The 45877-nt window shown below is 68.2% G+C and carries 44 protein-coding genes and 1 pseudogene; 10 read left to right on the top strand and 35 right to left on the bottom strand.

The genetic code is table 11. The features are described 5' to 3' along the window. The 3 genes from AC3IFE_RS30525 to edd all read right to left on the bottom strand — a co-directional run. Positions 1 to 317: GntT/GntP/DsdX family permease (locus AC3IFE_RS30525; protein ID WP_489193966.1), on the bottom strand; the 317-nt coding region annotated here is incomplete at its 3' end. Positions 318 to 532: 215 nt separating this feature from the next. Continuing rightward, a complete protein-coding gene (gene eda / locus AC3IFE_RS30530; protein WP_301738000.1) occupies positions 533 to 1159 on the bottom strand; it encodes a bifunctional 4-hydroxy-2-oxoglutarate aldolase/2-dehydro-3-deoxy-phosphogluconate aldolase in 627 nt (208 codons plus the stop codon). A gap of 19 nt (positions 1160 to 1178) precedes the next feature. After that, a complete protein-coding gene (gene edd, locus AC3IFE_RS30535; RefSeq protein ID WP_489193969.1) occupies positions 1179 to 3035 on the bottom strand; it encodes a phosphogluconate dehydratase in 1857 nt (618 codons plus the stop codon). 294 nt (positions 3036 to 3329) lie between these two features. Here edd and AC3IFE_RS30540 point away from each other — a divergent pair, with 294 nt between their 5' ends. Continuing rightward, positions 3330 to 4178, top strand: a complete 849-nt coding sequence (locus tag AC3IFE_RS30540; RefSeq protein WP_006753811.1) for a MurR/RpiR family transcriptional regulator — start codon at positions 3330 to 3332, stop codon at positions 4176 to 4178. Between the two features lie 93 nt (positions 4179 to 4271). Here AC3IFE_RS30540 and AC3IFE_RS30545 read toward each other — a convergent pair whose 3' ends face one another. The 9 genes from AC3IFE_RS30545 to AC3IFE_RS30585 form a co-directional block, all read right to left on the bottom strand. Next, positions 4272 to 4694: a CopD family protein gene (locus AC3IFE_RS30545; RefSeq protein WP_089466671.1), complete on the bottom strand. Its 423-nt coding sequence runs from the start codon at positions 4692 to 4694 to the stop codon at positions 4272 to 4274. A gap of 23 nt (positions 4695 to 4717) precedes the next feature. After that, a complete protein-coding gene (locus tag AC3IFE_RS30550; RefSeq protein WP_089466670.1) occupies positions 4718 to 5989 on the bottom strand; it encodes a glutamate-5-semialdehyde dehydrogenase in 1272 nt (423 codons plus the stop codon). A 190-nt stretch (positions 5990 to 6179) separates the two neighbouring features. Further along, the gene (holA, locus tag AC3IFE_RS30555) at positions 6180 to 7274 is read right to left on the bottom strand and encodes a DNA polymerase III subunit delta (protein ID WP_489193972.1); all 1095 of its coding nucleotides are present in this window, start codon (positions 7272 to 7274) and stop codon (positions 6180 to 6182) included. An 18-nt stretch (positions 7275 to 7292) separates the two neighbouring features. Continuing rightward, positions 7293 to 7844 (bottom strand): LPS-assembly lipoprotein LptE, encoded by a 552-nt coding sequence (locus AC3IFE_RS30560; RefSeq protein ID WP_089466668.1) that lies wholly within the window; start codon positions 7842 to 7844, stop codon positions 7293 to 7295. Between the two features lie 38 nt (positions 7845 to 7882). Further along, positions 7883 to 10477, bottom strand: a complete 2595-nt coding sequence (gene leuS, locus AC3IFE_RS30565; protein WP_301737996.1) for a leucine--tRNA ligase — start codon at positions 10475 to 10477, stop codon at positions 7883 to 7885. A 294-nt stretch (positions 10478 to 10771) separates the two neighbouring features. Then, positions 10772 to 11230, bottom strand: a complete 459-nt coding sequence (locus AC3IFE_RS30570) for an ExbD/TolR family protein (protein ID WP_006496723.1) — start codon at positions 11228 to 11230, stop codon at positions 10772 to 10774. Between the two features lie 24 nt (positions 11231 to 11254). Further along, complete coding sequence (locus AC3IFE_RS30575; RefSeq protein ID WP_089466665.1) at positions 11255 to 11923, bottom strand: MotA/TolQ/ExbB proton channel family protein; 669 nt, start codon at positions 11921 to 11923, stop codon at positions 11255 to 11257. A 19-nt stretch (positions 11924 to 11942) separates the two neighbouring features. Next, positions 11943 to 12740 (bottom strand): 4-hydroxy-tetrahydrodipicolinate reductase, encoded by a 798-nt coding sequence (dapB, locus tag AC3IFE_RS30580; RefSeq protein WP_489193976.1) that lies wholly within the window; start codon positions 12738 to 12740, stop codon positions 11943 to 11945. A 65-nt stretch (positions 12741 to 12805) separates the two neighbouring features. Continuing rightward, positions 12806 to 13603 carry an outer membrane protein assembly factor BamE gene (locus tag AC3IFE_RS30585; RefSeq protein WP_089466663.1) on the bottom strand — a complete coding sequence of 266 codons (798 nt, stop codon included), beginning with the start codon at positions 13601 to 13603 and terminating at the stop codon, positions 12806 to 12808. A gap of 141 nt (positions 13604 to 13744) precedes the next feature. Here AC3IFE_RS30585 and fur point away from each other — a divergent pair, with 141 nt between their 5' ends. Beyond that, on the top strand, positions 13745 to 14173 hold the full coding sequence (fur, locus tag AC3IFE_RS30590) for a ferric iron uptake transcriptional regulator (protein ID WP_006400349.1): 429 nt from the start codon (positions 13745 to 13747) through the stop codon (positions 14171 to 14173). Between the two features lie 91 nt (positions 14174 to 14264). Here fur and AC3IFE_RS30595 read toward each other — a convergent pair whose 3' ends face one another. The 3 genes from AC3IFE_RS30595 to AC3IFE_RS30605 all read right to left on the bottom strand — a co-directional run bounded on the left by AC3IFE_RS30595 (position 14265) and on the right by AC3IFE_RS30605 (position 17245). After that, positions 14265 to 14798, bottom strand: coding sequence for an ureidoglycolate lyase (locus AC3IFE_RS30595; RefSeq protein WP_301737994.1), 534 nt, complete (start codon positions 14796 to 14798; stop codon positions 14265 to 14267). Between the two features lie 14 nt (positions 14799 to 14812). After that, entirely contained in the window at positions 14813 to 15820 is a 1008-nt protein-coding gene (gene alc / locus AC3IFE_RS30600; RefSeq protein ID WP_489193979.1) for an allantoicase, read from the bottom strand. 105 nt (positions 15821 to 15925) lie between these two features. Then, positions 15926 to 17245 carry a C4-dicarboxylate transporter DctA gene (locus tag AC3IFE_RS30605; RefSeq protein WP_089466661.1) on the bottom strand — a complete coding sequence of 440 codons (1320 nt, stop codon included), beginning with the start codon at positions 17243 to 17245 and terminating at the stop codon, positions 15926 to 15928. 211 nt (positions 17246 to 17456) lie between these two features. On the opposite strand from AC3IFE_RS30605, the gene AC3IFE_RS30610 reads away from it, so the two are divergent. Beyond that, the gene (locus AC3IFE_RS30610) at positions 17457 to 18179 is read left to right on the top strand and encodes a FadR/GntR family transcriptional regulator (protein ID WP_206514317.1); all 723 of its coding nucleotides are present in this window, start codon (positions 17457 to 17459) and stop codon (positions 18177 to 18179) included. Positions 18180 to 18282: 103 nt separating this feature from the next. On the opposite strand, the gene AC3IFE_RS30615 is transcribed toward AC3IFE_RS30610, so the two are convergent. Next, a complete protein-coding gene (locus tag AC3IFE_RS30615) occupies positions 18283 to 19341 on the bottom strand; it encodes an L-idonate 5-dehydrogenase (protein ID WP_489193982.1) in 1059 nt (352 codons plus the stop codon). 13 nt (positions 19342 to 19354) lie between these two features. Beyond that, the gene (locus tag AC3IFE_RS30620; RefSeq protein WP_489193984.1) at positions 19355 to 20128 is read right to left on the bottom strand and encodes an SDR family NAD(P)-dependent oxidoreductase; all 774 of its coding nucleotides are present in this window, start codon (positions 20126 to 20128) and stop codon (positions 19355 to 19357) included. A gap of 151 nt (positions 20129 to 20279) precedes the next feature. Between AC3IFE_RS30620 and AC3IFE_RS30625 the strand changes: the two genes are divergently transcribed. Further along, positions 20280 to 21170, top strand: coding sequence for a LysR substrate-binding domain-containing protein (locus tag AC3IFE_RS30625; protein ID WP_489193986.1), 891 nt, complete (start codon positions 20280 to 20282; stop codon positions 21168 to 21170). Positions 21171 to 21247: 77 nt separating this feature from the next. Here the strand turns inward: AC3IFE_RS30625 and gap are convergent, their stop codons facing one another. Continuing rightward, entirely contained in the window at positions 21248 to 22258 is a 1011-nt protein-coding gene (gene gap, locus AC3IFE_RS30630) for a type I glyceraldehyde-3-phosphate dehydrogenase (protein WP_006476940.1), read from the bottom strand. 87 nt (positions 22259 to 22345) lie between these two features. Next, positions 22346 to 24418 (bottom strand): transketolase, encoded by a 2073-nt coding sequence (tkt, locus tag AC3IFE_RS30635; protein ID WP_489193988.1) that lies wholly within the window; start codon positions 24416 to 24418, stop codon positions 22346 to 22348. A gap of 215 nt (positions 24419 to 24633) precedes the next feature. Here tkt and speE point away from each other — a divergent pair, with 215 nt between their 5' ends. The 3 genes from speE to AC3IFE_RS30650 all read left to right on the top strand — a co-directional run bounded on the left by speE (position 24634) and on the right by AC3IFE_RS30650 (position 26781). Then, positions 24634 to 25491 (top strand): polyamine aminopropyltransferase, encoded by an 858-nt coding sequence (gene speE, locus AC3IFE_RS30640; protein ID WP_089466656.1) that lies wholly within the window; start codon positions 24634 to 24636, stop codon positions 25489 to 25491. An 88-nt stretch (positions 25492 to 25579) separates the two neighbouring features. Continuing rightward, on the top strand, positions 25580 to 25996 hold the full coding sequence (locus AC3IFE_RS30645) for a VOC family protein (RefSeq protein WP_069616776.1): 417 nt from the start codon (positions 25580 to 25582) through the stop codon (positions 25994 to 25996). A gap of 17 nt (positions 25997 to 26013) precedes the next feature. After that, entirely contained in the window at positions 26014 to 26781 is a 768-nt protein-coding gene (locus AC3IFE_RS30650) for a 16S rRNA (uracil(1498)-N(3))-methyltransferase (protein WP_489193991.1), read from the top strand. A 154-nt stretch (positions 26782 to 26935) separates the two neighbouring features. On the opposite strand, the gene AC3IFE_RS30655 is transcribed toward AC3IFE_RS30650, so the two are convergent. The 3 genes from AC3IFE_RS30655 to AC3IFE_RS30665 form a co-directional block, all read right to left on the bottom strand. After that, the gene (locus tag AC3IFE_RS30655) at positions 26936 to 27499 is read right to left on the bottom strand and encodes a barstar family protein (RefSeq protein ID WP_006476945.1); all 564 of its coding nucleotides are present in this window, start codon (positions 27497 to 27499) and stop codon (positions 26936 to 26938) included. A gap of 16 nt (positions 27500 to 27515) precedes the next feature. Beyond that, complete coding sequence (locus tag AC3IFE_RS30660; RefSeq protein ID WP_031398890.1) at positions 27516 to 27947, bottom strand: guanyl-specific ribonuclease; 432 nt, start codon at positions 27945 to 27947, stop codon at positions 27516 to 27518. Positions 27948 to 28323: 376 nt separating this feature from the next. After that, positions 28324 to 30666, bottom strand: coding sequence for an NADP-dependent malic enzyme (locus AC3IFE_RS30665; RefSeq protein WP_367620028.1), 2343 nt, complete (start codon positions 30664 to 30666; stop codon positions 28324 to 28326). Positions 30667 to 30800: 134 nt separating this feature from the next. On the opposite strand from AC3IFE_RS30665, the gene thiL reads away from it, so the two are divergent. Genes thiL through AC3IFE_RS30680 form a run of 3 tightly spaced genes read left to right on the top strand, consistent with a single transcriptional unit; the run spans position 30801 to position 32857 of the window. Next, complete coding sequence (gene thiL, locus AC3IFE_RS30670; RefSeq protein WP_489193995.1) at positions 30801 to 31799, top strand: thiamine-phosphate kinase; 999 nt, start codon at positions 30801 to 30803, stop codon at positions 31797 to 31799. Next, entirely contained in the window at positions 31789 to 32325 is a 537-nt protein-coding gene (locus AC3IFE_RS30675) for a phosphatidylglycerophosphatase A family protein (protein ID WP_489193997.1), read from the top strand. The genes thiL and AC3IFE_RS30675 overlap by 11 nt, the downstream gene beginning before the upstream one ends. A 31-nt stretch (positions 32326 to 32356) precedes the next feature. Continuing rightward, positions 32357 to 32857: a CinA family protein gene (locus AC3IFE_RS30680; protein ID WP_089466649.1), complete on the top strand. Its 501-nt coding sequence runs from the start codon at positions 32357 to 32359 to the stop codon at positions 32855 to 32857. Between the two features lie 33 nt (positions 32858 to 32890). Here AC3IFE_RS30680 and AC3IFE_RS30685 read toward each other — a convergent pair whose 3' ends face one another. From AC3IFE_RS30685 to AC3IFE_RS30745, 13 genes and pseudogenes are all read right to left on the bottom strand, one after another. Next, positions 32891 to 33949: a phosphorylcholine phosphatase gene (locus AC3IFE_RS30685; protein ID WP_089466648.1), complete on the bottom strand. Its 1059-nt coding sequence runs from the start codon at positions 33947 to 33949 to the stop codon at positions 32891 to 32893. 198 nt (positions 33950 to 34147) lie between these two features. Then, positions 34148 to 34975, bottom strand: coding sequence for an orotidine-5'-phosphate decarboxylase (pyrF, locus tag AC3IFE_RS30690; protein ID WP_089466647.1), 828 nt, complete (start codon positions 34973 to 34975; stop codon positions 34148 to 34150). 39 nt (positions 34976 to 35014) lie between these two features. After that, positions 35015 to 36076: an aldose 1-epimerase gene (locus AC3IFE_RS30695; RefSeq protein WP_489194000.1), complete on the bottom strand. Its 1062-nt coding sequence runs from the start codon at positions 36074 to 36076 to the stop codon at positions 35015 to 35017. Between the two features lie 49 nt (positions 36077 to 36125). Next, a complete protein-coding gene (locus tag AC3IFE_RS30700; protein ID WP_489194002.1) occupies positions 36126 to 36935 on the bottom strand; it encodes an SDR family NAD(P)-dependent oxidoreductase in 810 nt (269 codons plus the stop codon). Between the two features lie 29 nt (positions 36936 to 36964). Further along, a complete protein-coding gene (araH, locus tag AC3IFE_RS30705) occupies positions 36965 to 37981 on the bottom strand; it encodes an L-arabinose ABC transporter permease AraH (RefSeq protein WP_089434525.1) in 1017 nt (338 codons plus the stop codon). Between the two features lie 88 nt (positions 37982 to 38069). Continuing rightward, positions 38070 to 39581, bottom strand: coding sequence for an L-arabinose ABC transporter ATP-binding protein AraG (gene araG / locus AC3IFE_RS30710; protein ID WP_089466644.1), 1512 nt, complete (start codon positions 39579 to 39581; stop codon positions 38070 to 38072). A gap of 67 nt (positions 39582 to 39648) precedes the next feature. Beyond that, entirely contained in the window at positions 39649 to 40644 is a 996-nt protein-coding gene (locus AC3IFE_RS30715) for an arabinose ABC transporter substrate-binding protein (RefSeq protein WP_089466643.1), read from the bottom strand. Positions 40645 to 40755: 111 nt separating this feature from the next. Continuing rightward, positions 40756 to 41535, bottom strand: coding sequence for an SDR family oxidoreductase (locus AC3IFE_RS30720; RefSeq protein ID WP_089467883.1), 780 nt, complete (start codon positions 41533 to 41535; stop codon positions 40756 to 40758). After that, positions 41535 to 42212, bottom strand: a complete 678-nt coding sequence (locus AC3IFE_RS30725) for a 2-dehydro-3-deoxy-6-phosphogalactonate aldolase (RefSeq protein WP_489194006.1) — start codon at positions 42210 to 42212, stop codon at positions 41535 to 41537. Before AC3IFE_RS30725 ends, AC3IFE_RS30720 begins: the two co-directional genes overlap by 1 nt. 22 nt (positions 42213 to 42234) lie before the next feature. Beyond that, entirely contained in the window at positions 42235 to 43260 is a 1026-nt protein-coding gene (locus AC3IFE_RS30730) for a 2-dehydro-3-deoxygalactonokinase (RefSeq protein WP_489194008.1), read from the bottom strand. Next, entirely contained in the window at positions 43257 to 44156 is a 900-nt protein-coding gene (locus AC3IFE_RS30735; RefSeq protein ID WP_489194010.1) for an IclR family transcriptional regulator, read from the bottom strand. Before AC3IFE_RS30735 ends, AC3IFE_RS30730 begins: the two co-directional genes overlap by 4 nt. A 349-nt stretch (positions 44157 to 44505) precedes the next feature. Continuing rightward, positions 44506 to 44904: an EF-hand domain-containing protein gene (locus tag AC3IFE_RS30740; protein ID WP_301737982.1), complete on the bottom strand. Its 399-nt coding sequence runs from the start codon at positions 44902 to 44904 to the stop codon at positions 44506 to 44508. A 79-nt stretch (positions 44905 to 44983) separates the two neighbouring features. Next, positions 44984 to 45877, bottom strand: a pseudogene (locus AC3IFE_RS30745) (peptidase S10); the annotation flags it as partial.

Below are 45877 nucleotides of genomic sequence, written 5' to 3' on the forward strand. Positions count from 1 at the left end.
CAGTGAATGTTCTTCTCACCGAACCAGTCGATCAGCGTGGTCGCGATCCGCTCGGCGCCGCCCGATTCGGCCATCATCTTGCCGAGCATCGTGCCGAGGCCGACGACGATCGCGATGTGGCCGAGCGTGCCGCCGGTGCCCGTTTCGAACGACTTGACGATCTTGTCCATCGGCATGCCGACGACGAGGCCGAGGCCGAGCGAGACGATGATCAGCACCAGGAACGGGTAGATCTTGTAGCGCGCGATCATCAGGATCAGCGCGGCAATCGCGATCAGCGTGAATACGAGCAGCATGCTGCCTTGGACGGCCCCCATGTGGCACTCCTCCTAGAATTGTTCGAACCGGGCGAGTCGTTGCGAGTATGCCCGGCTATGCGGGTCTCCGAAACACGGGGGTACCCCCGTCAGGACGCTGAATTTTACTTATCTTTGCGGCCTGCGGATAGAACCGGTTCCATCAGCAAAAACCCTCGGTAAAACAAGCACTAACGCTTGCTTTCCGAGGGCGCGATCTTCATTTCATGCAAGTCTTAACGGGGCAGCTGGCTCGCCGCTTGCGCGAGGCGCGTGACTTCGGCCCAGTCCTGCGCGGCGAGCGCGGCCTTCGGCGTGAGCCACGAGCCGCCGACGCACACGACGTTCGGCAGTTTCAGGAAGTTCGGCGCGGTGTCGACCGTGATGCCGCCCGTCGGGCAGAACTTCAGCGCCGGGAACGGGCCGTGGAACGCCTGCAGCATCGGCACGCCGCCCGCCTGCTGCGCGGGGAAGAATTTCACGATGTCGTAGCCGAATTCGAGCGCCTGGATGATGTCGCTCGGCGTCATCACGCCCGGCAGCAGCGGCAGGCCCGCGTCGAGCGCCGCGAGGTGCAGCTCCTTCGTCAAACCCGGCGACACGCCGAACTTAGCGCCCGCGCGCTTCGCCTGCGCGCAGTGCTCGGGCTTCGTGATCGTGCCGACGCCGACGACGATGTCGTCCGCGAGCTGGCTCGCGCGCTGGATCGCCTCGATGCCGGCCGGCGTGCGCAGCGTGATCTCGAGCACCTTCACGCCGCCCGCGTGCAATGCACGCGACACGTTTTCGCCCTGCTCGACCGAGTCGAATGCGAGCACCGGAATGACCGGGCCCAGCTTCACGATTTCAGCAATCGTCTTCATTGAATTGGCTCCTTGAAATTCATGCGGCGACGCTGGCGGCCGTTTCGCCGACCAGCGCCCCGAAAACCGATGCGCCCTGCTCGGCCGGCGCGGCCGCCGCGCGGAACACGCCGAACAGTTCGCGCCCGAAACCGACTTCGTTCTCGGCCTGGTGCTGCGGCTGCGCGACCGGGCGCGCGCGCCACTCGGCGTCGTCGACCTCGATGTCGAGCACGCCGGCATCCGCGTCAATCACGAGCACGTCGCCCGTCTGCACCTTGCCGATCGGCCCGGCCAGCAGCGCTTCCGGCGACACGTGGATCACGGCCGGCACCTTGCCCGACGCGCCCGACATGCGGCCGTCGGTCACCAGCGCGACGTGGAAGCCCTGATCCTGCAGCACGCCGAGCAGCGGCGTCAAACGGTGCAGCTCGGGCATGCCGTTCGCGCGGGCGCCCTGAAAGCGCACCACCGCGACGAAATCGCGCTTCAGCTCGCCGCGATCGAACGCTGCCTGCACGGCTTCCTGCGAGTCGAACACGATCGCGGGCGCCTTCACCTTGCGATGCTCGGGCGCGACCGCCGAGATCTTGATCACGCCGCGGCCGAGCCGGCCCTGCATCAGGCGCAGGCCGCCGTCCGGCTGGAACGGGTCGCGAATGCCGCGCAGCACCTTCGTGTCGTGGCTCTCGGCCGCGCCGTCGACCCACGCCAACTTGCCGTCGATCAGCTTCGGCTCCTTCGTGTAGTGCGCGAGCCCCTTGCCGGCCACCGTCGTCACGTCCTCGTGCAGCAGCCCGCCTTCGAGCAGGTTGCGCACCAGGAACGCGACACCGCCCGCCGCGTGGAAATGGTTCACGTCGGCCTTGCCGTTCGGATAGATCTTCGCGAGCAGCGGCACGACCGCCGACAGCTCGTCGAAGTCGTTCCAGTCGATCAGGATGCCGGCCGCGCGCGCGATCGCGACGAGGTGCAGCGTGTGGTTGGTCGAGCCGCCCGTCGCGAGCAGCGCGACGATCCCGTTGACGATCGCCTTTTCGTCGATCACATGGCCGATCGGCGTGTACTGGCCGCGCTCGACGGTCAGGTCGAGCACGCGGCGCGCGGCCTCGGCCGTCAGCGCGGTGCGCAACGGCGTGTGCGGATGAACGAATGCCGAGCCCGGCAGGTGCAGCCCCATCAGCTCCATCAGCATCTGGTTGCTGTTCGCGGTGCCGTAGAACGTGCAGGTGCCGTGGCCGTGATACGCGGCCGATTCGGCTTCGAGCAGCGCGTCGCGGCCGACCTGCCCGGTCGCGAACTGCTGGCGGATCTTCGCCTTGTCGTCGTTCGACAGGCCGCTCGTCATCGGGCCGGCCGGCACGAAGATCGTCGGCAGGTGGCCGAACTGCAGCGCGCCGATCAGGAGGCCCGGCACGATCTTGTCGCAGATGCCGAGGCAGAGCGCCGCATCGAACATGTTGTGCGTGAGCGCGATCGCCGTGCCCATCGCGATCGCCTCGCGCGAGAACAGCGACAGCTCCATCCCCGGGTTGCCCTGCGTGACGCCGTCGCACATCGCCGGCACGCCGCCCGCGAATTGCGCGACGCCGCCGTTCTCGCGCGCGGCCGCCTTGATGATTTCGGGGAAATCCTTGTACGGCGCATGCGCGGACAGCATCTCGTTGTACGAAGACACGATGCCGATGTTCGGCTCGCGAATCGCCTTGATCGAGAACTTGTCGTTACCCTCGAGGCCCGCGAAGCCGTGCGCGAGGTTCGCGCACGACAGCGCGCCGCGTGCCGGGAACTTGCCTTGCGCGCCGTCGATGCGCTGCAGATAGGCGGAACGGGTCGATTGGCTGCGGGCGATCACGCGTTCGGTGACCTTCGCCAGAGTGGGGTGCAGCGACGTCATGCTGGGCGCTCCTGTATGCCGGCCGACACCGGCGGTTGGAATCGTGGGGACGGTCGAGCTTCGTCGATCGAACGCAGCCAGTCTAGTAGAAAAACTACAAGCATGCAATGTGGATCGATTCATACGCAACCCTTATTCCCGCCACCAGCAAGGGTTTAATTAGTGAAAACCCTAATTCGCGTGACTTACCTTGCGTCAGAATCGTTGCAATTGCGCTAGTATTTTCATGTAGATTTTCTACAATTCGATTGCGATACACTCGCTCATCCGAACCCGATTTCCACGTGCCGTCCCATGCTGCCTCGCATTGAAGCGATCCGCGCCGAGCTGCGCCCGTCCGAGCGCAAGCTCGCCGACTACATTCTCGCCGCGCCGCGCGAGGTGCTCGACCTCGCGATGACCGAGCTATCGACCCGCGCCGGCGTCAGCCAGCCGACCATCGCGCGCTTCTGCCAGGCGCTCGGCTGCAGCGGCTTTCGCGAATTCAAGATCCGGCTCGCGCAGAGCGTCGCGCCGGGCGTGTCGTCGGTGTACCGCGACGTCGAGCCGAACGAACCGGCGCCCGGCATCATCGGCAAGGTGTTCGACCGCACGATCGGCGCGCTGATCGAGGTGCGCAACAGCCTGTCCGCCGGCAGCGTCGCCGACGCGATCGCGCTGCTGTCGAACGCGTCGAGGATCGAGTTCTACGGCGCCGGCGGCTCGGGCATCGCCGCGCAGGACATCCAGCACAAGTTCTTCCGGCTCGGCGTGCCGAGCGTCGCGTATTCGGATCCGCATACGTTCTCGATGTCGTCGGCGCTGCTCGGGCCGCACGACGTCGTCGTCGCGATCTCGAACACCGGCCGCACGCGCGACATCGTCGACGCCGCGCGCTCCGCGCTCGCGTGCGGCGCGAAAGTCGTCGCGATCACGCAGAGCCATTCGCCGCTCGCGAAGCTCGCAACCGTGAGCCTCGCATCGAACGTCGCCGAGGAAACGGACGTGTTCTCGCCGATGACGTCGCGGATGTCCCATCTCGCGATCGGCGACATTCTCGCGGTCGGCGTCGCGCTGTCGCGCGGGCCCGCGCTGATGGAGCGCGTCGGTCGCGCGAAGGAAGCGATCACGCGGCGCCGCATCGACGACCCGACGAAGGACTAGCCGTCGCGGAACGCCGTGCGTAAACGAACGACGGCGCCCCAAGGGGCGCCGTTGCACATGGTTCGATGGCGGCGTACTCGCCGGCCGCGCCGCTCAGAACGGCTTGATCACCACCAGCGCGACCGCCGCGAGCATGCCGAGCACCGGCAGCTCGTTGAACACGCGATACCACTTGTCGGAGCGGCGGTTCTCGCCGCGCTCGAACACCTTCAGCAGGTGCCCGCAATACGCGTGATAGACGATCAGCAGCAGCACGACCGTCACCTTCGCGTGAATCCAGCCCTGCCCCTGGCCGATGCCGATCACGAGCCACAGCCACAGCCCGCACGCGAGCGCGGGCACCGCGATCATCGTCATGAAGCGGAACAGCTTGCGCGCCATCAGCAGCAGGCGCCGCACCGCGGCCGGATCGGTCTCCATGGCCAGGTTCACGTAGATGCGCGGCAGGTAGAACAACCCTGCAAACCACGCGGCGATCAGAACGACATGGAACGTCTTGACCCAGAGCATTGCCATCGATTGTGCGCCTCGCGGTTGACTTACTGACGGCCTTCGCCGTGCCCGAGCACGACGTACTTCAGCGACGTCAGCCCCTCCAGGCCGACGGGGCCGCGTGCGTGCAGCTTGTCGTTCGAGATGCCGATTTCCGCGCCGAGGCCGAATTCGAAGCCATCCGCGAAGCGCGTCGACGCGTTGACCATCACGCTCGCCGAATCGACTTCGCGCAGGAACCGCATCGCGCGGTCGTGATCCTCGGTGACGATCGCATCCGTGTGATGCGAGCCGTAATGGTTGATGTGCTCGATCGCGGCGTCGAGGCCGTCGACGACCTTGATCGCGAGCACCGGCGCCAGATATTCGGTGTGCCAGTCTTCTTCCGTCGCGTCGACGAGCGGGCCGACGCCCGCATCGGCGAGCACCGCGCGCGCGGCCGCGTCGACGCGCAGTTCGACCTGCTTGTCGCGGTACAGCTTGCCGAGCGGCGGCAGCAGCTTCGCCGCGATGCCGCTCGCGACGAGCAGCGTCTCCATCGTGTTGCAGGTGCCGTAGCGGTGCGTCTTCGCGTTGTCGCAGACGGTCAGCGCCTTGTCGAGATCGGCGCGATCGTCGACGTACACGTGGCAGATGCCGTCGAGGTGCTTGATCATCGGCACGCGCGCCTCGTTGATCAGTCGTTCGATCAGGCTCTTGCCGCCGCGCGGCACGATCACGTCGACGTACTCGGTCATCGTGATCAGCTTGCCGACCGCCGCGCGATCGGCCGTCGCGACGACCTGCACCGCGTCGTGCGGAAGGCCTGCCGCCTCGAGCCCTTCGCCGATCAGCTTCGCCAGCGCCGCGTTCGACTCGAGCGCTTCGGAGCCGCCGCGCAGGATCGTCGCGTTGCCCGACTTCAGGCACAGCGCGGCCGCGTCGATCGTCACGTTCGGGCGCGACTCGTAGATGATGCCGATCACGCCGAGCGGCACGCGCATCTGGCCGACCTGGATCCCGCTCGGGCGGAACTTCAGGTTGCCGATCTCGCCGATCGGATCGGCCAGCGACGCGACCTGGCGCAGCCCTTCGACCATCGTGTTCAGCGCCTTGTCCGACAGCGTCAGGCGGTCGACGAACGCCGCATCGAGCCCTTTTTCGCGAGCGCGGGCGACATCGCGCGCATTCGCGTCCTTCAGCGCCTGCGCGTCGCGTTCGATCGCGCGGGCCACGGCGTCGAGCGCCGCGTTCTTCGCGGCCGTGCTGGCGCGCGCCATCGCGCGGGAAGCGTGCCGGGCGCGACGGCCCAGGTCGGTCATATACTGATCGATATCCATCGTGTGACTCGAGAAGCGAGCCGCGCGAAGCGGCATGAATTCGTGGGGAAGCGGGACGGCCATCCGGCTATCCGGGGACGACCATCCGAACGGGGTAGCGGCCGCGAAACCGTGCCGCGTAGGGCGGCGCCCCGGTCATCGACGCATTGTAAGCGGGTTGCGCAGCGCGCGCTGAAGGCCCGAACGGGACTTAGCGTCGCACGCGACCCGCGGTCGGCGGTCGCTCGCCGCGGGCGCCCGCGACCGTCATCGCGAGCTGGAACAGCCCGTCCCACGGGTCGGGCGGCGGTTCGTCCTGCGTGCGGCGGCCCGGCGTGACGGCGGTGAGCCCCTTGACCTGCCGGTCGAGCTTCGCGGCGAACGCGAGCGCCTTTTCGAGCACCGCTTCCGACACGCGGTTCAGCGCGGGCGCGATCAGCCGCTCGCGCGGCCCCCATACGCGGTTCTCGCGCAGCAGCGTCGCGAGCGGCTTGCCGGCCGTCGTGCCGCGCTTGATCCGCAGCAGCGTGCGCAGTTCCTCGACGACGGCCCACATCACGAGCACGATCGCCTCGCCCTCGCCCTTCAGCCCGTCGATCATCCGCGCGAGCCGCGCGGCGTCGCCGGCGAGCATCGCTTCGTTCAGTTTGAACACGTCGTAACGCGCGACGTTCAGCACCGCGTCGTGCACCTGCTCGAACGACAGCGCGCCCTGCGGATACAGCAGCCCGAGCTTCTGGATTTCCTGGTGCGCGGCGAGCAGATTGCCCTCGACGCGCTCCGCGATGAACTGCAGCGCACGGCGCCCGTCGTCGCCGGAAGCGACGCGCTGGCCCTGCATCGACAGGCGCTGGCCGATCCAGTTCGGCAGTTGCGCACGGTCGACCGGATCGATCTTCAGCGCGACGCCGCCGTTCTGCAACGCGGTAAACCATGCGGATTTCTGCGTGGCCGCGTCGAGGCGCGGCAACGTGACGAGCATCAGCGCGTCCGGATTGGGCGTGGCCGCGAGCGTCTTCAGCGCGTCGGCGCCTTCCTTGCCGGGCTTGCCCGACGGAATGCGCAGCTCGATCAGCTGGCGCTCGCCGAACAGCGACATCGCCTGGGTCGCGCCGAGCAGCACGCTCCAGTCGAAGCCGCGCTCGACCGTATGCAAGGAACGCTCGGTGAAGCCGGCCGCGCGCGCGGCCGCACGAATGCGATCGCACGCTTCCTGCGCGAGCAGCGGCTCGTCGCCGTAGACGGTATAGAGCCCGGCCAACCCCTTCGCGAGGTGCGGCGCCAGCGCATCAAGTCGCAATTGCATCGCTGCGTGCGCCCGCGATCAGAGCGGCGGCGGCGGCAGCGGCGCGCGCGGCGCCACGCCCGGCACCACGTCCTCCGGCGCCGGCGTCAGCGAATGGACGATCGCCAGACGCCGCATCAGTTGGTCGACCGCGTCGTTCTGCATGTCGCCGTACAGGATGTCGGCTTCCTGCGCCTTCGCGTTCGTGTACTGGTCGCTGTACGTCATCGCGCGGTTCAGCGCGATCGCGCTCGGCGGGATCAGCACGGTGCCGTCCTTGCTCGTCAGCGTGTAGTTCAGCGTGTAGAACAGCGCGTATTCCTGCGCGGAGCCGTACTTGTTCAGCGTCAGCGTGTTCTGACCACGCGACTCCCACATGCGCAGCACGGCGTCGGCGTCGTCCGGGGACTTGACGATCTTCGTGTCGCTGCCGGCCTCGACGAGGCGCGTGAGCCGCGCCCCGACGGACGCCGGCGCACCGGCCACGAACAGGTGCTTGAATGCGTAGTCCTGCTGGCCGCGCAGCTGGAAGCCGCATGCCGACAGCATGACCGCGCTGCCGGCGAGCATCAAAAACGATCTGCGGATCACCTTCGCTCCTTCTGGGTACGTCCGACGGCCGGCGGCCGTCAGACGACGATATTCACGAGGCGGCCCGGCACGACGACGATCTTCTTCGCCGGCTTGCCGTCGCTGAATTTCGCGAATGCCTCGTCGGCCACCGCCGCCGCTTCGATCGCGTCGCGGCTCGCGTCCTTCGCGACCTTCAGCGCGCCGCGCACCTTGCCGTTCACCTGCAGCACGAGTTCGATCTCGGCCTGCTCGAGCGCGGCCTCGTCGACCTTCGGCCACGGCGCATCGAGCAGCGGGCCGAATTCGTCCGCGTAGCCGAGCGCCTTCCACAGCTCGAACGTGACGTGCGGGACGACCGGATACAGCACGCGCAGCAGCACGCCGTACGTCTCGCGCAGCACGGCGGGCGTCGCGCCCTTCGCGCCGTCGATCGCGTTCAGCATCTTCATCGCGGCCGACACGACCGTGTTGTACTGCAGGCGCTGGTAGTCGAAATCGGCCTGCTTCAGCACGCTGTAGATTTCGCGGCGCAGCGCCTTGTCGGCGTCGCCGAGCGTCGCTGCGTCGAAACCGGCGCGCGCGGCAAGCGCTTCGCGGTTGCCGGCGCCGAAGCTCCACACGCGGCGCAGGAAGCGGCTCGCGCCCTCGACGCCTGCGCCCGACCATTCGAGCTGCTGCTCGGGCGGCGCCGCGAACATCGTGAACAGGCGCGCGGTATCGGCGCCGTACTGGTCGATCAGCAGTTGCGGATCGACGCCGTTGTTCTTCGACTTCGACATCTTCTCGATGCCGCCGAGCACGACCGGCTGACCGTCCGCATTCAGCGTCGCGCCGACCGGGCGACCCTTGTCGTCGTGCGTGACCGTCACGTCGAGCGGGTTGTACCAGGTCTTCTTGCCCGCCGCGTCCTCGCGGTAGTACGTCTCGTTCAGCACCATCCCCTGCGTGAGCAGGTTCTTCGCCGGCTCGCCGAACTTCACGAGGCCGAGGTCGCGCATCACCTTGGTCCAGAAGCGCGAATACAGCAGGTGCAGGATCGCGTGCTCGATGCCGCCGATGTATTGATCCATCGGCATCCAGTAATCGGTGCGCGCGTCGACCATCGTCTCCGCGTCCGGCGCCGTGTAGCGCGAGAAGTACCACGACGAATCGACGAAGGTGTCCATCGTGTCGGTTTCGCGCTTCGCGGCCGCGCCGCACGTCGGGCACGTGCAGTTCAGGAACGCTTCGGACTTCGCGAGCGGGTTGCCCGAGCCGTCCGGCACGAGGTCTTCCGGCAGCACGACGGGCAGGTCCTGCTCCGGCACCGGCACGTCGCCGCACGACGGGCAGTGGATGATCGGGATCGGCGTGCCCCAGTAGCGCTGGCGCGACACGCCCCAGTCGCGCAGACGCCACGTGACCTGCTTGTCGCCGAAGCCGCCGGCCTTCAGATCGGCCGCGACCGCGTCGACCGCTTCCGCGTAGCGCAGGCCGTCGTACTTGCCGCTGTTCACGCAGACCGCGGTTTCCTTGTCGCCGTACCACTCCTGCCATGCGTCGAGCGAGTACGTCCGCCCTTCGCTCGCGATCACCTGCCTGATCGGCAGATCGTATTTCTTCGCGAACGCGAAATCGCGCTCGTCGTGGCCCGGCACGCCCATCACCGCGCCTTCGCCATAGCTCATCAGCACGTAGTTGCCGATCCACACCTCGACCGGCTCGCCGGTCAGCGGGTGCTTGACCGAAAAGCCGGTCGCGACGCCCTTCTTCTCCATCGTCGCGACGTCGGCTTCGGCCACGCCGCCGCGCTTGCATTCCTCGATGAACGCGAGCAGTTCCGGCTTGTCCTGCGCAAGGCGCGTGGCGAGCGGGTGCTCGGCCGCGATCGCGCAGAACGTGACGCCCATGATCGTGTCGGCGCGCGTCGTGAACACGCGCAGCAGCTTCTGCTCGCCGTCGAGTTCGTACGGGAAGCCGAAGTTCACGCCGAAGCTCTTGCCGATCCAGTTCTGCTGCATGATCTTCACGCGCTCGGGCCAGCCGAGGCCGTCGAGATCGTTCAGCAGCTCGTCCGCATACTGCGTGATGCGCAGGTAGTACATCGGAATCTCGCGCTTCTCGACGAGCGCGCCCGAGCGCCAGCCGCGGCCGTCGATCACCTGCTCGTTCGCGAGCACGGTCTGGTCGACCGGGTCCCAGTTCACGGTGCCCGTCTTCTTGTACGCGATGCCCTTCTCGAGCATCTTCAGGAACAGCCACTGGTTCCACTTGTAGTAGTCGGGTTTGCACGTCGCGATTTCGCGCGACCAGTCGATCGCGAGGCCCATCGACTGCATCTGGCCCTTCATGTAGTCGATGTTGTCGTAGGTCCACTTCGCGGGCGGCACGCCGTTCGCCATCGCGGCGTTCTCGGCCGGCATCCCGAACGCATCCCAGCCCATCGGCATCAGCGTGTTGTAGCCGTTCATCCGCAGATAGCGGTACATCACGTCGTTGATCGTGTAGTTGCGCACGTGACCCATGTGCAGCTTGCCGGACGGGTACGGCAGCATCGATACGCAGTAGAACTTCGGCTTCTGCGAATCTTCCTTCGTCTTGTAGGCATCGGCTGCGCGCCAGTCGCCCTGGGCGGCGGCTTCGACGTCGGCGGGTACGTATCTCTCGTGCATGGTGTGGTTCGGGCTAGGCTTTAAGCGGCGCGACGGCTCGCGCGCAGGATTGGATCGAAAATCGTGCATGCCCGGCGGCACTGCAGGTTCGCTGTTGCGGGGCCTGTTCGGGGTTTCGGATATTTCCGGGTTGCCTGGAAAATGCCGGGTTACCTGGAAAAACCTGCCAGCCGGGAAAAACGATGATTATACCGTCAGCGCCGGCCCATCCGGCCGGTCTCGCGGCGCGCGGCCCGATCCCGCGACGGACGCGAACTTGCCTGATGATCCGCCGCGCAACGGTTCGCCGGCGTATCAGGGTTTCGCGCCGGCGGCGGCCGGTGCAGCGGCGCTCCCGGCCGGCGGCACGTCGGTCACGAAGCCGATCCGCGTGAGGCCCGCGGCCTGCGCGGCGCCCATCACCTGCGCGATCACGTCGTAGCGCGTCGCGCGCGACGCGCGCAGCCGCAGCTCGGGCGGCGCGGCGCCCGCGGCGGCGGCCTTGAACCGCGCGGGCAGCGCGTCGAGCGCCACGGGCGCGTCGTCCCAGTACAGCTTGCCCGCGTCGTCGATCGACAGCGTGACGGATTGCGGCGTGTCGCGTGCGACGCTCGCCGCGACCTTCGGCAGGTCGAGCCGGATCGCGTGCGTCATCAGCGGCGCGGTGATGATGAAGATGACGAGCAATACGAGCATCACGTCGATCAGCGGCGTCATGTTGATCTCCGCCATCGGCGCGGACGTCTTGTGGTGCTCGAGCCCGCCGAATGCCATGGTCGTTCCTCCGGAGCCGGCGCGTCAGGCGCCCTGCGCGCACACGAAGACGTGCAGATCGCGCGCGAAGCCGTCGAGTTCCTCGGTGAGCTGCCGGACGAGCCGACCGAGGATGTTGTACGCGAGCACCGCGGGAATCGCGACGACCAGCCCGAACGCGGTCATGATCAGCGCCTCGCCGACCGGCCCCGCGACGTTCTCGATCTGCGCCTGCCCGCTCGCGGCGATGCTGCCGAGCGCGTGATAGATGCCCCACACGGTGCCGAGCAGCCCGACGAACGGCGCGGTGCTGCCGATCGACGCGAGCAGCACCTGGCCGAATTCGAGGCGCCGCTGCGAGCGCAGCATCGCATGACGCAACGCGCGCAGCACGCGTTCGCCGCGCTCCACGCGCGCGGCCATGGCGGCGGGATCGTGCTCATCGGCCGCGTCGCGCGCGGCTTCGGCGAGCGGCACGAACACGCGCTCGCGATCGGCGCCGGCCAGCGCCGCGATGCCGGCGTCGAGCGTCGGCGCGCGCCAGAACGCGGCGAGCGCGCGCGGCCCCTGCCGCTTCGCGCGAACCAGCAGCCAGGCTTTCATCAAGAGGAAGCACCAGCTGGCGACGGACATCGCCAGCAGCACATAGGAGACGGCGTGCGTGATCGCATCGCCGCTTTCGAGGTAGTGGACAACGCCGGTGGGAATCGCCATCGGAGTTTCCCCGTGAAGGTCAGCGCAGGCCGAGCACGTCCTGCATGTCGAACAGGCCGGCGCTACGCGCCGACAGGAAGCGGACCGCACGCAACGCGCCCTGCGCGTACGACACGCGGCTCGACGACTTGTGCGTGATCTCGATGCGCTCGCCGATCCCGGCGAACAGCACGGTGTGGTCGCCGACGATGTCGCCGCCGCGCACCGCGGCAAAGCCGATCGACGACGGATCGCGCTCGCCGGTCACGCCGTGGCGGCCGTACACCGCGCAGTCGTCGAGCGAGCGGCCGAGCGCGCCGGCGACGGCCTCGCCCATCATCAGCGCGGTGCCCGACGGCGCGTCGACCTTGTGGCGGTGATGCGCCTCGATGATCTCGATGTCGTAGCCGTGCGAGAAATGCTGCGCCGCGAATTCGAGCAGCTTCAGCGTGACGTTCACGCCGACGCTCATGTTCGCCGCGAACACGATGCCGATCTTGCCGGCCGCGGCCTGCAATTCGGCCTTCTGCTCGGCGCTGAAGCCGGTCGTGCCGATCACGAGCTTCACGTCGTGGCGCAGCGCGGCCTCGATGTGGGCCATCGTGCCTTCCGGACGCGTGAAATCGATCAGATAGTCGGCCTGCGCGAACACGGCGTCGAGATCGTCGGTCAGCTTGACGCCGGTGTCCTTGCCGAGGAACGCACCGGCGTCCTGGCCGAGGAACGGCGAACCGGCGCGGTCGAGCGCGCCGACGAGCTGCGCGTCGGCATCGTTGAGAACGGCTTCGATCAGCATCCGGCCCATTCGGCCCGATGCGCCGGCAATCGCAATCTTCATGGCTTTCTACACGACAGGTCTAAAGGCGGGCGGCGCATGCCGCCCCGTTTCCGCACGCCGGCCGCTTACTGCGCCGGTGCGGTGAGCGGCTGGTTCTGCAGGTTGTCCGAGCCTTGCGGGCCGACCGGCGGCGACGCCTCGTTCGACACGTTCGGCTGCGGCGGACGATGGAACTGGAACTGCGGCTGGATCGCCGGCGCGGCGCCCGGCGGCTGGCCGCCCGGCACCGGCGCGCCGCCCGAGGCCTGCGCGGCCGGCGTGAACCGGCGCGAACCCGAACCCTGCCCCGACACCTGATTGGTCGCGCGGTTCGCCGCGCGCGCCGCCTGGGCGTTCGCGTCCTGGTCGACCACTGCGCCGGACGCCGGCTCGGCGGCCGGGCTCGCCGCAGCGGCAGCCTGCGCGGCGCTCGCGGCGGCAGCGGCTTCGGACGCCTTCTTCGCCGCGGCAGCGGCCTTCGCCTTCTTGCCGCCCCGGTCGCCGTCGATGTCGGCGAGCAGGTCGAGTTCGGACGGCAGGTTGTCGGCGCCGGTCCAGCTCGCCAGGCGATCGCCCGAGAAGTTGACCACGAGGTCGCGCTGCTGGACGATCGACGTCGAGCCGCGCTTGAAGTAGAAGAGGTAATCCCAGCGATCCGCGTGGAACATGTCCGCGAGCAGCGGCGTGCCGAGCAGCGCGCGGACTTGCTCGCGCGTCATGCCGACCTGCAACTGTGCGGCTTTCTCCTGCGACACGAAGTTGCCCTGCACGACGGTGATCCGATACGGCGTGATGCTCTGCGCAATGCGCTGCGTCACGCTGTCGTACGACGAACAACCCGCCAGCGCGACAACGGCGGCGGCAGCGATGATGGCACTCCGCATGCGACTCCTCTGAAAGTGCGAAAGCGATTCTGGGATCATTTCCTTCACCGTGCTGGCCCGCGTGCAGGCCGCGCGTATATCTGGAACGGCGAAAAGCCGGTAACATTGAAGCCCTGCATTGTACTCTAGGGATGCCTAGCCATGACCAATCCGACGGATCTCAAGAATATCGGGCTAAAGGCCACCCTACCGCGCCTCAAGATTCTCGAAATCTTCCAGCAGAGCCCCGTGCGCCACCTGACGGCCGAAGACGTCTACCGCAACCTGCTCAACGAGCAGCTCGACATCGGGCTCGCCACCGTCTATCGCGTGCTCACGCAATTCGAGCAGGCCGGCCTGCTGTCGCGCAGCAACTTCGAATCCGGCAAGGCGGTGTTCGAGCTGAACGAAGGTTCGCACCATGACCACCTCGTGTGCCTCGATTGCGGCCGCGTCGAGGAATTCTTCGACGCCGAGATCGAGAGCCGCCAGCAGGCGATCGCGAAGGAGCGCGGCTTCCGGCTCCAGGAGCACTCGCTCGCGATGTACGGTTCGTGCACGACCGAGAACTGCCCGCACCGCAAGCACTGAAGCGCCCCACCCGCATACGACACGGCCCGGCCGGCATCTCGCCGCCCGGGCCGTGTGCTTTTCCGGCGCGCGTGCCGCGCGCCCGGCACGCTTACGAAAGCCCTTCGGCGCCCGCGCAGGCCGGCTCGAAATCGAGCGCCCACGCGCGTTCCAGCGGGATCTCGTCGCAGTTCGGCTGCGGCCCGCCGCGATCGACGATCACGAAATCGCTGACCGCATCGAGCGCGAGCAGCGGATGGTGCCAGACGCCCTTCGCATAATTGACGCCCTGCCAGCCCTCGGCCAGGAACGCGCGCATCGCATCGGGCCGGAATTCGCCGGCCGGCGCGACGACGATCGCGTAGCGCGACACCGCCGCGAGCGGGATGAACGCCTGGCTGCCGTGCGGATGACGCTCCATCAACGTGACCGCGACCGGCAACGCGCGCGGCTGCGCGCGAAACACGCTGACGAGCGGCCGGCCGCCGTCCGCGCACACGTCGATCGTCGCGAGATCGTGAAAGCGCTCGGTCGTGCCGCCGTTGATCGGGAAATGCCGTGCGCCTTCGAGCGCGATCACGTCGCCGAACGGCGCGAACGCTTCGCGGGTCAGGCGCTCGACGCGCAGGATCGGGGTTGCGCTCATGCCGCTGCCCTCCTTCAAGCCGGCTCGCCCCACAGACGCAGGCGCGACACGCCGCCGTCCGGGAAGATGTTGAAGCGCACGTGCGTGACGGGGCCGAGCGCCGCGAGCCGGTCGAACGCGTGCACGTGATCCATCTGCAGCTTCTGCTCGCCGAGCAGTTCGGCCCAGAACATCGCCTGCGTGACGAGCGAATCGTCGGTGCCGCCCGTCACGTGCGCGGCCTGCAGCGAGCAGCGGTCGGGGAAATTGCCCTTGAAGAACGCCGTATCGACCTCCACCCGCCGGAGGATGCCCGGGCGCGCCAGCGCGACGATCGCCCAGTCGTTGCCGGGCTCGCGGCGCCGCCGCGTTTCCCAGCCGTCGCCCATGTTCGCGCCGCGCCCCGGCATCAGCATCTGCGACGCCGGGCCGAAGTGCTGGTTGTTCGCGGCCACGAGATAGCCGCCGTTCTCGATCGCCGCGAGATCGACGAGCTCGCCCGCCGGCACGCGGCGCCAGTCGCGCTGCGGCTGGCCGTACACGCGCAGCCGCGCGAGGCCGCCGTCCGGATACAGGTTCACGCGCAGATGCGTGACCGGCCGTGCATCGTCGACGCTCACGTAGTGATGCGAATTGCCCTGCAGCGTCGTCGCGGGGACGATCGTGCGCCATTCGGCGTCGTCCGGCGGCGTGTCGCCGTCCACCGCGCAGGCCTCGATCGACGCGGCCGGCGGAAAGTTGCCGGTGAAGTGGCTCGTATCGAGATCGACGCCGTGGATCACGCCCGGCCGCGCGAGCCGCACCACGCAGAAGTCGTGGCCGGTCGTGCGCTTGCGACGCGTTTCCCAGCCGTCCATCCACTTGCCGTGATCGTCGTACTTGCCGGGAATGAACACGGCCGGCTCTGGATCGAGCATGCGCTCCTTCGGCGCGAAGAATTCGTCGCTGGCGAAGAGCGCCTGCGCGCCCAGGCGCGGGTCGGCGAGGTTCATGTAGCGCCGCGTGAAAGCCGGCGCGTTCGGATCGAGGATGGGGGCTGCCATGTCGTCTCCATTATTTCGAGAAGCGCCGGCGCGTCGGCGCGCCGGTCGCATGAAGTCCGGTTGCGCGGTGCGGCCAGGGGAAGCCGTGCCGCGCGGGAGTCGGGTTCAGAGCGCGTGGGCCTGGTCGCCTGCGACCGGTGCGGCGGCGCCCGGCACATCGGCCACGTAGCGCAGCTCGCGGTTCAGCACGCGCGTCGCGCGGGCACGGTCGATGTCGTTCTCCCACACCGCGACCACCACCGTCGCGACGCAGTTGCCGATCAGGTTGGTCAGCGCACGGGCGATGCCGACGAACCAGTCGACCGGCAGGATCAGCACGAGGCCGAGCACCGGAATGGCGGGAATCGCCGACAGCGTCGCCGCGAGAATCACGATCGCCGAGCCGGGGATGCCGTGCGCGCCCTTCGACGTGACGAGCGACACGAGCAGCACGACGATCAGGTCGTGCGTGGACAGCGGCGTGTTGGTGGCCTGCGCGATGAACAGCACGGCGAGCGTCAGGTAGATCGAGAAGCCGTCGAGGTTGAACGAATAGCCGGTCGGAATCACGAGGCCGACCGTCGAATCCTTGATGCCCATGTATTCGAGCTTGCTCATCACCTGCGGCAGCACCGCGTCCGACGACGCCGTGCCGAGCACGATCGACAGTTCCTCGCGCAGGTAGCGGATCAGCTTGAACACCGAGAAGCCCGCGAGCCGCATCACCACGCCGAGCACGACGGTGACGAACACGAAGCAGCTCAGGTAGAACACCGCGACCAGGTAGCCGAGCTGCTTGAGCGACGCGACGCCGTACTTGCCGGTCGTGAACGCGATCGCGCCGAGCACGCCGAGCGGCGCGAGCTTGATGATGAAGCCGATGATCTTGAAGAACACGTGCGACAGCTCCTCGATCAGGCTGTTCACGCGCTGCGCCTTGTCGCCGAGCAGCGACAGCGCGGAGCCGAACAGCACCGCGAACACGAGGATCTGCAGGATGTCGCCCTTCGCGAACGCGTCGATCGCCGTGTCGGGGATGATCTTCATCAGGTAGCCGGCCGTGTCCTTCAGGCTTTCGGCGTTCTTCGCGTACGTCGACAGCGACGCCGCGTCGAGCGAGCGGAGGTCGATGTTCATCCCGACGCCCGGGCGCGTGAGCCACGCGAGCACGAGCCCGATGCCGAGCGCGAGCGTCGTCATCACCTCGAAGTAGACGACGGCCTTCAGGCCGACCCGGCCGACCTTCTTCAGGTCGCCCGCATTGGCCATCCCGCTGACCACGACGCAGAACACGATCGGGCCGATGACCATCTTGATGAGCTTCAGGAAGCCGTCGCCGAGCGGACGCAGCGACTCGGCGAAATGCGGGAAGAACGCGCCGAGCGCGACCCCCAGTATTAGTGCGACGACTACCCGGCCAAACAGCGAATTGAGGAATTTCGACACGGCGCTCTCCCGATCCAACGGTTGCAGTTTCGTCTGTTCATACTGGTAAGACCAGTGATGTTATGGTGGATAGTAGGAAGCCGATATAGTGGCGTCAAGGACGAACAAAATAGGGATTTCCCGCCCCTCCCGCGGGGTCGGAACGTGCGGGAATCGGCTCGATCGTGGCTTACCCGTAGGCCGTTCGTCCGCTGCCCGCGTGCGGATTACAATGCTGGTCAGACCGGCCATCGCTCACATCATGAAGAACGTTCCGCATACCGTGACCGACACCGCCATCGCGACGATCCGCGACCGGATCGAGGCAGGCGTGTATCCGGTCGGCAGCCTGCTGCCGGCCCAGCGCCAGCTCTCCGAGGAGCTGGAGATCAGCCGCGCGTCGCTGCGCGAGGCGCTGTCGACGCTCGAGGCGCTCGGGATGCTGCGCATCCGCGCGGGCAAGGGCGTGTACGTCGAAAGCGCGCAGGCGTCGGCCGCGCATCCGTGGCAATTCGCCGAGCAGTCGTCGCCGCCCGATACGTACCAGATGCGCTATGCGCTCGAAGGCTTCGCCGCGCGGATGGCCGCGCACGTCGTCAGCGACGATGACATCGCGTGGTTCGAGGACAACCTCGCCGACCTGCACGTCGCGCTGACCGAAAGCGCGCTCGACGAGGCATCGCGGCTCGACTTCGACTTCCACATGCGGATCATCCATCTGGCCGGCAATGCGGCGATCGAGTCGATCCTGCGCAGCAGCGCGGACATCATGAAGGAAAGCCAGCGCATGCCGTTCTACCGGCGCGAGCTGCTGCTGTCGACGTGGCACGAGCACCGCGCGATCGTCGACGCGCTGATCGCGCGCGATGCGGCCGCCGCCGGCACCGCGATCGAAACGCACATCGCGAACGCCGCGCAGCGCGCAGGCGTGTTCTTCCCGACGCCGGGCGCGTAATCCTCCCGCGCGACACCCGACGAAAAAGGCACGCGCCGCGCGTCGCGGGCGTGCCTTTTTGCCAAGCGCGCCGCTGCCGGCGCGACGCGCTAACGCCGCACCGTCACGCGGCCTCGTTCGCGAAATCGATCAGCACCTTCATCGCACGCTGGCGATCGCCGGCCAGTTCGAACGCGAGGTTCGCGTCGCGCATCGGGAACACGCGCGTGACGGCCGGCCGCAGGTCGACGCGCCCCGCGTTGATCAGCTGCACCGCGAGCGCGAATTCCGCGTGGAAGCGGAACGAGCCGCAGATCGACAGCTCCTTCGCGACCACGACGTTCTGCGGCAGGCTCACGTCGCCGCCGAGCCCGAGCTGCACGACGACGCCGCGCGGCCGCATCACGTCGAGCCCGTCGCGCAACGCGCGCGCATTGCCCGAACACTCGATCATCACGTCGAACGTGCCCTTGTCGGCGCCGTAGCGCTCGACCCAGCCGGCATCGGCCGCCGCATTGATCGTGCGGTCCGCGCCGAGCGCGCGCGCCACGTCCAGCGGCGCGTCGACGACATCGGTCGCGACGATCTCCGCCGCGCCGTGCACGCGCGCGGCCGCGACCGCCAGCACGCCGATCGGCCCGCAACCCGACACGAGCACGCGCTTGCCGATCAAGGGGCCCGCGCGCGATACCGCATGCAGCCCGACCGCGAACGGCTCGGCCAGCGCCGCGAGCGACAGCGGCACGTGGTCCGCCACCTTCACGCATTGCACCGCGTCGCACACGAGCGCGTTGCGGAACGCGCCCTGCACGTGCGGCATCCGCATCGCGCTGCCGTAGAAGCGCATGTCGAGACACTGGTTCGGCAACCCTTCGAGACAGTAGCGGCACGCGCCGCACGGCCGGCTCGGATTGACCGCGACACGATCGCCGACCTGCACCGACGTCACGTCCGCCGCCACTTCCGCGACCGTGCCGGCGACCTCGTGGCCGAGCACCATCGGCTGCTGCAGCCGGATCGCGCCGAAGCCGCCATGCCGGAAATAATGCAGGTCGGAGCCGCAGATGCCGCCCATCGCGACGTCGACGCGCACCTGGCCCGGGCCGATCTCGCCCGCGTCCTGCTCCTCGACCCGCAGGTCGTTCGGCCCGTGGATCACCACACACATGCAACGCATACGCACGACATTCTCCTTGTCAGACGGCACTCGTCAGCCCGCCGTCGACGAACAGCGTCTGCCCGTTCACGAAATCGGATGCGGCCGATGCGAGGAAGATCGCCGCGCCGCACAGCTCGTCGACCTGCCCCCAGCGGCCGGCCGGCGTGCGCTTGCATAGCCAGTCCGAAAACGCCGCGTCGTCGACCAGCGCGCGATTCAGCTCGGTTTCGAAATAGCCGGGCGCGAGGCCGTTCGCCTGGATGCCGTGGCGCGCCCAGTCGGCGCACATCCCTTTGGTCAGCATCCGCACCGCGCCCTTGGTCGCCGCATACGGCGCGATCGTCGGCCGCGCGAGCTCGCTCTGCACCGAGCAGATGTTGATGATCTTGCCGCGGCCGCGCGCGATCATGTGCCGCGCGACCGCCTGCGCGGCATTGAACACGCCGTCGAGGTTCACGCGCATCAGCGCGTGCCAGTCGTCCGGTTCGAATGCGTCGAGCGGCGCGCGGCGCTGGATGCCTGCGTTGTTCACGAGAATGTCGATCGCGCCGACGCGCGCCTCGAAATCGTCGACCGCCGCACGCACCTGCGCATGCTCGGCCACGTCGAACACCGCATGGTCGGCCGCGAAGCCTTCGTCGCGGAACCGGCGCGCGAGCGTCGCGGCCTTCTCTTCATTGCGATCGTTGATGACGATCGCCGCGCCCGCTTCCGCGAGCCCGCGGGCGAGCGTCAGCCCGATCCCGCGGCCGGAACCGGTAATCAGCGCACGGCGGCCGTCGAGACGGAACCGGTCAAGCGCTTGAGTCATGGATGTCTCCTCGTGCCAGTCGCGCCGGCCGCCCATCGCGGCCGGTCTCGCGTTGACGGTATCTTCGGCCGCCCGCCGGGTCCGTGCCAATGGTCTTTTTTGATCCCGTTATCATGAAAATTGATTACCGCCTCCTTGATGCCCGCCGCCCATGGAACTCAAGCAATTGCGCGCCTTCGTCACGCTCGCGGAAGAACTGCATTTCGGGCGCGCCGCGCAGCGCCTGTATATCGTGCAGCCGGCGCTGAGCATGCAGATCAAGGCGCTCGAGGCCGAACTCGGCGCGCGCCTGTTCGAGCGCGACCGGCACAAGGTCGAGCTGAGCGACACGGGGCGCGTGTTCCTGCCCGAAGCGCGGGCGACGCTGCAGCAGGCCGCGCGCGCGGAACAGATGGCGCGGCTGTCGAGCCGCGGCGAAATCGGCACGCTGCGCGTCGCGTTCGTGTCGTCGGTCTTGCCGGCGCTGCTACCGGCCGTGCTGCGCACGATGCGCGAGCGCTATCCGCTGATCGCGCTCGAACTGAAGGACATGCCGACGCCCGACCAGGTCGTCGCGCTGCGCGACCGCCGGATCGACTTCGGGATGATCCGGCTGCCGGCCGCGTATGCGGGCATCGACACGCGCGTGGTGCTTGAGGAAGGGTTCGTCGTCGCGCTGCCGCTCGGCCATCCGCTCGCCGCGCACGACGCGATCGCGCCGGCCGCGTTGCGCGGCCACCCTGCGTTCGTGCTCGCGCGCCGCTACGCGCCCGGCTTTCACGACGACATGCTGCTCGCGCTGAGCCGCGCGGGCACGACGCTCGAGATCGCGCAGGAGTTCGGCGAATTCACGACGATGCTCGCACTCGTCGCGGCGGGAATGGGGATCGGGCTGATCCCGGCGCAGGCCGCGAGCGCGCTGCCGCCGAACGTGCTCGCGCGGCCGCTCGACCTGGCCGGTCACCGCAGCGGTATCGGCCTCGCGTGGAGCGATCTCGAGAGCCCGCTCAAGCGCGCGTTCATCGAAGCGATCGAGCACGTGACGGCGAACGCCGGGCAATAAAAAACCCGGCCGGGACACTCCAGGCCGGGTTCGTTCGCCACGCGGGCCGCCTTACAACGGCCGCGCGACGTGCAGGATTACTTCGCGTTCGCGAATGCGATCGCCGTATCGAGCATGCGGTTCGAGAAACCCCACTCGTTGTCGTACCAGCTCGACACCTTCACGAGACGGCCCGACACCTTGGTCAGCGTCGCGTCGAACGTCGACGAAGCCGGGTTGTGGTTGAAGTCGATCGACACCAGCGGTGCGTCGTTGTAGCCGAGGATGCCCTTCAGCGCGCCTTCCGATGCTTCCTTCATGATCGCGTTGACTTCCTCGACCGTCGTGTCGCGCTTCGCGATGAACGACAGGTCGACGATCGACACGTTGATCGTCGGGACGCGGATCGCGTAGCCGTCGAGCTTGCCGTTCAGTTCCGGCAGCACGAGGCCGACGGCCGAAGCAGCGCCCGTCTTCGTCGGGATCTGGCTGTGCGTGGCCGAGCGCGCGCGGCGCAGGTCTTCGTGATAGACGTCCGTCAGCACCTGGTCGTTCGTGTACGCGTGAATCGTCGTCATCAGGCCGGTTTCGAGGCCGATCTTGTCGTTCAGCGGCTTGACGAGCGGCGCGAGGCAGTTCGTCGTGCACGATGCGTTCGAGATGACCGTGTGCTCGGCCTTCAGCACGTCGTGGTTCACGCCGTAGACGATCGTCGCGTCGACGTCCTTGCCGCCCGGCGCCGAGATGATCACCTTCTTCGCGCCGCCCTTCAGGTGCGCGCTCGCCTTTTCCTTCGTCGTGAAGAAGCCCGTGCATTCCATCACGACGTCGACGCCCAGCTCGCCCCACGGCAGTTCGGCCGGGTTGCGGTTCGCCAGCACGCGGATCTTGTCGCCGTTTACGACGAGGTAGTCGCCGTCGACCGACACTTCGCCCGGGAACTTGCCGTGCGCGGTGTCGTACTGGGTCAGGTGCGCGTTGGTCTTCGCATCGCCCAGGTCGTTGATCGCGACGATCTCGAGATCGTGCTTCTTGCCGTTTTCATAGAACGCGCGCAGCGTGTTGCGGCCGATACGGCCGTAGCCGTTGATTGCGACGCGAATCGTCATGGTTATCTCCTGATGGCTGAAAAATTCGTTTCGTGCAGCTTCACGGTGCGACGCACGCAACGGGCGGCGCGCGTCGCACATATGCTTTTAGGCCAGCACGGCCTTGGCCGTCTCGACGACGTGCTCGACGGTGAAGCCGAAGTACTTGAACAGCACGCCGGCCGGCGCCGATTCGCCGAACGTGTCGATCCCGACGACGCCGCCCTCGAGGCCGACGTACTTGTGCCAGAAGCTCGTCACGCCCGCTTCGATCGCGACGCGGCGCACGCCGTGCGGCAGCACGCGTTCGCGGTATTCAGCGTCCTGGCGGTCGAACACGTTGGTCGACGGCATCGACACGACGCGCGCCGCGATGCCCTGCTGCGCGAGCGGCTCGACGGCCTTCATCGCGAGTTCGACTTCCGAGCCTGTCGCGATCAGGATGATCTTGCGCGCGACGATTTCCTCGTCCCAGTCCTTCAGCACGTAACCGCCCTTCGCGATGTTGGCGATCTGCGCCTCGGAACGCGGGTTGAACGCGAGGTTCTGGCGGCTGAAGATCAGGCTCGACGGGCGGTCGGCGGCGACCGCGTGGGTCCACGCGACGGCCGTCTCGACCGTGTCGGCCGGACGCCAGACGTCGTGGTTCGGGATCAGGCGCAGGCTCGACACGTGCTCGATCGACTGGTGCGTCGGGCCGTCTTCGCCGAGGCCGATCGAATCGTGCGTGAACACGAAGATCGACGGCACCTTCATCAGCGCGGCCACGCGCAGCGCGTTGCGGCTGTAGTCGGAGAACGTCAGGAACGTGCCGCCGAACGGCTTGTGGCCGCCGTGCAGCGCGAGGCCGTTGATCGCGGCGCTCATGCCGAATTCGCGCACGCCGTAGTTGATGTGGTTGCCGAGCAGCACGCCCGCGCCTTCGGGATTCGCGCGCACCGCCTTCGACGCCTTCCAGTTGGTCAGGTTCGAGCCGGTCAGGTCGGCCGAGCCGCCGAGCAGTTCGGGCAGCGCGGCGGCGAGGCCTTCGATCGCCTGCTGCGACGCCTTGCGGGTCGCAACCGTCTCGGCGCGCTCGTTCGCGCCGGCGATGATCGCGGCAGCCTTCTCGGCCCAGTCGGCCGGCAGCTTGTTCGCCATCCGGCGCTCGAATTCGGCGGCTTCCGCCGGGAACTTCGCGCGATAGGCCGCGAACGTCGCGTCCCATTCGGACTCGGCGCGCTTGCCGGCTTCCTTCGCATCCCAGGCCGCATAGACTTCCTGCGGAATCACGAACGGCTCCCAGGTCCAGCCGAGTGCCGCGCGCGTCTTCGCGATTTCTTCCGCGCCGAGCGCCGCGCCGTGCACGTCGTGGCCGCCAGCCTTCGTGGCCGCGCCCTTGCCGATCACCGTCTTGCAGCAGATCAGCGTCGGCTTGTCCGACAGCTTCGCCTTCGCGATGGCCGCGTCGACCGCGTCGACGTCGTGGCCGTTCACGTTCGGGATCACGTTCCAGCCGTATGCCTCGAAGCGCTTCGGCGTGTCGTCGTGGAACCAGTTCACGACGTCGCCGTCGATCGAGATGCCGTTGTCGTCGTACAGCGCGATCAGCTTGTTCAGCTTCAGCGTGCCCGCGAGCGAGCAGGCTTCGTGCGAGATGCCTTCCATCAGGCAGCCGTCGCCGAGGAACACGTACGTGTGGTGATCGACGATCTTCGCGCCGTCACGGTTGAACTCGTCGGCCATCAGCGCTTCGCCGAGCGCCATGCCGACCGCGTTCGCGAGACCCTGGCCGAGCGGGCCGGTGGTCGTCTCGACGCCCGGCGTGATCCCGTATTCCGGATGGCCCGGCGTCTTCGAGTGCAGCTGGCGGAAGTTCTTCAGCTCTTCGATCGGCAGGTCGTAGCCGGTCAGGTGCAGCAGCGAGTACAGCAGCATCGAGCCATGGCCGTTCGACAGCACGAAACGGTCGCGGTCGGCCCAGTGCGGGTTCGTCGGGTTGTGCTTCAGATGTCGCGACCACAGCGCGACGCCGATTTCGGCCATGCCCATCGGCATGCCCGGGTGGCCGGAGTTCGCTTGCTGGACGGCGTCCATCGCGAGCGCACGGATCGCGTTGGCCATCAGGGTGGTGGAGGCGGGAGACGAAGTCGTCATGTCGAGTCCGGAGAACGAGTCGAGGAAACGGGGGCACGGCGGCATCCGGAAGCTCGAGCGTCAATCGTTCCCGGCGCGCGGTGCGGCGCCTGACGGACGCGAAGCGGACGGAGCCAACGGACGGGGCTGCAAAGCTCGTCATTTTAACAGATGGGCCGACATTTCCCTTGTCGGCGCGCGGTGTTCCGGCACGGTTTTCCGCCAAGCCGCCCGCCTCCTATAATTCAGGCGTCGGAACTGCCTGCCCCAGCGGCCCGCCCGTGAGCACCACCCTTCTCTTTCACCCGACGCCCGACGCCACCTACGGCTTCCCGAACGCGCGGCGGCTCGCGCGCGTCGCGTCCCCGCACCAGCAGATCGAAGTCTGGGAAACGCCGCAGCTCGGCCGGCTGTTCACGCTGGACGGCCGGCCGATGACGTCGGTCGGCGACGAGTTCGTCTATCACGAGTGCATGACGCACCCGGCCGCGCTCGCGCATCCGTGCCCGAGGAAGGCGCTCGTGCTCGGCGGCGGCGACGGCGGCGCCGCGCGCCAGTTGCTCAAGCACGCGTGCATCGAGCGGATCGTCGTCGCCGAACTCGACGACGAGGTGGTCGGGATGGCCCGCCGCTATCTCGACGACGTGCACCAGGGCGCGCTCGACGACCCGCGCGTCGAGGTCGTGATCGGCGACGCCGCGCATTTCGTCGAGTCGACGGTCGAACATTTCGATCTCGTCGTGTTCGACCTCACGCCGCCCGATTCGCCGGCGGCCGGCCTCTATACGCGTGCGTTCTACGCGCGGCTCAAGCGGATCCTCACGCGCTGCGGCGCGATCTCGATGCATCTCGGCTCGCCGGTGTTCCATGCCGCGCGCATCGCCGCGCTGCTCGACGACCTGCGCGCGAGCTTCGCGGTCGTCGATCCGCTGTCCGCGCACGTGCCGCTGTACGGCTCGCAGTGGCTGATGGCGATCGCGAGCGATACGCTCGATGCGGCCGCGCTGTTCGCGCACGACGTCGACGAACGGCTCGCGGCCCGCCGCGTCGGCGGCTTGCGCTATTACGATGCGCGGCTGCATGCGTCCCTCTTCACCCTGCCCCGCGCGCTGCGCGATACACTGGGCGTTCGCCGCTGAACATCCGGACGGCCGCACCGCTCCGCTGTTCGAGCATGAGACCGGCGCAGGCGCGAGACGCGCCGACACCGTGCAACAGGAGATTTTCATGACCGATCCACGTCCGGCCAACGTGCCTTGGTTGACGCCCTACCTGGCCGTACGCAACGCGCGCGCGGCCATCGAGTTCTTCAAGGCCGCATTCGGCTTCACGGTACGCGACGTGCACGACGAGGACGGCGCGATCATGCACGTCGAGATGGCCTATCGCGGCCAGCTGATCGTGATGTTCGCGCCCGAAGGCGCGTTCGGCTCGCCCGCGCTCACGCCGAAGCGCGCGAACGCCACCGCGCCGCAATCGTTCTATCTGTATGTCGACGACGTCGACGCCACCTGGCAGCGCGCGCTCGACGCAGGCGCGAAATCGCTGAGCGCGCCGCAGGACCAGTTCTGGGGCGACCGGTTCGCGCAGATCGAGGATCTCGACGGCTACCGCTGGGCGCTCGGGTGCCGTCTCGACGCATGACCGAAACCGCTACACGCATGAATGAAGCCACCACCACCGCGGCCGTGCCGCGCTTTTTCGTCGACGCCGCGCTGCGCGCCGACGCCACGCTCGCACTGCCGGCCGACGTCGCCCGCCACGTGCAGGTGCTGCGCCTGCAGCCGGGCGACGTGCTCGCATTGTTCGACGGCACGGGCGGCCAATACCGCGCACGGCTCGTCGAGGTCGACAAGCGCAGCGCGCTCGCGCAGGTCGATACGTTCGAGCCCGTCGAGGCCGAGCCGCCCTATCGCGTGACGCTCGCGCAGGGGATCGCCGGCGGCGACAAGATGGACTGGGTGATCGAGAAGGCGGTCGAGCTCGGCGTCGCGGCGGTCGTGCCGCTGTCGACCGCGCGCGGCGTCGTGAAGCTGTCCGGCGAACGCGCGGACAAGCGCGTCGCGCACTGGCGCGGCGTCGTGCGGGCGTCATGCGAACAGTGCGGGCGCAACCGTGTACCCGACGTCGCGCCGGTCGCCGGCTTCCGCGCGTGGCTCGATGCGCTGCCGGCCGCGCCGGCCGACGGCGAGCTGCGGCTGCTGCTGTCGCCGCGCGCGAGCATCCCGTTCGCGGCGCTGCCCGACGCGCCGCCCGCGGCGGCCGTCACGCTGCTGATCGGCCCCGAAGGCGGGCTGTCGCCCGACGAGGAAAATGCGGCCCGCGCTCGCGGGTTCACCGCGCTGTCGCTCGGGCCGCGCGTGCTGCGTACCGAGACGGCCGGCGCGGCCGTGCTCGCGGCGCTGGCGGCCCGCTGGGGCGGGTGGTAAAGCGCGTCAGCGCGCCGCGTTCAGCGGCTCGACTCCGCGTCGTGCTTCGCGCGCCGCGCCATGCAGCCGAGCGCGAATCGCACACGCAAAAAAGCCCGCTCGAAGCGGGCTTGTGACCGAATCACCGAATCGGCCGCGCGGGCCGACCGTGCGCTTACGCGAACGAGTAGAACACGCGGAACGCGACCTTGCGCTCGGCCCAGAATTCGGCCGCCTCGCGGAACACGTCGAGCAGCGTTTCGCGCCCTTCCTTGTCGAATTTCTGCGCGATCGGCAACCCTTCGAGGACGATCACGAAACCGGGCTGCGCGCCCGCCTTCGCGACGAGGTCGGTGAGGCAGTCGTACAGCGCGTCGTAGTTCTTCCCGAAATGCTTCGGAAACAGGAACGAGGTCGCGATCGTTTCCATCACTTCCTGCTTCGACTGCGCGGCGCCGCAATACGCATACAGGAAATGCTGGCCGAGCCGACCGGCTTCGTCGGCAAGATCCTGCACGCGGAACGCGCGGATCGACTGCACGAGATTGGGTCGCACGGTCGTGAAAAGGCTCATAGGCTCCTCGTTCGATGAAAGCCCGGGCTCGGCTTCCTGTTGCTCCGGCGTGCCGCCGGCCTGCGCCGCCGCGTGCAGCTGAATCACACGCTGAAACAGATTGCCGTCGCCGGCCGCGAACAGTTCCGCCGCCGCCGTATCGTGCGCGTAGATGGAGTCGCTCATGCCATTCGTCCCGAAGTCATTCAACAATACGTTTAAAACTGTTGTAGTGGTCGCCCGTGTAATAACAGTTGTCGATCCGGCGCAACGGCCCGCCACAGACGATCCGGCGCGCGCCGCGATTGCGCGCACGCGGTGTCGGCACCGTGTACTCATGGTAGTAGCCGCGCTTCGCCTTCGGCAGGATTCGCTCGCGATTGCCGAACACGACGCCGTCTTTCTCGTACGGATAGGGACCGCCGGCGCCGATCAGGCCCAGCGTGGTCACGGCCTCGCGCGGAAGACGGGCGGTCGGGATCGTATCGAGCCCGCTCGCGGCCACGTCGGCCGGAACGGCCTCCCGTGCGTAAGCGGCGGAAACCAGACTGCCCGTCGGCGTGCCGACGATACCCATCGCGAACATCGCGAAGACGGACGCGAGCGCGCCGTTGCGGAGCCACTTGCGTGCCATGAACCAGGGTTCCCGCTGTTAAATCAAGTAGTTGACGACCAACAAAGGCGTTAGCGTAGCGTTATTGGCCGCGCGAATCAATGTCCGTTTGGGAATCGAAAGCCTCACGACACGCGAGATTCCGTATTTCTTACCGAAATTGCACTACATTTATCTTACATGAGATAAAATGCGGGCGGCATCTCTCGCATGGCAAGACCCTGCCTCCTTGCCGCGCTCATTACCCGGCGTGGAGAGATGCTGCTGTTGCTTATGGGAAGCGCGGTTGCGCCCTACCCGCGGCGTGCCCCTTGCGGGCACGCCTCTTTTTGCCTTTGTTTACAATTTCGCCCGACGCGCGGCGCCGCTTCGACCGGCGCCGCGTGCTCGTTCCGGCTCAGCGCGCGGCGTTGACGTCGGCGACCAGCAGCGCCGCCATGTTGACGATGCGACGAACGGTCGCCGATTCGGTCAGCACGTGCACCGGCTCCGCGGCGCCCAGCAGGATCGGCCCGATCGCGATATTGTTGCCCGCGGCCGTCTTCAGCAGGTTGTACGCGATGTTCGCCGCGTCGATGTTCGGCAGGATCAGCAGGTTCGCGTCGCCCTCCAGCGTCGATTCCGGCAGGATTTCCTTGCGCAGCGCGGCGTCGAGCGCGACGTCGCCATGCATTTCGCCGTCCACCTTCAGATCCGGCGCGGTTTCCTGCAGGATCGCGAGCGTATCGCGCATCTTCTTCGCCGAAGGGGCATTGCTCGTGCCGAAATTCGAATGCGACAGCAGCGCGACCTTCGGCTCGATGCCGAAGCGGCGCACTTCTTCCGCGGCCATGATCGTGATCTCGGCCAGCTCTTCCGGGGTCGGATCAACGTTCACGTGCGTATCCACAAGGAAAATCTGGCGGCCAGGCAGCACGAGGCCGTTCATCGCCGCGTACACGCTGCAGCCCGGACGCTTGCCGATCACCTGGTCGATGAAGTGCAAGTGGCGGTGCGTGGTGCTGATCGTGCCGCAGATCATTCCGTCCGCTTCGCCTTTCTTCACCAGCATGGAGCCGATCAGCGTCGTGCGGCGGCGCATTTCGACGCGCGCGAGCTGCTCGCTGATGCCCTTGCGCGCCATCATCTTGTGGTACGTCTGCCAGAAGTCGCGGTAGCGCTCGTCGTGCTCGGTGTTGACGACCGTGAAATCGGTGCCGGGCGTGAGGCGCAGGCCGTAGCGCTGAATGCGATGCTCGATCACCGACGGGCGGCCGATCAGGATCGGCTTCGCGAGTTTTTCGTCGACGATGATCTGAACGGCGCGCAACACGCGCTCTTCCTCGCCTTCCGCGAACACGACGCGCTTCTTCTCTTCCGGCGCGGCGCGCGCGATCTGGAAGATCGGCTTCATCGTCGTGCCGCTGTGATACACGAACTGCTGCAGATGCTGCTTGTACGCGTCCATGTCCTCGATCGGGCGCGTCGCGACGCCGCCGTCCATCGCGGCCTGCGCGACGGCCGGCGCGATCTTCACGATCAGGCGCGGATCGAACGGCTTCGGAATCAGGTATTCGGGCCCGAAGGACAGATCCTGGATGCCGTACGCGGTCGCGACGATGTCGCTCTGCTCGTGCTGTGCGAGTTCGGCGATCGCATTGACGGCCGCGATCTCCATTTCACGCGTGATCGTCGTCGCGCCGACGTCGAGCGCGCCGCGGAAGATGAACGGGAAGCACAGGACGTTGTTGACCTGGTTCGGGTAGTCGGTGCGGCCGGTCGCGAGAATCGCGTCGGGGCGCACTTCGAGCGCCGCTTCCGGCAGGATTTCCGGCGTCGGGTTCGCGAGCGCGAGGATCAGCGGGCGCTCGGCCATGCCCTTCACCATCTCCTGCTTCAACACGCCGGCGGCCGACAGGCCGAGGAAGATGTCCGCGCCGTCGATCACTTCGGCCAGCGTGCGGGCGTCGGTTTCGCGCGCGAAACGCTCCTTGTCCGGATCCATCAGCTCGGTGCGGCCCTTGTAGACCACGCCGGCCAGGTCGGTCACCGTGATGTTCTCGAGCGGCAGGCCGATGTCGACCAGCAGATCCAGACACGCGAGCGCGGCCGCGCCGGCGCCGGATGCGACCAGCTTGACCTTCTTGATGTCCTTGTTGACGACCTTCAGCCCGTTCGTGACGGCCGCGGCCACGACGATCGCGGTGCCGTGCTGGTCGTCGTGGAACACCGGGATCTTCATCCGCTTGCGCGCTTCGCGCTCGACGATGAAGCAGTCCGGCGCCTTGATGTCTTCGAGGTTGATGCCGCCGAAGGTCGGCTCCAGCGCGGCGATCACGTCGACGAGCTTGTGCGGGTCCGACTCGTTCAGCTCGATGTCGAACACGTCGATGCCCGCGAACTTCTTGAACAGCACGGCCTTGCCTTCCATCACCGGCTTCGACGCGAGCGGGCCGATGTTGCCGAGACCGAGCACCGCCGTGCCGTTCGTCACGACGCCGACCAGGTTGCTGCGCGCGGTGAAGCGCGCGGCGTTCAGCGGATTCTCGACGATCTCCTCGCACGCGAACGCCACGCCCGGCGAATACGCGAGCGCGAGGTCGCGCTGGTTGATCATCTGCTTGGTCGGGGCGATCGCGATTTTGCCGGGGGTCGGAAATTCGTGATAGTCGAGCGCGGCTTCGCGGAGCTTGGCTTTGGAGGAGGCTTGGGTAGACATGTGTCTCGTGACGGGCGGATTAGAATAACTGTTCGACGGCATTGTAGCGCCAATCATCGGCCGCCAGACCGGCGATTCGGGTGCGACAGCCGCGACAAAAATGAACTGGATGGTACAGGCGCGCCGCCGCCCGCCTCGTACAATGCCGCTCCTTCAACCGTTTCGGATCGCCCGCCGTGCCAGCCGCCCTCTCCGAGTTTTCGCTGATCGAACGCTTCTTCACGCGCCGCGCCGCGCAGGGCGCCCGCGCGTCGACGCTCGGCATCGGCGACGATTGCGCGCTGATCGCGCCCCGATCCGGGAAATTGCTGGCCATTTCGACGGACATGCTGGTGGAAGGCCGCCACTTCTTCGCCGACGTCGCGCCGGACGCGCTCGGCCACAAGACGCTCGCGGTCAATCTGTCGGACCTCGCGGCGATGGGCGCCGAGCCGCGCGCCTTCACGCTCGCCTGCGCGCTGCCGCGCGCCGACGCGGCGTGGCTCGAGGCGTTCGGCGACGGCCTGTTCGCGCTGGCCGAGCGATACGGCTGCGAACTGATCGGCGGCGACACGACGAGCGGGCCGCTGAACCTGTGCGTGACCGTGTTCGGCGAAGTCGCGCCCGACGCGGCGCTGCGGCGCGATGCCGCGCGCGACGGCGACGACGTATGGGTGTCCGGCACGCTCGGCGATGCGCGCGCGGGGCTCGGCGTCGCCCGCGGCGAATGGACGGCCGGCGCGGATGAAGCCGCCGCATTCCGGCACGCGCTGGAGCGCCCCGAGCCGCGCGTCGCGCTCGGCCTGGCGCTCGCGGGCGTCGCGCACGCGGCGCTCGATCTCTCCGACGGCCTCGCCGGCGATCTCCAGCACATCCTGACGCGCTCGAACGTGCGCGCCGAGATCGACGCCGACGCGGTGCCGCGCTCGGCCGCGCTCGCGACGCTGCCGGCCGACGTGCAGCGCCGCTGCACGCTGGCCGGCGGCGACGACTACGAACTGTGCTTCACGGCGCCGCTCGCCGCCCGCGCGGCGGTCGAAGCGGCGGGCGCCGCGGCCGGCGTGCCGGTCACGCGAATCGGTACAATACGCGCGTTGTCCGCGCCGTCGGCGCAACCCGCCATCGCGTGGCGCGACGCCGCCGGCGCGCCCCTCGCTCTCACGTTGCACGGTTTCGACCACTTCCATGCAGACTGATCCGACGCCCGCGCACGCCGCGGCCGAGCCCGGCGCCGCGCCGACCCGCACGACGGCCCGCTTCATGCTGTCGCACCCGGCGCACATCGTGTCGCTCGGCTTCGGCAGCGGGCTCGCGCCGATCATGCCCGGCACCTTCGGCTCGCTGTTCGGCTGGCTCACGTTCGTCGTGCTCAACCGCTACCTGACGGTGCCCGAGTGGTGGGCGCTGATCGCCGTCGGCTTCGTGGCGGGCGCCTGGGTCACCGGTTTCACCGCGAGGAAGGCCGGTGTGGCCGATCCGGGCGCCATCGTCTGGGACGAGATCGTCGCGATCTGGCTCGTGATGCTGTTCGTCACGCCCGCGACCTTCGTCGGCCAGCTGTGGGCGTTCGTCGCGTTCCGCTTCTTCGACATGCTCAAGCCGCCGCCGATCCGCTACTTCGACCGCCGCCTGAAAGGCGGGCTCGGCATCATGGTTGACGATCTCGTCGCCGCGTTCATGACGCTGCTCGTGATCGCCCTGTGGCGCTCCGTCGCCGGCTGACCGATTTCCCGACTTCCGTTTCCCGACGCGCATGCCAACCGATTCCGTCGTCCATCAGCTTGCGATCCGCGCAGGCAACAAGTTGCGTGACGAGCACCTGACGCTCGCCACCGCCGAATCCTGCACCGGCGGCCTGATCGCCGCGGCAATCACCGACATTTCCGGCAGCAGCCAGTGGTTCGAGCGCGGCTTCGTCACGTATTCGAACCAGGCCAAGATCGAGATGATCGGCGTGCCGTCCGACCTGATCGACAAGCACGGCGCCGTCAGCGAGCCCGTCGCGCGTGCGATGGCCGAAGGCGCGCTGCGCAACAGCCGCGCGCAGGTCGCGCTGTCCGTCACCGGCATCGCGGGCCCGGGCGGCGGCAGCGAGAAGAAGCCGGTCGGCACCGTATCGTTCGGCTGGAGCAACCGGCTGCATACCGACGTCGAAACGCTCGTGTTCAAGGGCGACCGCGAACAGATCCGCACGCAGGCGGCCGCGCATGCGCTGCGCGGGCTGCTCAAGCTGCTCGACGAACGCGAACGCTGATCGGGCGGGGCGCGCGTGACGCGCCCTGCTCGCTTACTGGATCGCGTCGGGTTTCACGACGATCCAGTTCTTGTCCGCCGTCACCGGCAGGCCGAGCGCCTTCTGCTTCGCGGCCGATTCGTCCGACCACGCGCGGATCTGCGCCATCTGCTTGTCCTTCTTGTTGACCCACACGCGCACGCCGCCGCGCGCGACGTCGGTCGCGTTCAGCAGCATGTAGCCGTCGGACGTCGGCGTGTCGCCCGCGACGAGCACCGGCTTCTTCCACTGGTCGATCCACCCGACGATCGAACCGAGCTTGCCTTCGTACCACGTCATCGGGTTCATCAGGAACGGCGTGATCACGAGATTGCGGTTCGCGGCCTCGTCGTACTTGCCGGCCTTGATCTGCAGCCGCGACGTCGTCAGCGCGCCCGTCGCGGGGTTGCGCAGCAGCGTCGTCACGCCGATCACGTTCTGCGGCTTCACGTTGTAGCCGTACTTCGGGTCCGACAGCACGAGCCGCGCGAGCTCCTCGTGGGCCGCCGTCATCACGTAGACGTCGATGCCGTTTTCGCGCAGCGCGTTGTACAGCTCCTGCATCCCGCGGAAGAAGCGCGGCGGATTCACCGTGCCGTCCACCACCTTGTCGCCCTGCCAGTAACGGATCGGGATCGGCTTGCCGTCGGCGAGCATCGCGTCGATATGGCGCTTCAGGTCGGCGAGCGACTGCCCGGCGAACGCCTGCGCGATCCACGGATAGCAGACCAGATCGTCGATCTCGCAGAGCCGGTAGTAGTAGCTCGTGAGCGATTCCTGGTAGTCGGCGGAATCCTTGAACGGGATCAGTTTCAGCGACGGGTCGAGCGAATCGCGCGTCAGCACGCCGCGGTTCTCGAGATACGGCAGCAGCGCTTCCTCGAGGTCGTAGCGGTAGGTCGTGTTGTCGGCATCGAACACCGCGTAGTCGCCGCGGTTCGCGTGCGCGGCGATCATCGCGTTCAGCGCCTTCGCGCTGTCGGCCGGCCAGTGCGACAGATCCGCCGCATGGGCGAACGTCATGCACAGCGACGCGGCGAACGCGCTCAGCAGACGGCGGGACAGCTTGGGCATGGCGTCGCTCCTTTTCTTGACATTTTTGTGACGGATCGGTGACAAGCAGCAGCATCGCGCGACTAAATTGCGCGCATGCCATACGGAAGCGACGGGAAGTTGTTCGCGTGCGCCAGAACGGCGATCACGCGATGAAAGCGCGCGGCCCGCGAACGCGGGGCCGGCGATGCGAGGCCGCCCGACCGGGCGGCCCGTATTTCAGCGATGCGCGTTGATCGTGTCGCGCGTCTTCTGCGCGGCGAGCGCGGCGGCTTCGGCGAAATCCTCACCCTTGCTCGCGTACAGGATCGCCCGCGACGAGTTGATCATCATCCCGGTGCCGTCGGCCGTGCGGCCCGCGTTGACGGTCGCCTGCACGTCGCCGCCCTGCGCGCCGATGCCGGGGATCAGGAGCGGCATGTCGCCGACGATTCCGCGCACGACCTCGATTTCCTTCGGGAACGTCGCGCCGACCACGAGGCCGAGCTGGCCGTTCTTCGCGTTCCACTTGTTCGCCGCGAGATCGGCCACGACCTGATACAGCGGCCGCCCGTTCGTATCGAGGAACTGCAGGTCCGAGCCGCCCGGGTTCGACGTGCGGCACAGCACGATCACGCCCTTGCCTTCGTGCTCGAAGTACGGCTCGACCGAGTCGTAGCCCATGTACGGGTTCACCGTGACGGCATCGGCGCGATAGCGCTCGAACGCTTCGCGCGCGTACTGCTCGGCCGTGCTGCCGATGTCGCCGCGCTTCGCGTCGAGGATCACGGGCAGGCCCGGATGCTGGAGATGGATATGCGCGATCAGCCGCTCGAGCTGGTCTTCGGCGCGATGCGCGGCGAAATACGCGATCTGCGGCTTGAACGCGCTCGCGTACTGCGCGGTCGCATCGACGATCTGCCGGCAGAATTCGAAGATCGCGTCGGGCTGGCCGTCGAACTGCACGGGAAAGCGCGACGGCTCGGGATCGAGGCCGACGCACAGCAGCGAATTCGTGCGCTGCCACGCGGCGCGCAGCGATTCAATGAAAGTAAGCGGGGAAGACATGGCGGATACTCGCGGCAGACCGTTGGTAGACCGCGTATTTTACCCGTGTCGCCGGCGTCCCTCGCGCGTCGCGGCATTGCTGCGCGCATCGGTGCGCCCGACGGTGAACGCGAAACGCCGCGTCAGCCGCTCGCCGGGCGCGAGCAGCGTCATCCCGTGCGCGGTCGCGCCGCCCGGCAGGTTCACCGCGTTGATCGGATGGTCGACCGGCTCGAAGCAGAAGAAATCCTCGCCCGGCGGCGTATAGAGCACGTACGCGTCGGCGTCGGCCGCGACGGTCAGCGACAGGCGGCGGCGCGGCCAGCTCACCGTCGCATGGCCGCCCCAGCCGGTAAACGCGTGATTGACGAGCGTGGCCGGCAGCGGATACGCGACGCCGAACTGCCAGGCCGGCGGCACGCTGACGTGCCGCACCGGCAGGAAATCCGCGCCCGACAGCCACAGCCCGCCCGCCGCCGCGGCGAGTTCCGTCACCGCATCGCGCACGAGGAACGGATGCACGCCGAGCCCGAACGGCAGCCGCGTGCGCCCCGCGTTCTCGATCGTCAGCGCGATCGACAGCGTCGCGTCGTCGAGTTCGAACGACTGGATCGCGCGGAACGCGTACGGCGCGCCGGCGGCGCGGTCGAGCGACAGTTGCAGCGACGTGTCGGTCGCATCGTCCACCTGCCACGGCGCGAGCCAGCCGTCGCCGTGAATCGGCAGCGGCTCGTCGCGGCGGTTGCGCGGCACGGCGACCTTGCGCCCGTCGCATTCGAAGCGCCCGTCGCCGATCCGATTCGAGTACGGCAGCAGCGGATAGCACGCGAGCTCGTTCGGGTCCGTCGCCGTCTCCGGGTGCTCGCACCGGCGGAACACCGGCATCAGCGCGCCGTTCTCGCCGCGCCAGTCGAAGCGCGCGATGCCGCCGCCGAGGTGCGGCAGCACGTCGAGCCGCAGCGACGCGTTCGACAGCGTGACGACCGCCGCGGGCGCGGCGCCGACGCCCTGCGCGAACACGGCCGTCTGCGGGCCGGGGCTGACCGGCTGGGCGGCGGCGGCCAGGCGCGCGCGGCGCGACTGGCTGGTGGACGACGATGCGCGCGAGGACGTGGCGGTCATGGTGAGCTCCTTTCCTTCGTCGAAGAAACGATGCAGGTCGTGCGAGCGGTCAGGCCCAGCCGCCGTCGACGATCACGTCCTGCGCGGTGATCATCCGGCTGTCGTCGGCCGCGAGAAACAGCGCCATCCGGGCGAGGTCGTCCGGCAGCAATTCGGCGTCGATGCACTGGCCAGCCTTGATCGCCGCGCGGCCCGCGTCGTCGAGCCACAGCCGGCGCTGCTTGTCGGTCATCACCCAGCCGGGCACCAGCGAATTCACGCGGATGCCGAACGGGCCGAGATCGCGCGCGAGGCCGCGCGTCAGGCCCTGCACGGCCGCCTTCGCCATCACGTAGACGGGATAGCCGCCGTTCTTCAGCATCCAGCTGATCGAGCCGAGATTGACGATCGAGCCGCCGCCCTGCCGCTTCATGTCGTCGATCACCGCCTGCGCGGCGAAGAACTGGTGACGCAGGTTCACCGCGATGCCCGCATCGAACGACGCGGGCGTCACGTCGCCGATCGCATGGCGTGCGTCGTTCGCCGCGTTGTTCACGAGCACCGCGATCGCGCCGATGCGCGCGCGGATCGCGTCGATCGCGCGGCGCAGCGCGTCGACGTCGGTCAGGTCGCAGGACAGGAACAGCGGCGCGTGGCGCACGTGCGCGAGGCGTTCGGCGAGCGCGGCGCCGGCCGCCGCGTCGAGGTCGACGAACGCGACGCGCGCGCCCTGTTCGGCGAAGTGCTCGACGAACGACGCGCCGATGCCGGTCGCGCCGCCCGTGATCAGCACCGCGCGATCCTCGAGGCTCGGGTAGCGCGCATAGCGCGCGTCGCTCGCCGCCGCGGGCGTGCCCTGCGCGGATGTGTCGATGGTCATGCGGATCGTCTCCGTGGAAGCAGGTCGGGTCAGTCGCGTACGCCGCGGTTCTTCAACTGGTCGAGCAGCACGGCCGCGAGCAGGATCGCGCCGCGCACCAGGTACTGGTAGAACGCGTCGATGTTCAGCAGGTTCATCACGTTCTCGACGGTGCCCATGATCAGCACGCCGATCACGACGCCCGAGATCGTCGCGCGGCCGCCCATCAGCGACACGCCGCCGAGCACGCATGCGGAGATCACGTTCAGCTCGAAGCCCTGCGCGGCGTTCGGCTGGCCCGACGTGATGCGCGACGCGAGAATCACGCCCGCGAGCGCGGTCACCGCGCCCTGGATCAGGAAGATGTACACGCGCGTGCGTTCGACGTTGATCCCCGCGAGCCGCGACGCTTCCGGGTTGCCGCCGATCGCGAGCGTGTTGCGGCCATAGACGGTCTGGTTCAGCAGCACGCCGAACCCGATGAAGCACAGCAGCGTGACCCAGATCGGCAGCGACACGCCGAACATCGACAGCCCGCCGAGCGCGATGAACGTATCCGACGACACGCCCACCGCCTGCCCCTTCGACACGATGAAGCCGAGCCCGCGCACGATCTCCATCGTCGCGAGCGTCGTGATCAGCGCGTTGATGCGCAGGTACGCGATCACCGCGCCGTTCACGAAGCCGATCGCCGCGCCGGCCGCGACCGCCGCGACGATCGCGACGAACGTGTTGTCGGTCGCGTTCAGCACCATCGCGCATAGCACGCCCGAGAACGCGACCGTCGAGCCGATCGACAGGTCGAAGTCGCGCGACGCGAGACAGAACATCATCGTGCACGCGACCATGCCGATCTGCGAGATCGACAGCGCGAGGCCGAGCATGTTGTCGATCGAGAAGAAGTGATCGACGGTCAGCGACATCGTGATGAACATCACCGCGAAGATCGCGATCAGGCTGTATTCGGTCAGATGCTGCCACCACTTCTGGCGGTCGCTCTGCTGCGGAACCAGCGCATCGGCCGACGGCTTCACGGCGGCGCTGGCAAGGTTTTCGTTGGCTTGCATGGTGTGTCTCCTGCTCCTGCATCGCGCGGCCCGCGCCGCGCGTGTTCGATTCGAATGTCCCGGGCTTGTCCGGACGTAGCCGGCCGCGTCAGGCCGCCTCGGCCGCGCTCGTCTGCGGCAGCGCGAGGTTCAGCACCGCGTGCTCGTTCGCCTGTTCGCGCGGCAGCTCGCCGGCGATCCGGCCTTCGCGCATCACGACGATGCGGTCGGACACGCCGAGCACTTCCGGCAGTTCCGACGACACCATCACGATCGCGCAGCCGCGCTCCGCGAGCCGGTAGATCACGTCGTAGATCTCGTGCTTCGCGCCGACGTCGATTCCGCGCGTCGGCTCGTCGAGGATCACGACCTTCAGGTCGGGCTCCGCGAGCCAGCGCGACAGGATCGCCTTCTGCTGGTTGCCGCCCGACAGGAACCGGATCTTCTGCCGCCGGTTCGGCGTCTTGATCTTCAGCCGCTGGATGAAGCGGTCGGCCGTCGCGCTTTCGGCCTTGCCGTTGATGAAGAGGCCGGCGCGCAGCGAATGGCGGCGGCAACTGATGTTGATGTTCTCCGCGACCGACGCGATCGCGATGATCCCTTCTTCCTTGCGGTCCTCGGGGCACAGCACGATGCCGTGGCGGATCGCGTCGCCGGTGCGCTTCACGTCGATGCGCTTGCCGTCGAGCGTCAGCACGCCCGCGCGCCGGCGGTCCGCGCCGTACACGAGCCGCATCAGCTCGCTGCGGCCCGCGCCGACGAGCCCGAAGAAGCCGACGATCTCGCCCGCGCGCACCGAGAAGCTCGCTGGTTCGCGCAGCGCCGGGCCGTCGATGCCTTCGGCGGAGAACCGCACGTCGCCGAGCGCGCGCGGCGCGTAATGGTAGATGTCCGCGATCTCGCGCCCGACCATCTCGGCGACGAGCCGCTCGCGCGGCACGTCGGCCAGCGCTTCGTGCGACGCGATCTTGCGCCCGTCGCGAAAGATCGTGCATGCATCGCACAGCCGATAGATCTCGTCCATCCGGTGCGAGATGTAGATCAGCGCACGGCCTTGCGCGCGCAGGTCGTCGACCAGCTTGAACAGCACTTCCGTCTCGCGATGCGACAGCGAGCTCGTCGGTTCGTCGAGCGCGATCACGCGCGCATTGCGCATCAGCGCCTTGCAGATCTCGACCATCTGCCGCTGCGCGATCGACAGCCGCCCGAGCCGCGCGTCGGGATCGAGATCGACACCCATCTCGGCGAGCCGCTCGCGCACGTAACGCTTCGCCTCGCGCTTCCTGACCCAGCCGAACGCGTTCGGCAGGCGGCCGAGCAGCAGGTTTTCCGCGACCGTCAGGTCGGGCACGTACTGCAATTCCTGGTGAATCACCGCGATGCCGGCCGCGATCGACGCGGCCGCATTCGCGAACTGCACGGGCTGGCCGTCGACCAGCACGCTGCCCGTATCGGGCTGGTATTCGCCGCCGAGAATCTTCAGCAGCGTCGACTTGCCCGCGCCGTTCTCGCCCATCAGGCCATGCACCTCGCCCGCATGCACGTCGAACGAAATACCGTCGAGTGCGCGCACGCCGGGAAATACCTTGCCGATATTGTCAAAACGCAGTGCCGCTGACACGTCGTCTCCCCACTTCCGGATCCATCGACCGCCGGCCGCCGCGTCGCCGCGTCAGCCGGCGGGCCGCTTACTTCGATGCGAGCCCCATCTCCTCGCGCACCTTCGACACGTTCTCGCGCGTCGCGAGCATGCCCGTCGTCAGCGTCAACGGCGGCGGCGCCTTGCCTTGCGTGATCCACGTGTACATCAGGTCCGAGGTTTCCTCGCCGTGGCGCTTCGGGCTGATGATCACGGTGCCGTAGAAGCCCGTCGGCTGCGGCTTCTTGAACTCGTTCAACGCCGAATCGGAACCGCCGATGCCGATGCCGATCATGTTGTCGGCCTTGAAGCCGCGCCCTTCGGCCGCGCGCACCGCGCCGAGCACGGCCTCGTCGTTCAGGCCGTACGCGACCCAGTGCTTGAACTGCGGGTTCTTCGTGAGCGCGATGTTCGCCGCGTTGAACGCGTTCTCGGTGTCGGTCTTCGCCTGCGGCGCCGCGACCACGTTGGCCTTCGGGAAGCCCGCGGCCACCAGTGCGTCGGTCGCGCCGCTCGTGCGGTCGTGCGCGGTCGGCAGCTGCTCGTAGGTGATGTCGATCGCGCCGACGTCCTTCATGTCCCAGCCGCGCTTCTTGATCTCGGCCGCGATGCCGTCGCCGACCTGCTTGCCGATGTTGTAGGCCGAAATCCCCATGTGCGGCACCGACTCGATCGGCTTGCCCGCGCCGTCGACGAGGCGGTCGTCGACCGTCATCATCTTCAGGTTGTGCGACTTCGCCTTCGCGACGATGCCCGGCCCGAGCTTCACGTCGGGCGTGCAGATGATGAAGCCCTGCGCCTTCTGCGCGGACAGGTTGTCGATCGCGCTCATCACCTTCTCGCCGGACGGCGCGCCGATCTTCACGAGCGTGAAACCCTTCTGCTTAGCGGCGATCTCGGCGAATTTCCATTCGTCCTGGAACCACGGCTCTTCCGGCTGCTTCACGAGGAAGCCGATCTTGACCGGGTCGGCCGCGTGCGCGACCGGGCTGCCCATCACCACTGCCGCCGCGGCGGCCAGCGTTACGAACGTTCTGCGTTTCATCTCCAGTGTCTCCTTGTTTTCATCGAACAGGATGCAGCCGCTTGTTGGTTTCGACGCAGCGTGCGCGCGGCTCTCGCACGTGCGGTCTTTCGAATCGTTACGTCAATCGCGTCAGTCGTGATACAGCGCCGCGCGCCCGCCGTCGACGGTGATGCACGCGGCATTGATGAACGGCGCCTCGTCGGACGCGAGGAACACGGCCGTCATCGCGACCTCCTCCGGTTTCCCGATGCGCTTCATCGGCTGCAGCGCGAGCGTCTCGGCGCGCGCGGCGGCCGGATCGGGCTGCGCGTCCCACCAGTCGCGCGTCAGTTGCGTCTCGATGTAACCCGGCGCGATCGCATTCACGCGTACGTTGCGCGCCGCGTATTCGATGCCGAGCGCACGCGTGAGGCCGAGCACGCCGTGCTTCGCGACCGGGTACGGAAAGCAGCCCGGGATGATCCTGAACGCATGCGTCGACGCGATGTTCACGATGCTGCCGCGGCCGCGCTCGACCATGCCCTCCAGCGCCGCGCGGCAGCCGTGCCATACGCCGTCGAGATCGACCGCGAAGCAGCGGCGCCAGTCGTCGTCGGTCATCGTCAGCGGATCGGCGAACACGTTGATGCCCGCGTTGTTCACGAGCACGTCGAGCGGGCCGAATGCCGCTTCCGCCTGCGCGAGCGCGTCGCGCACCGCCTGCTGCCGCGCGACGTCCGCGTGCAGCGGCAGCACGCGCGCGCCGTCGCATTCGTGTGCGATCGCGGCAGCCGTGTGCTGCGCCTGCGGGAAGTCGAGATCGACGAGCGCGACGGCCGCGCCTTCACGCACGAACGCACGCGCGATCGCGGCGCCGATGCCGCGGCCCGCGCCCGTCACCATCGCGACCTTGCCCGCGAGGCGGCCCATCATGCGGCTCCGCCGCGCGCCGCGCGCAAGCCGGCCTGGAACGCGCGCGCATTCGCCGCGGTCGTGTCGGCCGACTGGCCCGGCCGGTACAGCGCCGAGCCGAGCCCGAAGCCGTTCGCGCCGGCCGCGAGGAACGGCTGCATGTTGTCCGGCGAAATGCCGCCGACCGGAATCAGCGGCACCGCGCGATCGATCACCGCGCGCCACGCCTTCACGACCGTCACGCCGAGCTGCTCGGCCGGGAACATCTTCAGCACGTCGGCGCCGTTCGTCAGCGCCGCGAACGCTTCGGTCGGCGTCGCGACGCCCGGCGCGCTCGCCAGCCCGCGCTCGCGCGCCCGGCGGATCACCGCCGCGTCGCTGTGCGGCATCACGATCAGCGCGCCGCCCGCGTCCTGCACGCGATCGACGTACTCGGCGCGCAGCACGGTGCCCGCGCCGACGATCATGTCGTCGGGCAGCGCGCGGCGCAGCGCCGCGATGCTGTCGAACGGATCGGGCGAGTTGAGCGGCACCTCGACGATCCGGAAGCCGGCTTCGTACAGCGCCCGGCCATGGTCGGCCGCTTCGGCGGGCGTGATGCCGCGCATGATCGCGATCAGCGGACACGCATCGAACGCGCGCATCAACGCGGCGTGGGGCGTGTACGGTGCGGGCAAGGTCAGGTCGGACGGCATCGGCAATTCCTCTTCAAGCAGTTCACTGGTCGGCACAGACGGGTTCGCCGTCCGCGCGCACGAGCCCGGCGCGCGACGCGATCCGCCACAGGCCGCGCTCGGTCGCATGCGGGGCGACACGCGCATGCGCATGGCCGAATACCCGCAGCGCATCGACGTAGCGCGAGCACAAGCCGTCGTCGCCGATCAGCAGCAGCGGCTGGTCCGCGAGCGCGATGCCGCGCTCCGCGAGCATCGCGTCGAGCGCGTTGAGCTCATGGCCGATCAGCAGGCCGGACAGATAGTCGCCCTGCGCATCGGGCGCGAGCCGGTCGGTCAGCCCCAGCGTGCGCGTGCTGAAGATCGTCGCGAGCAGGCCCGTGCGCTGCGCGCCGCGTGCGACCGCCACGCCGCGCAAGAACGCCGCGCGATCGGGCGATTCGCTCGCGCGCATCGTGCGGCCGAGGATCGTGTGGTCGCGCAGCACCGCAAACAGCTCGCCGGTCATGAAGGTCTGGAAGCGTTCGATCAGCCCGTCCTTCACCCACGCCCATTTCGCATGCGTGCCCGGCAGGCCGATCAGTACGCCTGAACGATCGGCGCCAAGCGAGGGATCGCTCGCGAGCGCGCCGACGATTTGCGTTTCTTCGCCGCGCATCACGTCGGGCAATTCGCCCGTCGCGATCACGCCCGGCACGATCGAGACCGTCGCGCCGCGCGCCGTCGTCACCGTGATGAGGCCCGCGACGAGCGCGTCGGCGCCGGCCGGCACCGCGACGTACGGTGCCTCGCGCCAGCCCTGCGCGCTGCCGACCATCCCGGCGGCGAGCACCGGCAGGCCGGGCGTACGGTCGAGCCAGTCGCCGCACGCTTCCTCGAACACCGCGTCGAACGCGCGCGCGCCGCCGCCCGGCATGTGCATCACGCCGGCCGCCCGGCTGCGCGTGTCGATCGGCACGCCGTGCGCGTCGTACAGATACGCGCGCAGCGACGTGGTGCCCCAGTCGAGCGCGATCAGCGACGGGGAGGCGGAACTGGCATCCGGAGCGGGCCGGGTCGAAGTCGTCATCGTTTGATCCTGCGGGTACCCTGCGGCGGGCTCCAGCCCAGTTCCGCGGAAATGGCTCGCGCTTCGCGCTGCACGAGCGGAATCAGTTCGTCCATGCGGTCGTGCGGCATGTACGGAATCGTGCTCGCGACCGACACCGCCGCGACGATCGCACCCGACGCATCGCGGATCGGCGCGGCCACGCAGCGGATCGACGCCTCGTTTTCCTCGAGATCGAACGTATAGCCGCCGGCCGCGTAATGGGCCATGCGCTGCAGGAACGCGCTCGTCTCGGGCCGGTTGTCGGGCTTGAAGTTGACGCCGGCCAGCGCGCGCCGCGCGGCCTCGAACAGCGAGCGCCACAGGTCTGGATCGAGGTCGAGCATCATCGCCTTGCCGATGCCGGTCGACGCGAGCGGCATCCGGTGGCCGACGCGCGAGCGCATCTCGAGGCCGCGCGTGCCGGCAATCTTGTCGATGTACAGCACGTCGTCGCCGTCGCGCACGCCGAGGTGGATCGTGTCGAGCGTCGCTTCCGCGAGCGCTTCCAGATGCGGACGCGCCACCGCGGTGAGCGGCATCTGCTCGAGCGCGATCGTGCCGAGCTCGATCAGCTTCGGGCCGAGCAGGTAGCCGCCCTGCACCTGGCGCAGATAGCGCGCCTGCACGAGGCTGCTGACGAGCCGGTGCGTCGTGCTGCGCGTCGTGCCGAGCGCGGCGCCGATCGCACGCATGTCGCGCGCGCCGTTCGCGATCGCCTCGAGGATCGCGAGGCCGCGCAGCAGCGTCTGCGTGCCGGCCTGCTGCGCGGCGAGGTCGAGCGGCGTGCTGGTCGCGCCGATGCTGTCGGTCAGCGACGTATCGGCCGGCATCGCGCGCCGGGCGTCGAGGGCAAGGGAGTCTGGCATCTTGGTCATGGAACGGGCGTCTTCAACGGAATCGGTGAAGCCGCTCGCGCGGCGCCGGAACTGCGTCCGGTGCGGCGGCGTGGCGGCGGTCGATGCACCGAGTAAGGCGCCCGGCGAACTTCATGGAAGGTGTCTCCGTGTGCGACGGGCGCCGCGCGATGCGTGGGTCCGAAGCTGTCGATGTGCTTCGGATTGTAGGAGCGCACGCACTCGTCTCCAATATTTGAATGCGTTGTCCAGATAATGAGAATCCAGGCAGAATCGGCGGCGGGCCCGCTGCGCCGGCCGCGCCATGCGCACGGGGGCGGGACCTGCCGTGTCGCAGGTTCCGCCCCCGTTTGTTCACGCCGCCCCGCGCTTACTGCTGGCTCGTGCTGCGCGCCTGCATGTAACGCTGGACGTCGGCGAACGACACGCGGCCGCTGCCGCCCGCGTCGATCTGCCGGAAGTGATTCGCGACATAGCCGAGGCCGGCCGCGCGCGCCTGCGACTCGGTGATCGAACCCGTGTTCTGCGTGTCGGCCGCGCTGAACTGCCGCGCGAGCTTGCGCACCACCTGCGCATGCAGCGCGGCGCCGGTCGTCTGCGTGCCGGCGGTCGGGTGGCGCGCGGCCGGCGGCACGTACGGATCGCCGAGCTGCGCCTGGCGCGCACGCGCCGGCGCGACGGCGTCGCTCGCCTGCGCGAACGCGGAAAGGGATGCGGCGGTGCCGACGCATGCGAGTGCCGCGGCAACAACGATGAAACGATTCTTCATGTCAGGCTCCAGTCTGGAATGAGGTCGTCGACGGCCGGCGAGCGGCGCCGCCCCGGGCGCCCGTCGCCGGCGTTGCGCATCAGTGCGCGGCCGCGTTGTAGAAGGTCACGAGGTCGGCTTTCTCCTGCGGACGCGACGTATCGTCGAGATAGACCATGTGCCCGCCCTGATAGTCCTTGATCGTCAGGTTCGGCTGCGTGCCGAGCCGCGCGAGGTCGAGCTCGGTCTGGTAGAACGGCGTCGCGATGTCGTGATACCCGTTCAGCGACAGCACCTTCAGCGCCGGGTTCAGCGTCAGCGCCGCGGCCAGATCGGGGATCGTGTCGGGCATCGCGAGGCCGTCGTGCGTCCAGTCCCACGTGTTGATCGCATTGCTGCTTACCGAGTAGGCCGACTGCGCGGTGTACTTCAGCTCGTTCGGCAGGTAGCTGCCGATCGTGTCGGTGAACGGCTTCGTGATGAACGAGCTGGACGGATCGCCGTCGGCCGCGAGCGGGCTCGACACGGGCACGTTCACGCGCGCGTCGTAGCGGCCGATCAGCGTGCCCGGCAGCAGCGACAACTGGAAGCTGTTGTCGAAGAAGGTCGGCACGACGTTGAAGTCCGCATTCCACAACGTCTGCTTCACGCCGGTCGAATTCGCCATCGTCGTGACGAGATTCGGCGGCGGCGGCGTATGGCTCGCGAGGTATGCGTTCACGGCGGGCGCGTAGCTGCCGGCCGTCAGCAGGCGCATCTGGTCCGCATACTGCGGCAGGTTCGACGGGTTCGGGTTGTCGAGCTGGTAGTACGCGCCGACCGTGCCGTACGACGGCACGAAGCCCGCGCAGCTCACCGGGCTCGCGCCGTTGTTCGAGTTGCCGACATAGTCGCTCGCCATGTCGCAGTTCGTGTTGTAGTTCAGGATCGATGACTGCAGCACGATGCCGTCGAGCTTCACGCCGGCCGTCTCGAGCAGGTTCGCGAGCACGTC

The sequence above is a fragment of the Burkholderia sp. APQ4-4ca genome (assembly GCF_057837105.1).

Bases quoted from the DNA above. Each gene is read 5' to 3' on its own strand.
- eda (WP_301738000.1), bottom strand. From the start codon at position 1,159: ATGAAGACGATTGCTGAAATCGTGAAGCTGGGCCCGGTCATTCCGGTG.
- edd (WP_489193969.1), bottom strand. From the start codon at position 3,035: ATGACGTCGCTGCACCCCACTCTGGCGAAGGTCACCGAACGCGTGATC.
- AC3IFE_RS30540 (WP_006753811.1), top strand. From the start codon at position 3,330: ATGCTGCCTCGCATTGAAGCGATCCGCGCCGAGCTGCGCCCGTCCGAG.
- AC3IFE_RS30545 (WP_089466671.1), bottom strand. From the start codon at position 4,694: ATGGCAATGCTCTGGGTCAAGACGTTCCATGTCGTTCTGATCGCCGCG.
- AC3IFE_RS30550 (WP_089466670.1), bottom strand. From the start codon at position 5,989: ATGGATATCGATCAGTATATGACCGACCTGGGCCGTCGCGCCCGGCAC.
- holA (WP_489193972.1), bottom strand. From the start codon at position 7,274: ATGCAATTGCGACTTGATGCGCTGGCGCCGCACCTCGCGAAGGGGTTG.
- leuS (WP_301737996.1), bottom strand. From the start codon at position 10,477: ATGCACGAGAGATACGTACCCGCCGACGTCGAAGCCGCCGCCCAGGGC.
- AC3IFE_RS30570 (WP_006496723.1), bottom strand. From the start codon at position 11,230: ATGGCATTCGGCGGGCTCGAGCACCACAAGACGTCCGCGCCGATGGCG.
- AC3IFE_RS30575 (WP_089466665.1), bottom strand. From the start codon at position 11,923: ATGGCGATTCCCACCGGCGTTGTCCACTACCTCGAAAGCGGCGATGCG.
- dapB (WP_489193976.1), bottom strand. From the start codon at position 12,740: ATGAAGATTGCGATTGCCGGCGCATCGGGCCGAATGGGCCGGATGCTG.
- AC3IFE_RS30585 (WP_089466663.1), bottom strand. From the start codon at position 13,603: ATGCGGAGTGCCATCATCGCTGCCGCCGCCGTTGTCGCGCTGGCGGGT.
- fur (WP_006400349.1), top strand. From the start codon at position 13,745: ATGACCAATCCGACGGATCTCAAGAATATCGGGCTAAAGGCCACCCTA.
- AC3IFE_RS30595 (WP_301737994.1), bottom strand. From the start codon at position 14,798: ATGAGCGCAACCCCGATCCTGCGCGTCGAGCGCCTGACCCGCGAAGCG.
- alc (WP_489193979.1), bottom strand. From the start codon at position 15,820: ATGGCAGCCCCCATCCTCGATCCGAACGCGCCGGCTTTCACGCGGCGC.
- AC3IFE_RS30610 (WP_206514317.1), top strand. From the start codon at position 17,457: ATGCTGGTCAGACCGGCCATCGCTCACATCATGAAGAACGTTCCGCAT.
- AC3IFE_RS30620 (WP_489193984.1), bottom strand. From the start codon at position 20,128: ATGACTCAAGCGCTTGACCGGTTCCGTCTCGACGGCCGCCGTGCGCTG.
- AC3IFE_RS30625 (WP_489193986.1), top strand. From the start codon at position 20,280: ATGGAACTCAAGCAATTGCGCGCCTTCGTCACGCTCGCGGAAGAACTG.
- gap (WP_006476940.1), bottom strand. From the start codon at position 22,258: ATGACGATTCGCGTCGCAATCAACGGCTACGGCCGTATCGGCCGCAAC.
- tkt (WP_489193988.1), bottom strand. From the start codon at position 24,418: ATGCCGCCGTGCCCCCGTTTCCTCGACTCGTTCTCCGGACTCGACATG.
- AC3IFE_RS30645 (WP_069616776.1), top strand. From the start codon at position 25,580: ATGACCGATCCACGTCCGGCCAACGTGCCTTGGTTGACGCCCTACCTG.
- AC3IFE_RS30650 (WP_489193991.1), top strand. From the start codon at position 26,014: ATGAATGAAGCCACCACCACCGCGGCCGTGCCGCGCTTTTTCGTCGAC.
- AC3IFE_RS30655 (WP_006476945.1), bottom strand. From the start codon at position 27,499: ATGAGCGACTCCATCTACGCGCACGATACGGCGGCGGCGGAACTGTTC.
- AC3IFE_RS30660 (WP_031398890.1), bottom strand. From the start codon at position 27,947: ATGGCACGCAAGTGGCTCCGCAACGGCGCGCTCGCGTCCGTCTTCGCG.
- AC3IFE_RS30665 (WP_367620028.1), bottom strand. From the start codon at position 30,666: ATGCCGTCGAACAGTTATTCTAATCCGCCCGTCACGAGACACATGTCT.
- AC3IFE_RS30675 (WP_489193997.1), top strand. From the start codon at position 31,789: ATGCAGACTGATCCGACGCCCGCGCACGCCGCGGCCGAGCCCGGCGCC.
- AC3IFE_RS30680 (WP_089466649.1), top strand. From the start codon at position 32,357: ATGCCAACCGATTCCGTCGTCCATCAGCTTGCGATCCGCGCAGGCAAC.
- AC3IFE_RS30685 (WP_089466648.1), bottom strand. From the start codon at position 33,949: ATGCCCAAGCTGTCCCGCCGTCTGCTGAGCGCGTTCGCCGCGTCGCTG.
- pyrF (WP_089466647.1), bottom strand. From the start codon at position 34,975: ATGTCTTCCCCGCTTACTTTCATTGAATCGCTGCGCGCCGCGTGGCAG.
- AC3IFE_RS30695 (WP_489194000.1), bottom strand. From the start codon at position 36,076: ATGACCGCCACGTCCTCGCGCGCATCGTCGTCCACCAGCCAGTCGCGC.
- AC3IFE_RS30700 (WP_489194002.1), bottom strand. From the start codon at position 36,935: ATGACCATCGACACATCCGCGCAGGGCACGCCCGCGGCGGCGAGCGAC.
- araH (WP_089434525.1), bottom strand. From the start codon at position 37,981: ATGCAAGCCAACGAAAACCTTGCCAGCGCCGCCGTGAAGCCGTCGGCC.
- AC3IFE_RS30715 (WP_089466643.1), bottom strand. From the start codon at position 40,644: ATGAAACGCAGAACGTTCGTAACGCTGGCCGCCGCGGCGGCAGTGGTG.
- AC3IFE_RS30720 (WP_089467883.1), bottom strand. From the start codon at position 41,535: ATGGGCCGCCTCGCGGGCAAGGTCGCGATGGTGACGGGCGCGGGCCGC.
- AC3IFE_RS30725 (WP_489194006.1), bottom strand. From the start codon at position 42,212: ATGCCGTCCGACCTGACCTTGCCCGCACCGTACACGCCCCACGCCGCG.
- AC3IFE_RS30730 (WP_489194008.1), bottom strand. From the start codon at position 43,260: ATGACGACTTCGACCCGGCCCGCTCCGGATGCCAGTTCCGCCTCCCCG.
- AC3IFE_RS30735 (WP_489194010.1), bottom strand. From the start codon at position 44,156: ATGACCAAGATGCCAGACTCCCTTGCCCTCGACGCCCGGCGCGCGATG.
- AC3IFE_RS30740 (WP_301737982.1), bottom strand. From the start codon at position 44,904: ATGAAGAATCGTTTCATCGTTGTTGCCGCGGCACTCGCATGCGTCGGC.